The following is a 57,671-nucleotide window of genomic DNA, read 5'->3' as shown; positions in this document are numbered from 1 at the left end:
CATCTCGGCCATCATGGTGCTCCAAGCCTGTTTCACTTGCGCTTCATAGGCTTGCCACTGCTCACCTATGGCATGCACTAAACGTACTTGGGTGCCAGTATCCTTAGGCGCGAGCGCGATACGCACTTCACTGTACCCATCGTCATCATCCATCGCCCAGGTAAATGCAATATGATGCGGCCTATCAAGCACAAGATAATAACCTGAATGCCCCACAGCCTGCCCATCACGGATTTGCACAATGCGAAACTTCCCGCCAACGCTGGCATCAACTTCAACTGGCAATGTCTGGCCAAGGCCTGGGCCAAACCAGGCACAGATTAAGTCAGGATCTAACCAAGCATCATAGACCTGTGCTGGCGATGCGCCGAACAGGTGAGTTACCTCAACATCATAACTCTGCCATTCGTTTTCCATTATCTACCCCTCAAAGATGACTCATGGCTGGCTTATTAATCAGCCTATGTGACTCAAGCAGCGTCAGGCTGATTTTCGGGAGTCGCGGCGATAAAGGCATCGAGCTGATGACAGTTATCCCAGATCCGCCTTATCTGCGGATAATCGGTTAAATCGACACCAAAGCGGTTGGCGTTATACACCTGGGGGATCAAACAGAGATCGGCCAGAGTCACGCTGTCACCAAAACAATATTGTCCGGCATACTGCTCAAGCTGTTTTTCTAGAGCCGTAAATCCTTGGTGGATCCAATGGTGATACCAGCTGTTTTTCGCCTCATCATCCAAGCCCATAGGACCAGCTATATATTGCAGCACCCGCAGGTTATTGAGTGGATGGATCTCACAGGCAACCGACAACGCCATAGCACGTACTATGGCCTTCTCATTTAATGAACTCGGTAACAAGGGGGACTGAGTAAAGCGCTCATCCAGATATTCAATGATGGCTAACGATTGCGTCAAAATCAGATCATTATCGACAAGTGTCGGCACCAGCTCATGGGGATTGAGTGACGCATACTCAGGAGCGTGCTGCTGACCGCCATCTTTGACTAAGTGAACAGACTCATGCTCAACTTTAATCCCTTTTAAGTTAAGCGCAATACGCACACGATATGCGGCGCTGGAGCGCCAGTAACCCATAAGTTTCATTGTATGCTCCCTAAAAAAATGGGGTTCACACCAGTGGCCCCCATACCTGACTAAAAATAATCAATTAAGCTTTATATTGAACCACTTGCTGGTCAATAGAGCCAAAGATACTCTTGCCTTCCTCATCCAGCATTTCGATTCTAACCCGATCGCCAAACTTCATAAATGATGTTGAAGGCTTACCCTCGGCGATGGTTTCCAGCATACGGATCTCAGCAAGACAGCTAGAGCCAGCACTGCGATCATAATTTGAGATGGTCCCAGAACCCACTATCGCCCCTGCGCCCAGTGGACGAGTCTTGGCAAAATGGGAAATCAATTGGCTGAAGTTAAAGGTCATGTCGACACCACAATTAGGCTGACCAAATAACTTCTCGTTCAGATGAGTGATCAATGGCAAATGCACCATAGCGTCCTGCCACTTATCGCCCAGTTCATCAGGGGTTACCGCCACAGGAGAGAAACTGCTTGAGGGCTTAGATTGGAAGAAACCAAAGCCTTTTGCCAGCTCAGCAGGAATAAGATTACGCAGCGACACATCGTTTACCAGCATCAGCAACTTAATATGTTTATGGGCATCACTACTTTCAATCCCCATTGGCACGTCGTCTGTGATCACAGCCACTTCAGATTCAAAATCTATGCCCCACTCTTCACTTGCCAGCTCGATATCCGCCTTTGGCGCAATGAAACTGTCTGAGCCGCCCTGGTATACCAAGGGATCGGTCCAGAAACTCTCTGGCATCTCGGCGCCACGCGCCTTGCGCACCAACTCAACGTGATTCACATAGGCGCTGCCATCGGCCCATTGAAACGCACGTGGCAGAGGTGACATACACTTAGCTTCATCGAAATCGACCGTATTGGGCAACAGACCTTCATTAAGTGCATCATAGAGTTCTTGCAGTTGAGGCTGAAACAGATCCCAGGCATCGAGTAACTGCTGCAGAGTGTGAGCAATCGCAGGAACAGCAACGGCCTTAGTCAGATCTCGACTCACGAGCATCAATTGTCCATCACGACGGCCATTGTTATAACTAGCTAACTTCATTCCAACTCCTAAATTCCTGTTGCGATGTCCCAAAATTCACAGTAAACGACATCGACCATGCTTCTAAAGACTGTGCTTCTAAATTGGCATAGAAATACCCTATGCATCTAAAGAGTGAAATAGCGTGACATAAATCACACTCACCTGGAAGGGAAAACAATTTGTAAACTATCGATTACGCCAGTCATTTATGCCGGCTTTTATGCCATTTCAGCCCCGTTCAATGGAGATAGGCGAGTCTGAAATGGCAAGCAGGTTTTACATCCCTTTTTGTTTGCTGATCTTATATTCGCGCAATTTATTCGCGATAGCAGTATGCGACACCCCAAGCTTTTTCGCTAACTGACGTGTACTGGGATAGGCAGGATAGAGGCGCCTTAATAGGCTCGCTTCAAACTGCTTCATCGCCTCATCCAAGCTACCTTCAAATTGATGATCAAAATAACCAAAACCTTCGGCATAGGAGGGTAATTTCAGGTGCTCGACATTAAGCTCTGCCGACCCATCCCACATAGACACGGCCCTGAATATCGCATTCTTCAACTGACGCACATTGCCAGGCCAGGCATAACTGAGAATGTGACTACGGCACGCCGGCGAAATGCGGCGAATAGGAATAGACAGCTGCTGGCTGTAATGATCTAAAAACATCTCTGTCAGCGGAATAATATCAACCTTGCGCTCGCGCAGACTCGGCATGTGGAAACTCAGCACATGGATGCGGTAATAGAGATCTTCACGAAACTCACCACTTTGGCAAAGCTCGGCTAAGTTCTTTTGGGTCGAACAGATGATCCGCACATCCGAGCGAACCTCGACATCGCCGCCCACGCGTCTAAAGGTGCCATCCTGCAGCAAACGCAGCAGTTTCACCTGCGCCGCCTTAGACATCTCGGCTATCTCATCTAAGAAAACGGTCCCGCCCTTGGCCTCTTCGAAGAAACCACGGCGCACAACCTCGCCGCCACTGACATAGCCAAACAACTCCTCTTCGGCAGCACTGTCGGGCATGGCCGCGCAGTTGATGGCAATAAAGGGATGTTCACGGCGCATACTGGCGTCATGACAAGCACGGGCCATTAATTCTTTGCCAGTGCCGGTTTCACCTGTGATCAGTAAAGGGGCATCCAGCTGCGCCATGCGTCTTGCCTGAATAAGCACCTCTTTCATTTTATCGCTCACGCCTAATACGTTATCGAAACCTGAGGTTTGATTTTGCAGCGCATTGAACTGTTTGCCGACCCGAGCCGGTGATTTTAATGAGACAACCGCCCCGGCTAAGATGCTTTTATCGTGCTCATCGGGCAGGTAGATAGGGAGCATCTCGGCCAGGTATTCGCTCTGAGCAATACTCACTCTGGTCGCCTGGGCTAACACCAAAGGCTCACTGAGCCACCGGACAAAGTTAAACCCTTGTACCCAATGATTAAGCGGCTCATCGACCACCTCATGCTCTTTCATGCCTAAGGTCATAGTGGCCGATTCATTGACGATGCGGATCCTGCCTTTGACATCGATAGAAAACACCGAGTCAGGCAAGGTTTTTAACAGTGTCGTGAGCGCATAATGCTCTTGTTCGGAGGGCATAAAGGAAACGGTGCGAACATCATTCACTCCAGCCACTTTTCGGATGAGGGGTAAAAATTCACTGAGCACATCAAATTTGACCTCAGCGAACTGCAGATAGAGGAAACCTTGATTACTGGCATCAATTGCAAGCAGGTTAATCCCGTAGCCTTCTAAAATCTCGAGAATATCTTTTGCAAGACCCACCCGGTCGATGCAACTGACTTCTAAACGCATACCTTTTTATCCCTGTTTTATATTCATTATTTTTATGGGAGTGTTCACAGTCGCCGTCCTGAGATTCTTGTTTAGTTCACAAAAATACAGTTAGGACGCCTATAAGTTAATAGGTATTAACGTTTGTGGCAAGAGATGTTTACACAAGGTAGGATAGATCGTATAAAAATACAGCACCAGAAAGGAAGCCTGATGCTGTTTGTTGGAAAATCTAACCCAACAGCGCTGTAATTAGTCGAGCAGCGTGTCTGTCTTAGCCGCCATAATAAAGTCGTTGCGGTGTAATCCCTTAATCGAGTGAGACCACCAGGTCACAGTGACCTTACCCCACTCAGTTAAAATACCGGGATGATGAAACTCTTCCTCGGCAAGATCGGCCAATTTATTGGTGAACGCCATGGCGAGTTTGAAGTTTTTAAATTTATATACCCGCTCTAATTGCATGATGCCATCACGTACTTGCACGCCCCAGTCTGGGATCATACGGATCAACTCAGCTAACTCGGCATCGGTTACCTTTGGCGCATCCGCCTGGCAGGCTTCACATTTCATTTCTGCTAATTCAGTCATCACTCTTTCACTCTTCCTATTTCAATACTCGAAGATAAATTCCAATTAAATTCAATTAACTCACTTTCGATTTCGGCTCAAACATAGGCGCAAAAAGCCCCAATTGCCGCGCCTTAGTTATCGCCGCCATGATGTCCATTTTGGCAATTTCGTCGAGATAATCGATGGCCTCTATTACATAATAAATGGGCTGCATAATATCGATGCGATAAGGGGTGCGCAGCACATCCATCAAATCAAATGGCTTAACCACAGGTTTGTCGCTTAAGGCATACAGGGTCTCACCAGGAGAGCTCAATATCCCTCCACCGTAAATTTTGAGCTCTTGATTGCGGTTACGAAGTAGACCAAATTCGACGGTAAACCAATATAAACGTGCCAGAAATACCCGCTCCTCTTTCGATGCTGCCAAGCCTAACTTGCCATATTCGTGGGAAAACTCGGCAAATGACTTATTCGTCAGTAAAGGACAATGACCGAAAATCTCGTGGAAAATATCCGGCTCTTGCAGATAATCAAACTCCTCTTTGCTGCGAATGAAAGTCGCCACAGGAAATTCGCGATTAGCCAGCAAGGCAAAAAACTTCTCAAATGAGATCAACGCAGGCACGGCTGCGGTTTTCCACCCCGTAGCTTCCAATAGCACTTTGTCGAGTGTCTTAAGCTGAGGAATGTGATCTTCTGGCAAGGCAAGATGACTCAAACCCTGCAGGTATTCATCACAGGCATAATGGGGCAGATTGCCCTTTTGGCGCTGATAGAGCGCTTGCCAAGTCTCGTGCTCCTCTGCCGAGTAGGCGATATAGCCCTGACTATCAGGGTGCTTTGCTTGATAAGCAGTAAGTTTGTTCATAGTAAGTACAACACCAATCCATGTTTATATCCCCATAGTTGACCAAAGTTGACAATTTGTTAACTGGATCACATTTGATAGTTGGCTGGTAAAGCAGACCATTTTGTAATATTAGCTTTACATTAACTTTTGCCGCCCCGTGAAACCCGTCATTTTCAATTGAATAAGCTGTACAACTTGCTAAACGCAATAGCAAAAATTTGTGCTCATTTCCCTTTTTCTGCTGTTTTGAAATGGCTTTTCAACTCAGTTTTATTAGAATGGACAGCAGATCACATCCAAATAAGGAAGAGGATGAAACACCATAAGGTAAGAAAAGCCGTGATCCCCGTTGTGGGTCTGGGCACCAGAATGCTCCCGGCGACCAAGGCTATCCCCAAAGAGATCTGGCCCTTATTATCGCCCCCCCCTATTGGGGCGGGTGATAAAATTCAACTCACCGACGCTATCGCCATGCTGATGGACAAACATCCAGTCAACGCCTACTACATGAAAGGCAAGAGCCATGATTGTGGCAATAAGCAAGGCTACATGAAAGCCAACGTAGAATACGCTTTGCGCCACCAAGAAGTTGGCAACGAATTTAAACGATACCTACTGGAATTAAGCCAGACACTGCAACAGGACAAGCATTAATGACGATTTTAGTCACAGGCGGAGCCGGCTATATCGGCAGTCATACCGTCGTTGAACTGCTTAACGACAATCAAGACGTAGTAATTATCGATAACCTCTCCAACTCCTGCGTCGAAGCCTTAGCGCGGGTTGAGCAGATCACCCAAAAACAGCTCACCTTCTACCAAGGTGACGTGCTCAATAAAGCGTTTCTGCAGAAGATCTTCACCGACCATAAGATAGATTCGGTGATCCATTTTGCCGGCCTCAAGGCGGTGGGCGAATCCGTTGCCCAGCCACTACGCTACTATGAGAACAACGTGACCGGCACCTTAATACTGTGCGAAGTGATGAAGGAGTTTAAGGTTAAAAATCTGGTATTTAGTTCATCTGCTACCGTCTATGGCGATCCGGCCTCGCTGCCCATAATGGAAGACTTTCCAACCGGCGCAACCAACCCATACGGTCAGTCGAAATTGATGGTCGAACATATCCTAAGCGATCTATACCATTCTGATCCCAGTTGGAATATCGCCCGCTTACGCTATTTCAACCCGGTCGGCGCCCATAAAAGCGGCTTTATCGGGGAAGATCCCAATGATATCCCCAACAACCTGATGCCCTTTATTGCTCAGGTCGCTGTCGGTAAACGTGAGTTTTTGAGTGTATTTGGTGATGACTATGACACCCATGATGGGACGGGGGTGCGTGATTATATCCATGTGGTCGATCTGGCTCAGGGTCACCTTAAGGCACTGGAGAAACTCAACACTCAGTGTGGACTGGTAACTTACAACTTAGGAACAGGCCAAGGTTACAGCGTGCTGGATATGGTCAAGGCGTTTGAGCATGCCTGCGGCCATAGCATCAAGTATCAAATTGCACCTCGTCGCCCTGGCGATATTGCGGCCTGTTATGCAGACCCCACCAAAGCTCAAACAGAGCTGGGCTGGCAAGCAACTCATACCCTAGAGGATATGGCAAACAGCAGCTGGCATTGGCAATCCAGTAACCCTAATGGCTATAAGTGATAAAACCAAGCTGTAAACTTTAAGATCAAAGCTGTAAGTAATGGAACTTGCTTACAGCTTAATACTTACCACTTATTTTAAGTCAGGAGCTTATGAGCAATTCCATCGATCAAAGCCGACGCAATCTGTTTCGGCGCAATAAGCGTGACACCATTCGTCCTCCTTGGAGCAAATCTGAGGTCGAATTTACCGACCTTTGTACTCGATGCGACAAGTGCATCAACAGCTGTGAAACCCAGATCTTGATTAGAGGCGGTGGTGGCTTTCCTGAAGTCGATTTCAGCAACCATGAGTGCACCTTTTGTCAAAAGTGTGTCCAGGTTTGCCCTGAGCCCGTCTTTAGAGATATCACTGAGTCCCCCTGGCAGCTTAAAGCCAATATCGACAATACCTGCCTCACCTACAGCGGTGTGTACTGTCAAAGCTGTAAAGACAGCTGCGATCCCCAGGCCATCACTTTTCCGCTAGCACCAGGGACAATTCCAAGACCCGAAATATCACTGGATCTGTGCACCGGCTGCGGCGCCTGTGTTGCGCCCTGCCCCAATGGTTCAATAAAGCTTAAAGCGTGATCCGCTTCTCTACTGCCAAAAATCTGACCCAAGTGTCAATTTTTAAGGGTTTTGCTTCGGGCTATTTCTGGGTAATATCGGGGAAAATAATTAAGACAGAAGCTGCTCATGTTTGGTAAAAAAACAAATACAGAACTCACAGTCATCGCTCAGGGCACCAAAGTCTCTGGTGAAACTCACTTTTCCGGCCAAGCCCTCATTGGCGGCGAGCTCAAGGGCAAGATAAGCGCCGCAGACAAACTCACTATTGAATTAGATGGCTACGTTGAAGGTGAGTTACATTGCAAACTGTTAAAAGTCTCAGGTTGCTTTAAAGGCAAACTCAAATGCCAGAAACTCACGATCACTGGCAGTGGTGTGGTCGAAGGTGAAATTGCCTGTGATTCGATGGAGATTTTCGAAGGTGGGCAGTTTATCGGGGTGCGCGTAAAAGAAGATATAGCATTGCTATCAAGCGAGTTAACCGATAACCATAACGAAGCACCACAGCAGGAGTTATCTTACACTGAGGATCAGGCCACGGCTTAAACCATAATCGATGAGCGTCTCTGCAAGCTTAGGTGTCTGCAAGCATGGAAGGCTAAGCGCTATCTCAGCATCCTCTGCTTGCTGTTTCCTCTGCTTGCTGTTTATAGTCTTTGAGCAGCGAAATGAACTCCCTTGGCTCCCTGTCTAAACAATCGATAGGGATATAGACATGATAGCCAAGCTGGGTATTAAGCTGCTGACAACGTCTGGCGAACATCGCCTGCACGCCTGTATAACGTTTGTCCTCGATAATCACCTCTGAAAACTCAGAGCTCAGGTAACGCTCTAAATCGGCCAGTTCACCATCTAGGGTAAGCGAGGACATCATGAGCGCGCGCTGCTCTCTGAGTAACCCTGTCGCCAGGCGCGTCGGGATATCATCGATCAAGGGCGCAAGCTGTTTTAACCTCACCCCAACATAAGGAAAGGCTTGGCTATCGATACTTTGGATACTCAAAGGAACGCCTACCCGCTGTATATTGTCCCATTCCAGATAGATAGCACCGCGGTGGTGATGATAAACCAGTCCTTGCTGGCGCAGTTCGATACTCACCTCAGGCTGGATCCATTTGGCGCAGCCTAACACAGTAAAGATCGCACCAAAGATAAAACACAGCATGCCAAGTCCTATCAAGTGCTTGGCAAAAATAAATAGAATCAGAGCGATAAATAAGGCTATCAAGCCAACGGTGGTAAATGTCTTGGCATTGCGCTTAGATAAGGTACGAAGCTGAACCGTTTCAATACTGGTTTGAGTCACTCAATTGCTCCCCTAATGACTAACACTTTCTGCTGCGTTTCTATTACTTTTCGCACCATCGATGCGATAGTCAGTGCCCTGCAGCAAGCTGAACTTAATCGTTAACCACAGCAGACCCACATACTCATGAATTGATTTTTGCGATGCCAGTAGATTCAACGCATCGAGCTGCCACCAATAGCCGCCACGGGCAATAAAATCACTAGGCGCAGCTTGAGGCGTCATCTGCAGATGAGTAAATATTTTCATGGCGCGGGGCATGTGGGTTGCCGATGTTACCAAGCGAAATGGCTTATCACCAATCAAAACTTTCAAGTATTGTGCTTCTTCTATGGTGTCTTTCGCGTTCGGGAATTTCACTATATCCTGCTTATCGACACCCAAGGCGATCGCCGCCTCGGCCATCACCTCAGCCTGAGGACGCACGTCTGCTCCGCCCCAACCACTGACCACCAGCTTACAATCCTGACCCAAACTTAACTGACGTATCCCCTCGGTTAATCGCGCTAACGCCGTAGAAGAGAGCTGTAATGTGGCGAGTTCCGAGACCTTGGAATCATGGGCACTGCCCAGCACCATCACCACGCAGGGGGATGAGATGGGGCGATTATTCACAAGGTAGTTTTCCTCAAGGGAGCGAGTGAGTGCAAAACTGCCCCACTGACTCGTCAGCACCAGCAAGAGCAAAACAGCCGCGCCAATAAAAGATTTCGCCCAGCGAGACACACTCCAAGATAAGCCCCGTATCAACAAGAGCGCAATGAGCAGAAACAATAAGGTGAGAGGAATGGGCATTAAAAATTGCGAGATCAGTTTTTTTACCCAAAACATATCGAGGCAGATCCAGTAAAAGTGATAAAACCTGGCTGCAAGTTTACGTTACAAAACAAACTCAAAGCCAGCAGAGAACAAACAAAATTTATCGTCCATGGTCTTGCTTACCACTTACCAGAGCCAGGCGGCGCCGCGAACGCCAGAGGAGCCGCCATACATATTTTGCACCACAGGGGTCTGACACTCGCCGCCTAACACGTACTTTGGCAAAATCTCGGATAATTGAGGATAGATAGCGTCTATCTGCGACACACCGCCACCTAACACTATGATGTCAGGATCCAGCAGATTGATCACATGGGCCAATGAGCGAGCTAGACGATCAAGATAGCGATGAAAGGCCTGTTTAGCGAGGCGTTCTCCCTCCTCCATCCGGGTGATGATTTCACTGCCTGTAGCCGCTTCGCCCCCTGCCAGTTGGTAGTCCCGCACAAAGCCAGTGCCCGATATAAAGGTTTCGATACAATCCTTTTTGCCACAAAAGCAGTCGGTGGAGTTAAACTCATCAGGAGTCATCCAGGGCAGAGGATTATGTCCCCACTCACCACCAATGCCATTACCGCCACCGTGAACCTTGCCGTTAATCGCAATTCCGGCCCCGCAGCCCGTGCCCAGAATCACCCCAAACACCATCCCTTTGCCTGCCGCTGCGCCATCCACGGCTTCTGAAATTGCAAAACAGTTCGCATCGTTGGCCACCCGCACCTGACGACCGATAAGCTCGCTAAGATCCAAGTCCAACGGATGACCATTAATCCAAGTGGAATTAGCGTTCTTCACTAAACCTGAATAGGGAGAGAGTACGCCAGGGATCCCTACCCCAACTGTACCGGTTTGGCCTGTACTGGCCTCTGCATCTTTCACCAAAGACGCAATGGCGTTGAGTGTGCCTTGATACTCTCTGGGGGTCGCAATGCGCTTACGAAAAAGCTCTTTGCCATCCTCATCGAGTGCGATGATCTCTATCTTGGTTCCACCCAGATCGATACCCATTCTCAACATGCTCACTCCCTCGCGTCTTTATTCTTTATTTATCAAGCCAATGCCTTGCAGTGGCGACAAAATAGGGATTCAAAATATCCTCTTTTTGATTGTAATCCAATGTCTGCCCAGTTTCATGGTTAAGCACAATACCACCAGCACTTTCGAGTACGGCCTGAGCAGCCGCTGTGTCCCATTCACTGGTAAGGCCTAATCTTGGGTAGAGTTCGGCTCGCCCTTCTGCCAATAAACAAAACTTCAACGAGCTGCCAATACTGGTCATAGTATGTTCGCCAAGCTCGGTTAAATACCCCTGCAAGCCAGGACTCACATGGGAGCGACTGCCCACGACTCTGGGCGACTTAGGCGCTGTAATATTAAGCTGAGTCAGATCTGTAATTGTGTCACTCTCTTCCATCCAGGCGCCAATGCCTCTGGCTCCGTAGTAAGCTTTCTGTACCGCTGGCGCATACACAACACCGGCAAAGGCCTGACCATTCTCAATAAAAGCGATATTGACAGTAAACTCACCATTGCGCTTGATAAACTCTTTGGTGCCATCCAGCGGATCGATAAGCCAGTAATGCGTCCATGTTCTGCGTGCCTCCCAAGGAATATCCGCCGCCTCTTCCGACATCACAGGAATATCTGTCGTTAAGCGCTTCAAACCGGCGACAATTTTATGGTGAGCGACATGATCGGCAGCCGTCACAGGGCTGGAATCAGATTTTGTCTGCACTTGAGCCTGAGCCTGAAAATCTTCACTGTCGTAGATAGTCATAATGGCTTCACCCGCCTCTTTGGCGATCGCCAGCATCTGCGCTAACCATTCATCTTGAAATTTCTGACTCAAAAGATACCTCTGTACTGCAATGGAAAAATATTAGCTTCTAGAAAACCCCAAATCCCTAAGATGTAAGTTTAAACCTGGGTGATCAACTGTTTTGATCTCAGATAATCCACTACCTGCTGGGCTGATTGCTGTACATCCTGCGTGGCGGTTTTAACATGGATCTCAGGCGTTTTTGGTGACTCGTAAGCAGAATCGATACCGGTAAACTGTTTTATCTCCCCGGCTCTGGCTTTCTTATACAGGCCTTTAGGATCGCGCTGCTCGCATACCTCAAGTGGCGTGTCGATAAAGACCTCAATGAAGGGCTTGTCCTTTAAGAGATGACGCACCATCTGCCTATCGGCGGCAAATGGTGAGATAAAGGCGGTTGAGACTAACAGGCCGGCATCAACAAAGAGCTTAGCGACCTCCCCGATCCGGCGAATATTCTCCACTCTGTCACTGTCGCTAAAGCCCAAATCGCCATTTAAACCGTGGCGTACATTGTCACCATCGAGCACATAACTCTTGCAGCCTAAATCGTGCAGCATCTTATCAACCGCATTGGCCACTGTGGACTTTCCCGAGCCACTTAACCCGGTAAACCACAACACAGCGCCCTGGTGCCCATTGGCAGCGACTCGCTCCAGGTGGGACACACTGGCCTGATGCCAAACTACATCGCTAGATTTATCTTGGGTTTCAATCGTCTTATAAGGTGACATAGGCGTATTATTGTTACTCTTAATTAAAAAGCTTAAGTGATTAAAAAGGGAAAAAAACAGGTACGGCACAAATCACTATCGCACCATAAGTAATACTGAGCGGCAAACCGATTTTGACAAAGTCTTTGAGTCGATAACAGCCCGCGTTATACACCATCAAATTGGTCTGATAACCGTAAGGACTGATAAAACTGCCGCTGGCGGCAAAGGCGACTGTCATCACGAAGGGCATCACATCGACACCAAAACCCAGAGCGATACTGTAGGCAATGGGAAACATCAAAGCGGCAGCCGCATTATTGGTGATCACCTCAGTCATCAGCCAGGTGGCCACATACACAAGGATCAGCGCCAACATCAGATGCTCTTTATCGGCAACCCCCTCAACCAAACTGGCCACACTGGTTGCCACACCACTGTTGACCAGTGCATGGGATAATAAAATCGCCGAGGCCACAATCAGCCAGATCTCGACAGGAAAACGCCGGGTTATCTCATTCACATTCAGGCACTGACTAAAGATCAACACGCCCAGCAGGAGTAACAAGCCCTGCAGCATATTCACCAAGCCCGTTGCAGCAAGCAAAATCGTCAGCACAAAGCCGCCGATGGAGATCCACGCCTTCTTCCCTTTGATGTGGGTTTCAGGCTCAACGCCGCTAAGAATGATAAAGTTTTTGCTGATATTACGCCGCTTAAGAAAGTCCCGACCGACGGCCAGTACCAGAAAATCACCGGCTTTAATTTTAACCGCCCCCAGCTTACCGGAGATCTCCTCACCGTCGCGGCGAATGGCGACCACAGCGGCATCAAACAAGGCACGAAAGCCGACTCGTTTGAGGGTTTTATTGGCCAGAACGCTCTCCTGTTTCACCACCACTTCGGTGAGGTTAGAGTCGAGCAAACCATTACGCTCGGCGAACATCTCCAAGCCAGAAAACTGGCTAAGCTGCATCACCTTAGTTATATCACCACTGAAAATTAACTTATCGCCTTCATGTAAGACTTCAGTCGGTTTAACCGGGCTGATGAGGCGATCGTTGCGGATCACTTCCACCAAAAACAGTGATTCAAGGTGACGCAGTCCGTTTCCTTCAACAGAGCGGCCAATTAGCTCAGAGCCTTCTACCACATTGGCTTCGATAAAATAGCCCTGAGAACTCTTCTCCTGGTGAATAATATTGGGCAGAAAGCGCGAGACTAGGCTCAACACCAGGCCACAACCCAACAACAACAGGGCGCCAATGGCGGTAAATGAGAAAAAAGATAAGGAGCGACCCGACGCATCAATATACATACTGTTGACGATAAGATTGGTCGATGTGCCCACTAAGGTTAATGTGCCGCCCAAAATTGCCGCATAGGAGAGTGGCAACAACAGCTTGCTGGCAACATGATGGGGATTGTTACGAATTGGCGACAACAAGGTGGCAACCACAGCCGTGTTATTGAGTAAAGAAGAACTCAAAGCCGTCATGCCAAACAAACGCAGCCAGGTGCTGATGTAACTCTTTACTATCACTTTGGAGGCGATAATGCGCAGTAATCGTGTCTTTTCCAATGCAAAGGAGCAGAGGATCAGCAGTACTAAGGTGACCAACCCTGGGTTAGCCATGCTGGAAAGTAGCTGCTCAGAAGTGACGAGGTTCAGTGCCACAAGCAGCAGCAGTGTCACACCGAATACTCGAGCCGGGCGATTCTGATAACGCACCAATCCCACAATAGTGGCGACGAATATTGCGATGGTAAGATAGGCGTTTAATGTCATAGATACCTGATCTTCCTAATACTAGCTATAAGCTACGAGCTTCAAACAACAAAGGCAAGCCTTGTCATTTGAAGCTCAAAACGGGTGATTAACCGCGCTAACGGCTAGACCTTGGAAATATCCTTCACTCCCCAATGTGGGAAATGTTTACGTACTAAGGCATTCATCTCTATCTCAAACTCAGAGATCTGCCGCTGCTTACCTTTCGCAGCGATTGTCTTACGTATCATGCCTGCGCCCACAGTCACATTGGTCAGCCTATCAATAATGATAAACGACCCCGTTTGACGGTTAACATCATAGGCATCAAACTGCACAGCCTCTGTGACAGAGAAATGACAATTCCCCATCTCATTGAGTGCCAGTTGCTGCGCTTCATGTTTCGTCAGGTTATTGATATCCACCTTATAGTTAATCGCATCCACATAGCCAAATACCGATTTACTCCCGAGCTTCAAGGCATATTCCCTGTCGATACACAGAGGCTCTTCATTCATCCACACCACATCGGCTTCAAAATGGTTGCCCGAACTGGGTTTATTATGGGGACGCACTAGCATGTCACCACGGGACACATCGATTTCGTCTGTGAGGGTCAGCGTGACCGCCTCACCTGCAGAGGCTTTCTCTAACTCACCATCGAAGGTCACTATCGACTTGATGCGGCTCTCTTTGCCCGAAGGCAGTGCGGCAATTGTGTCCCCGACACGGATCTCGCCCGAGGCGATGGTGCCACAAAATCCTCTGAAATCCAGATTAGGACGGTTAACATACTGCACCTGAAAGCGGAACGACTCGCTCTTATCCTGCTTCACCGAAACCGTATTGAGCAGCTTGATCAAGGTAGAACCTGGATACCAGGTCATGTTCTCGCTCTCATTGACCACGTTATCGCCCCTGAGCGCCGAGATAGGCACAAAACGCACATCGGTAAAGGCCAGGTCTTGAGCAAATTCGCGGTATTCTTTCTTAATTCCCTGATACACACCTTGATCGTAATCCACCGCATCCATCTTGTTGATGGCGATGATCACATGCTTAATCCCAAGCTGAGAACAGATATAGCTGTGACGGCGAGTCTGCACCTGCACCCCATGACGTGCATCGATAAGAATGATGGCCAGATCTGAGGTCGATGCCCCGGTCGCCATGTTGCGTGTGTACTGTTCATGGCCTGGTGTATCGGCAATAATGAACTTGCGCTGCTCGGTGGCAAAATAGCGATAGGCCACGTCAATGGTGATCCCCTGCTCACGCTCAGATTGCAGCCCATCCACCAGCAAGGCTAAATCGAACGCCTGATCTGTGGTGTTAAAGCGTTTGGAGTCTTTCTCTATCGCCGCCATCTGATCTTCGAAAATCATCTTGCTGTCATAGAGCAGACGACCAATCAAAGTCGATTTACCGTCATCGACACTGCCGCAGGTTAAGATCCGCAGCATATCTTTGGTTTCGTGCAGTTTAAGGTAGGACTCAATGTCGGTTTGCAATAATGTCGTTTCAGTTGTCATGCTATTCTCGTCATTCGTTAAGCTGTTCAGTGAAAATGGGAATTCGGGTTTAGAAATACCCTTCCATCTTCTTCTTCTCCATTGAGCCTGCTGAATCGTTGTCGATCACCCGCCCCTGACGTTCAGATGTGGTACAGAGCAGCATCTCCTGAATGATCTCAGGTAAGGTGGTGGCCAATGATTCGACTGCACCGGTAAGCGGATAGCAGCCTAAGGTTCTGAAACGGACCATCTTGTCTTCCACCACTTCCCCGGGCTGGATCTCCATACGCTCATCATCCACCATAATAAGCGTGCCATTACGCTCCACCACAGGACGAGGCTTTGCAAAATAGAGCGAGGGGATCTCGATATTTTCCAAGTAGATATATTGCCAGATATCCAGTTCTGTCCAGTTCGACAAAGGAAAGACACGAATACTCTCGCCTTTATCCACCTTACCATTGTAGATGTTCCACAGCTCAGGACGCTGGTTCTTGGGATCCCAACGGTGCTTACTGTCCCTGAATGAATACACCCGCTCTTTGGCGCGGGACTTCTCCTCATCGCGTCTTGCGCCGCCAAAGGCCGCATCGAAACCATATTTATCCAGCGCCTGCTTCAACCCCTCGGTTTTCATGATATCTGTGTGTTTAGCACTGCCATGGGTAAAGGGCGAGATATTCATCTTCAGACCGCGGGGGTTCTTATGCACGAGCAGATCGAAGCCATACTTTTTCGCCATCTCGTCACGAAAGGCGATCATCTCCTTGAACTTCCAGTTAGTGTCTACGTGCAGCAAGGGAAAGGGGATCTTGCCGGGGTAAAACGCCTTGCGTGCCAGATGCAGCAGCACAGAGGAGTCTTTACCCACAGAGTAAAGCATCACCGGATTATCAAACTCTGCGGCCACTTCACGCATGATCTGAATCGATTCAGCTTCAAGTTGTTTCAAATGAGTTTGCTGTGTAGACATGTCGATTTCCGTATAATTCCAGTTAAATCAGCTGACTGTGCTGCTATTCCAATCCAGATCCAAGCCTCTTTTTGTAACATAAAAGAGGCTTGATGTTGAATAATGAAAAACAAACAGCGTCGGATAACTAAAGTGAGTTATTGAAATAATACCAATACAACGAGAGTTTTGAAGTTATAAATAACACTTTATCTATACCAAAAATGAATATGAAGTAATTAAAGAAAATGAGATTAGATAAAGCGAGATGAAACAAGACCTAGCCAGCTCAGTGATGCTTGCTGAAATGCAAAGCCTCAGCATAACAAAATGCAGAGCCGATATTGTCTTAGAGATAGGTGTTTACAAATCCAGTTCTCCCTGTAGTTGTAGGGATAGTGATAGTGATGAGGCCGTACCCGACTGTCGGTTCAAGTCTGAGTCGATGCAATTTATAGAGATGGCTGAATACCGACCCCTATCCTAACGCTTTTTCACGAATTCACTCAATGACAAGGCATCAGCATCTTTCGTTGAAAGCAAAGGCGCCGTTTGAAAAGGCCATGCGATATCCAGCCTTGTATCGTTCCACAATATGGAGACTTCTGACTGTGGATGATAATAATCGGTGCACTTATAAACAGACTCGGCTTCATCACTGGTGACATAAAAGCCATGGGCGAACCCGGGCGGGATCCACATCTGGCGCTTATTTTCAGCCGAGAGATACTCCCCTACCCATTGGCCAAAGGTGGGCGAATCTTTACGTAGATCCACCGCGACATCAAAAACCTCACCTGAGATCACCCGAACTAATTTTCCCTGGGTGTGCTCAAGTTGGTAATGCAAGCCACGCAGGGTACCCCGTTTCGACTTTGAGTGATTATCCTGAACAAAGGCAACGGGATGACCTGTCACCTTGGCCTCAAACTCCCTTTGATTCCAGCTTTCCATAAAGAAACCGCGCTCATCGCCAAATACTGTCGGCTCGATGACTTTGACATCGGCGATCGGGGTTGCAGACACTTTCATACAAAAACTCTCTTAGAGGTTTCCAGCAGATGATGATATTTTACGGGCGATAAGCAGCTCCAGTGCAGCTTGCCAGTCAGATGGCTTAATGCCAAAGTTGGCCTCAATTTTTTGGCAATCTAACCGCGTATTCGCAGGCCTCTTGGTCGGAGTGGGATAGTCATCACTTGAAATCGCCTTTAACCTTGGTGGTTGACTGATTAAGCCCTGCTCCTTGGCCTGCTCGAATATCGCCCTAGCAAAATCATACCAGCTGACATGGGGCAAACCCGAATAATGATATATACCCCAGGCTTGCTTCCCCTCAACGATTTGTTCAGCGATCTCGATTAATACACTGGCGATATCACCGGCATAGGTGGGACTGCCAAATTGATCGGAGACTACACTCACACTCTCTCGGGTCTTGGCTAAGCTCAACATGGTATTGACAAAGTTATTGCCCTGCTCTGCAAACACCCATGAAGTACGCAAGATAACATGCCTTGGACAAGCATTAATCACCGCCAGTTCTCCGGCCAATTTACTCCTGCCATAGACGTTTTGAGGTACAGGAAAATCCGCTTCGTGATAGCACTCGGCTTTGTTGCCATCAAACACATAATCGGTTGATATGTGTAAGATACAGGCGCCGACTTCAGAGGCCGCTTGGGCTAAGTACTTAGCTCCATCGCAGTTAACACTGTAGGCGGTCATTTCGTCAGATTCGGCTTTATCTACCGCAGTATACGCAGCGGCGTTGATGATCACATCAGGCAAGAAGGCTCTCACCACAACCATGACGGCCGCTTGCTGTGTAATATCCAACTCTTTGGCATCCAATGCCAGAAGCTGGGCTTTACCCTGCCATTGTCTTTTCAAATGCGCCACCAGAGCGCGACCAACTTGGCCACTACTGCCGGTAATTAGTACTTTCATCGCTGGATCCCTTGCCGAACAGCTTGCCACTAGGTTCGATTATTCAAATACCACTCAACGGTTTTACGCAGGCCAGTTTCAAAAGTTTCCAGCGGTTGCCAACCCAGTTCGCGACCTATCTTGCTGGCATCGATGGCGTAGCGGCGATCGTGTCCCTGACGGTCTGTCACAAATTCTATCAGCTCAGCATAAGAAGTGTCTTGCGGCACTAATTCATCGAGAATACGACAGATAGCTTGCACCACCTCAAGGTTACGTTTCTCGTTATGGCCGCCAATATTGTAGGTTTCTCCAACCTGCCCTTGGGTCAGCACTTTGTATAGCGCCCTGACATGATCGTCCACATAGAGCCAATCGCGGATCTGAGTGCCATTGCCATAAACGGGCAGTGTTTTCCCCGCCAAGGCGTTGAGGATCACCAATGGAATAAGCTTTTCAGGAAACTGATATGGGCCATAGTTATTGGAGCAATTAGTGACGAGAACCGGTAAACCATAAGTGCGCTGCCAGGCACGTACTAAGTGATCGCTGGATGCTTTAGAGGCCGAATATGGGCTGCTGGGTGCATAGGAAGAGCATTCTGTAAACTGCGGCAATGCTTGCAAGCCATCATCGGGATGGGGCAGATCGCCAAATACTTCGTCGGTAGAAATATGATGAAAGCGAAATGCACTTTTTGCGTCTTCCGATAACGCTTGCCAATATTCCCGCGCCGCCTCTAATAACTGGTAAGTACCGACGATATTGGTTTGAATAAAGTCAGCAGGTCCAGAAATTGAACGATCGACATGAGACTCAGCGGCGAGGTGCATCACGGCATCAGGCTGATATTGAGAGAAAATCCTATCGAGTTCGGCTCTGTCACAAATATCGACGCGTTCGAACCAGTATTTGGGGCTATGCTCAATTACAGCCAAAGCGGCCAAATTGCCTGCATAGGTCAGCTTATCGAGATTAACCACACTGTCTTGTGTGTGCTCAATGATATAACGGATCACAGCAGAGCCGATAAATCCCGCCCCGCCTGTTACTAGAATCTTCATGCCTTGTGTTTATGCCCGATAAGCGAGAAAAAATCAGTTAGCTAACTCTTTGCCTAAAATAAGGATTATCCACCATTTGCCCTTGTTCGTAACTCCTAACTCGTAGCCCGTAGCTCGACAGCTACTTACGATAAAAATCGCGGTACCAACTGATAAACTCAGCCACCCCTTCTTTTACCGACACTTGCGGCTTATAGCCGGTCGCGGCAAAGAGATCTTCCACATCGGCATAGGTCTGATACACATCCCCAGGCTGCATCTCTCTGAAGTTTTTCTTCGCCTCTATGCCTAACTCAGTTTCTATGGTTTTCACGAACTCCATCAAATTAATGGGCGAACCATGGCCTATGTTATACACGGCATATGGGGCTGAGCTGGAAGCGGGTGAACCCTGTTCCACTGTCCAAGATCTATCTCGCGTCGGGATAACATCGGCGATACGCACCACGCCTTCGACTATGTCATCCACATGGGTGAAATCACGCCACATGTCGCCATTGTTGTTGATGTCTATGGTGTCGCCATCGAGGATCTTTTTGGTGAAAATGAAAGGCGCCATATCAGGCCTGCCCCAGCTGCCATACACAGTAAAGAAACGCAGCCCAGTGGTGGGGATGTCATACAGATGAGAATAACTGTGCGCCATTAATTCGTTGGATTTCTTGGTGGCAGCGTACAAAGACACAGGATGATCCACACTGTCTGAGGTTGCAAAGGGGGTCTTGGCATTTAAGCCATAAACCGAGCTGGATGAAGCATACACCAGATGCTGAACCTTTGTGTGACGACAACCTTCTAGGATGTTTAAGTGGCCGACCAAGTTAGCGTCGGCATAGGCATGGGGATTCTCAATGGAGTAACGCACCCCGGCCTGGGCCGCAAGGTGGATCACCCTGTCAAACTGCTGATCATTAAACAACTGCTGCAACGCTTGTCTATCGGCGATATCCAGCTTAATCAGCTTGAAATGAGGATGGGTAATCCTGTCTAAACGGGCATGCTTTAACTTCACATCGTAATAGTCATTGATGTTATCGACACCAATCACCTCATGGCCTGCCGCGATTAGCTTTTCAACCACGGCACTGCCGATAAAACCCGCGGCGCCTGTTACTAGGTATTTCATTGCTTTCTCAACCATTTTCTTAGTGCTTATCGCACTTATTGTTAATCGACACACCTTGCATCAATTAACGCTAACACTAGAGTCTCTATAACAAGCTTAGCCTGTTATACGCTCAGCCCGTTATACACATGTCAGTTCTTTTTTTAGTCAGAACCAAACAGATCGCGGGTATAGACCTTATCGGCCACATCACGGATCTCATCCACCATACGGTTAGAGACAATCACATCGCAGCAGGCCTTAAACTCGTCTAAATCTTTGATCACTTTAGAATGGAAAAACTCCGCCTCCTCCAATACAGGCTCATACACCACCACCTCAATGCCTTTCGCCTTGAGACGTTTCATGATCCCTTGAATACTGGACGCGCGGAAATTGTCTGAGCCCGCCTTCATGATCAGGCGGTAAATACCCACAACTTTTGGCTGGCGTTTTAGAATCGAATCGGCAATAAAATCTTTACGGGTGCGGTTGGCATCGACAATGGCGCCAATAATGTTATTGGGCACATCCTGGTAATTGGCCAGCAGCTGCTTGGTATCTTTAGGTAAGCAATAGCCCCCATAACCAAAGGAGGGATTGTTGTAATGGTTACCAATACGAGGATCTAGCCCTACCCCTTCAATAATCTGGCGCGCATCCAAACCATGGGTTTCTGCATAGGAATCTAATTCATTGAAGTAGGCAACACGCAGCGCTAAATAGGTATTAGAAAACAACTTAACCGCTTCGGCCTCGGTCGAATCGGTAAAGAGCACGGGGATCTCTTGTTTTACTGCGCCCTCGACTAATAAATCGGCGAAGATCTTAGCCCGCTGCGAGCGCTCACCGACTATGATCCGAGACGGATACAAGTTGTCATACAGGGCTTTGCCCTCACGTAAAAACTCGGGCGAAAAGAGCAGATTATCGCAATTAAGCTCCTGCTTGATCCGCTCAGTGTAACCCACAGGCACGGTGGATTTAATCACCATCACAGCACCGGGATTAATCGCCATCACATCCTTAATCACAGCTTCCACTGAAGAGGTATTAAAGTAGTTGGTCTGCACGTCATAATCGGTGGGCGTGGCAATTACCACATAGTCAGCATCTTTATAGGCAACCTGCGTATCTAAAGTCGCGGTAAAATTAAGTGGCTTGTTCGCTAAAAAATCTTCAATCTCACTGTCCACAATGGGAGATCGCTTCTGGTTAAGCATCTCCACCTTCTCAGGAACGATATCAACGGCAACCACTTGATTATGCTGAGCAAGCAGCATGGCATTGGAGAGGCCCACATAACCTGTGCCCGCAATAGCAATTTTCATCTTCTATCCCATCATCAAAAGCTAAAATTGTCAGTACTTTATCATTTTAGTCCAAGCAATAGGAGATAAATTCTGGTAATCAATTAGCAATTCCAAGAAAAAACTCTAATGCGATACTTCTATCCACACAAAGACCACTTAATGACCCATTTATCGTATCGATAAACCATATTAATGGCTGAAACTGATTCATAAACTAGACAATATTTCAGTCTCAACCTATGGATATCTCCCTAATGAAAAGCATATTAACGAATGCTATTCCACATTTCTGTCATGTGGTTATCTATGGTTAAGATTAATTGAGAGGGTATACCTAAATTTTTTGCTTCTTGAGCAAAATTTCGGGTCTCGAGATAAATTTCCTCTAACATTTCGCGTAATGGTTTATCGCTTGAATAACCGGCCTGCCCCGCCAATATGCTTAATGCTTGTTTTGGGGTGCGTCCATTACCATGAAAAGACGTCATATGTTCTTTATATGGCGAAGGGCTATAAACAATGTCGTAAAATGGAGAGAGTTTCCACTGATCATCATCGTCGGCTAAAAAGGCAAAATTTTTAGAATGATCATCTTGGTTAACCATGATGAAATTGAACAAGGCTCGTTTCACCAATTTTCTCGCCTCTCCCACCCCACACAATATTCGAGTCGCCTTAACAAGATCGACATAATCTAGCGATGGCTCTCGAAATGAAGCATCCAACAAACCGCAAGCTGAAATCATGTGATACTTACCTTGAGAGGTACAATCAAATCGAGTTTGTTGTAACCACCATCTTCCCGCGCCGACTTCAATCAATTCAAATTTGGGGGTATTAATGCCTAAATTACTCGCCATTTGCATATAGACATATTCAACCAAACTTTCTGAATGTTTTAAGTCGAATTTTTCAGAAGTCAATTTCACAATCAGTTTTTCACCAATGGCATCAGGGAGCGTCGAATATCGACCATCATTGAGTTTAGTCACACTCAATTTCGGACGTGCACCACCAGAGCCCCCAGCATTCATCAGATGCTCAATGAATCTCGATTCTGTTCCTTCAAACTCGTTGACCGCCTCTTGCCCTAACGTAATGAGTTCAACATCGCTTACTCTTGATTCAAGCAAGCTCATTGCCGGTTCATAAGATAAAGCGCCAAGGCAGTGATCGCCAATATAAGCTAAACGCTCTAACGCTGTGATCTGCTGTGGATTATAACCATTTTGTCTAAATACCCTGTCCATCAGATACAGCCCCCATCCATCGGGAAGACTGTCGCCAAATACCCCATGAACACCATAATGAGGCTCTTTCGGCGCTTTTTGCAAAGAGAGATCAGCACTGATATTGAAAGGAGAAATTGAAGCAGCATGTTGAGCTAAATAGTTTTCATCGAACTGAAAATAGGTACCTGTTCTATTTTCTGCCAGAGTGCCAACAAGCACTTTAGAACCATCTGAAAATGTTCGATTAACACCTAATGCCGTCTCAAGCATTTTTTAATACCTCTTCGATGCTACTAGGCTGCTCACTCTCTACTTTTGTCAGAGTACGGATCTTCTTTAACTCTCCGACTGCTTCATAAAGCATTAAAAACTGTCTAAGTGAAATATTACCCGTGGTTTCGAACTTCCTAATAGTGCCATAAGGTACACCTGAGCGAGTCGATAACTCTTCAACCGACCATTTTTTTTGCTTTCTAGATTGGCTGATGAAATCGCGCAATTCTATTTGAACATCAAAAGCCGTGTATAAATCAAGCATAAATAATTGCTACCATAGTGACAAATATGTATTCACAAACGAAATAATTGACACAATAATAGCAAATCAAATCATTTATCGCTATTTTAACTCAAAATTCGATGCTCTCTGACGTTTCTCTGCAAGACAACTGATCAACCAACCATTTATCAGCCATGCCCTCAGAATGAATAAAAACAACAATCAACCATTAATCGGTAACATAAGCTCGAAGAATAAATACCGACTTAAGCACTATGAATCGCTACGACAAGACCAACAAAGTAAAAGCTATGCCTTTGTATCTGTGGCTCAACCTTATAAGCTTACGAGGGAGAGTAAGTACTGACCATAGCTGTTATTGAGCATAGGCTGGGCAAGTCGAATAATATCCTCATCGGTTAACCAGCCATTACGCCAAGCTATCTCTTCAAGACAAGCGACCTTTAGTCCTTGCACCGTTTCTATGGTCTGCACAAAAGAGGAAGCCTGCTGCAGACTGTCAAAGGTGCCAGTGTCGAGCCAGGCAAAACCACATCCCAAAAGCTCGACTTTTAATTCGCCGAGCTGAAGATAAGCTTGGTTGATTTCGGTGATTTCCAACTCGCCACGCGAAGATGGGATTAATCCTTTGGCGATATTGATGACTTGATTGTCATAAAAATAGAGTCCGGTTACCGCCCAGTTAGATTTGGGAACTTTCGGTTTTTCATCGATGGACAATGCGTTGAAGTCAGCATCAAACTCCACCACACCATATCGCTCAGCATGATCGACCTGATAGGCAAAGATAGTAGCTCCCACTGAATTCACATTACTGAGATCAGCGACAGTCTGTTTAAGTGTGGGACTGAAGCCTTGACCGTAAAACACATTATCTCCCAGCACCAAACACACGCTGTCATCACCGATAAAGTCTTCTGCAATGATAAACGCTTGTGCGATCCCCTCGGGCTTTAGCTGCACCTGATAAGAGAGCGAAATACCAAAGTCACTGCCATCACCCAATAAGCGCTGGAATAACATCTGCTCATCGGGGGTAGTGATGAGCATAATATCGCGGATCCCCGCCAGCATAAGCACAGATAACGGATAATAGATCATCGGTTTGTCATACACAGGCAGCAGCTGTTTAGACACACCACGGGTGATGGGATATAACCGCGTGCCAGTACCGCCCGCTAGAACAATGCCTTTCATCTTATCCTTCTTGACACCTTACCCTTCTTGATTAAATGCATTCAGCCAACGCTGGTAAGGATCAGAAAACTTAACCTTTTGGGGACTAAATGCATCGCATTTATAAGGCCAATATTTCTTAACATGATTTTTCAGCCAGTAAACCGTGTCATCATGCTCTTTATGATTCTCGTCATCCAATATTTCAACTAAGTTCTGAAAGCCAGGCAGACCACCACAATCTTCGGGAGGACAAGCCATTTCACCAGCGATACATTGAGGATAGTCTGAATCCAAAGAAGTCAAAAACATACCGACTAAGATGATTTCATGATGCCAGTCATCACCGAAATCGTATACGTAATCTATGGTGTTTCCCAAAGCGGTAAAGTATTTTTTAATGGTAAACTCCCAACCGGCAATAATGCTTTCATCATGCTCTGACTCAGGAAGTCCAATTCTCATTCCCTTTGTTGGACCTGACTTACGTGGAGAGAATTCATGTAAATGATAGTCAAGCCACCCCATCGCATCTTGTATCGCAATATGCAGCTCCCAAAAATTGTAATGATCAGGAACGTCAATTTCCCGCCAAATTTCCGGCTCACTGCCCATCAATGAAACTCTAAACCGAAAAATCTTTTGATACATAGTTATCACTGCTCCTGCATTACAAATTCAACTTAATTATTCGAAAAGGGCAAAAAATCGTTTGTGTCACTGTGATTTTGCAAAAAGTTCGCAAGCATCCAGGTGTTGATCACGCGTGATACTCTTCCATTGTTTCCACTAAGTTATCCAATGAAAATCCACGATATTCAATGTCATAACCTTTTAGATTTAACTTTTTCAAAAGGCTGTGAGATTTCTCTATTAATTTGGCCTCACTGTAACGTTTTTGCTGCCTCTTTACTTCGGCAATGAGTATTTTCTTATCTAAATCATTAATAGCCACTATATCGATCTCATTGTGACCTTTTGCATCCCAGTATCCACCAATCTTTCCAAATTGCTTTGATTCAACCAATATTGCGACAAACAGGCTCTCTAATTCCAGACCAGAGTAGACGGTGAAATCTCGTTCAATATATCTTCGAATGTACTCGTAGTTCTCCATCTCAACAGCACTTTTGTTGGCATGGATGAATCGAAACCAGAAGTTTAAAAACGGATCAGAAATGGAGTAACGAATATCTCGTGAGTTCTCTTTAGAGCTAATCGGGCGCTTTTTGGTAATCACATCAAAAACGTCATCAAGCTTTTCCAGATGAACACCGACACTCACACCTAAGAAGTTTTCAATTCGAGCACGGCTTGTATTGCCTTTTGATATCGCACCAAGAATATCGAAGTAAATTCGATGTTCTGAGCCAAAATCTTCAACGAGTCGATGAGTTCCTTCTTTTATTAGCGGTGAAAATTCGGAGATCACCGCCTCAAATAGGTTGTCGTTCTCAGCAGAGAATCGGGTTAACCACTCAAGGTATTTTGGTATCCCGCCAGATAGACACCACCATCGAAGCATGTTTTCAGCATCAAATTGATCGTGATCTTTGATGACCTCAGCAAGATAAGAGGGCTGCAAAGGTTGAATATTAAAGAATCTATCATCACGATTGAATAGAGGTTCATCTTTACCTTTGAAAATCTTCGTCATCATGCTGTAGAGGGAACCACAGCACACTAGGTGCATCATCGAGTCTCTCTTGTTTGCATCCCATAAATTTTGAATATCGGAGAATAGAGCAGGGTTGACGATGTCGATATCTTGAAACTCGTCAATGATGATTGTCAGAGGTTTTTGCTTTGTATAATCCAACAAGAACTCAATAATATCTCGCAATGATTGGGGCTGGAAAAACTTAACACCGAGCTCACTATTGATGATTTCTACAAATTCAGCCACTAAGGAGCTTTCACTCTTTCGACTTATGAAAAGGTAAAGGAATTGGGTATTTTCTTGGCGAAAAGCTTCATTTAAAAGACGGGTTTTACCTACACGCCTTCTCCCAACCATGACGCTAAGTTGCCCCTTTGTTTCTACTATCTGCTCGGAAACAGTTTGTAGCGCTTTTAATTCCTTCTGACGGTTATAAAATTTTTTCATTGCTTGCTACTTTTGCTTTCACGTATCTGCAATAGAATAGAGCATGAAGCATTTAGTGTAAATATAATTACTGTAAATAAAGTTACAGTAATTATATTTACACTAACTTAAGAAACATGAAACGGTCTTCAGCTATTAAGGATTGTTGATTTTATTAGCTGTCACTTGGAATGTTGATTCCGCTAGCTTTGAATCCGATGTCCTACTGCTTGATCACCGACTCACTCGGCAAATCTAGAACCACATCCTTACTAAACAAACAGACCTAATGCTGAACATGAGCAAGAGACAGGTCCACATATTGTTACCTCATTAGTAACAATATGTGGACCTTTTAAGTGTGGGCAATCGTCGCTCGGGTTCAGATACCCGCCTACTGAGAGTTCTTAAGGACCACTAAACGAAAAATGCCCACTTCAGCAGGCTAAAGTGAGCATTTCATCATAGTAGTAAAAATTATTGTGCTAGCAGAGTTTGTAGCTGCTGGCGAAAATCTTGCCCTAGCTTTTCGTTACGCAAACCATATTCGACAAACGCAGTCATATAACCCAACTTATCGCCACAGTCGTGTGACTTACCTGTCATGTTAAATGCTTCGACGGTATCAGACTCAATGAGCATATCGATGGCATCGGTCAGCTGAATTTCATTCCCTGCCCCTGCGGGCGTTTTAGCCAGTAAGTCCCAAATTTTTTCAGACAAAACATAACGTCCGACAACCGCAAGATTCGATGGCGCCTTATCAACAGCCGGTTTTTCAACCATGGCCTTAATCAAGGATGACTCACCAGGGGCGATATTAACACCGCCACAATCGGCGATACCGTATTTATTCACCTCATCATGCGGCACGGGTGCAACCATGATCTGACTCGCTTTGGTTGCCTTATAACGCTTTATCATGGCCGCAAGGTTTTCGGTCTGCTGATTAGCACTGTATTCATCCAAAATCACATCTGGCAGCACCACAGCAAACGGATTATTGCCTATACAGGGCTTGGCACATAAAACTGCATGCCCAAGTCCCTTCGCCTCGCCCTGGCGCACATGCATTATGGTCACGTCTTTTGGGCATATTGATTGCACCTCTTCAAGCAACTGACGTTTCACCCGCTTCTCAAGGGTCGATTCCAGCTCATAGGAGGTATCGAAATGGTTTTCGATGGCATTTTTACTGGCATGCGTCACCAGCACAATTTCTTTAACGCCAGCAGCCACGCATTCATTGACTATGTACTGAATAAGCGGCTTATCAACCAGCGGTAACATCTCTTTAGGTATCGCCTTAGTTGCAGGCAGCATGCGAGTACCTAGGCCCGCGACAGGAATAACAACTTTCATAAAAGATCCAAATAATTCATTTATTGCTAAAAGCAATAAATCTAATTTAAGCCAGACAAGTTAAAGTTATAACGCCAGTTCAAAAAATGAAATTCATTTTGAGAAAAACCATCTAAAAATCAGATGGTTTTCTAATTTAAATAAAAGCATATTGACGATAATTTTATCAATTAAACTTTCTAACAAACGTGATAATTTGCCATACATGAGCAAGAAACCAGTTATACACTACAAAAATGGCAAGAAAACCGACAAACATCATCCACTCAGGAGCGTGAGATAACTGACCATAAATACCAATAATGGCAAGGACTATAGAGGCAAGCGTGATACGAACTAGGGTTTGTTTTCGACTATAACCTGCTCTTTCAAATATGTGATGTAGGTGATCTCTATCAGGCCTAAATGGCGACATACCTTTACTGATTCTGCGGTACATGATTGCCACCATATCCATCAGCGGTATCCCGATAATATAGAGCGCAGTGACTGGTTCAAATACCTTGGTATCAGCCTCCACACCGATAACTAACAGCCAAACAACAGTTAAGCCAATCAACATACTTCCCGCATCACCCATAAAAATTTTTTCAAGTGAAGCAAATGGCCAGCGTAAATTAAATAACAGGTAACCAATTATTGCAGCAATGAAAAGTATGGGTACTAAAAACCATTGGTTGTCAGCGAGATAAAACAAAATGGCAAGTGATGTGAATGTTACAAGGCTCAACATACCGGCTAAGCCATCAATACCATCGACCATGTTAAAAGCGTTTATTGCACCAATAACAGCCAAAACAGTAACAAATACACCGACATAGCCTAAACTAAAATCAAAAAAGTAGAAAATCTTGCCTAAAGAGGTCAAATAAACACCCGCACCAAAAATCAAAATCGATGCTGTGATCACTTGAGCGACAATCCGTACGCGAACTGAGAGATCGTACTTATCGTCTAACACACCGATAAAAAGGATCAGTGCAGCTGAAATAAAATAGAGGTTAAAAAGTTGACTGGTTTCGAGTACAAAACTAGAGACCAATAACACACTGAAATAGATAGATATGCCACCGATTAAGGGAATTTCACCACTGTGAATCTTCCTTTCATTCGGCAGATCAACTAATCCTACTCTTTGCGCTACTGGATTAAGCACTTTGATCGCAAAACACGTCAAACAAAACACCGTAACGAACGGTATTAGGTACTCCATAAACCCTCTTCCTTAAGCTAGTTGTTGAAAACAATGATGATAACGAAAGCTTATCATCATACACTGCCTGTATAGTATAACCTCTATATGACAAGACAGAAGCATCCCTGATATTTTTATTGCTCGTTGAAAAACAGTTCAAATACGCTTGGTTAGCCTGAAAGCTGTTCGTATGATTGATGTAATACGCCAGATATGTGCTATCGCAAAATAATACACTAGAAAAGCGCCAATAAATGCAATAAACATGATCTCTTCGGAAACTTGATATAAATCAGAAAAAACCCCGATAAAAGCCATGACAGCAGCCAAAGTGCATATCAAAAATAATGACTTCGCAGAAGACAATCCCAAGCGCTGACAAATGTGGTGCAAGTGCTCTCTATCGGGTTTAAAGGGCGATTGTCCCTTTCTCACCCGACGAACCATAATGCACACCATATCCATCAGAGGAATGGCGATAAACCACAAAGCCGTTACAGGACGTATTACAACATGTTGTTGGTTTTGGCTTGCTTCTATCAACAACCAAATAACGGTAAAACCGATGAACATGCTTCCTGCATCCCCCATGAATACCTTAAACTTTTGGCCAAAAGGAATACCCAAATTAAGCATGATATAAGGGAGCATAGCAACGACCAGAAGAAGGCAAAAATGAGACAACTCAATGCTGCCAGCCGCATAAAACATATAACCTAATGCAGCAAATGTAACCGACGCTAAGCCACCTAACAGGCCATCAATGCCATCAACCATATTGAACGCATTAATCGCCCCAATCACAGCAAAAATGGTGATCACATAGCTTAAGTATGTAGGCAAAACTAGGGCTTCATTTCCCAAAATGAAACCAAGATAATGCAGGCTATCATAGCCGATTAAAATCATCGCCAACGAAATCGCTGTTTGAAAAACTAACCTGATCTTAAAACTTAAATCAAAGCGATCATCCAATACTCCTAAAGCAATCAATACCGCAGAACAAGTCATATACAATATAAGACTACGAGTAAGTTCAAAAGCTAAGCATAAGGTCAATATTACTGAGATGTAAATTGAAATCCCTCCTATCAAAGGAATTTGACCAATATGATGTTTTCGTTCATTCGGCTTATCAACTAAGCCGATTTTTTTAGCTACTTTTCGACATAAAAACAAAAAAATAAATGAACTTAAAAATACACTTACTAACGATAAGCTGATCGACATACAAAACTCGATGGTTGGCTGGTACAAAAAGGAATAAAAATGGGATACAAAGAGATCGCCATAGTGACAGGATCTGCGTCCGAACATACGAATATAAAATAAAACGTCCTTGTACTACATTTCAGTCAGTTAAACGATACTGAGACAGAATTTTTACTTTTCTAATAAAAGTTAAGACCTAAAGAAATCAATAGTTCAAAGACCAATAATAACCAAAAAGGCTTTTAATCAGAGACTTAACCAAACTAAAAACCATAAAATGAGACAGTTTCAAGATCATGTCTCAAAACCGTCTCATCAATTTGGCTATCACATTGATTTATTGAGTTAAAAATCACTCAATCCAATAGGCTTGACTATTTGAACTTGTAAATTGCACTTAACACCAACTCCACTAATGACTCTGCACGTTCAACAGAATTTGACTCAGCATAACAACGAAGTTCTGGCGCGTTACCAGAAGGACGCAAATGAACAACCTCCCCATTACTAAACATCATGCGCAAACCATCAGTAAAATCTGTCTTAGCAAGCTGAAATGTAGGCAGATCTAATTTTGATAATAATTGCAGAGGGTTTTGTATACCTTGCTCAATAATCTCCAAGCTTTTATCTCTGGAAAAATTCTGAATGCGATTACTTGCAGTATAGATAGGTGGAAGTTTCTCAACTAAAGCCGAAATAGATCCTTTATCAGCCATGGCCAAAACCGCTAACACAGGTAATATTGCATCACGAGTTGGCAACGCTTTAAGCGGAACACCATTAACCTCGATATCTGAACCTAGTAAAAAACCGCCATTAGCTTCAAAACCAGCGACTCGTGAAAAATTTTCTTTTAAGGCATCAAATGCAGCTATCACATAAGGTGAACCTATTTCCGTACGCTCAATTTGCTTAAACGCTCCGCATGCTTCTATCGCAGAGTTACAGCTAACAGGTACAGCTAATGCATCAATGTTCAAACTTTGTGCTGCGAGCAAGCAAAGAATATCACCGCGTAAATATGCGCCAGTTTCGTCTGATAATAAAGGCCTATCACCATCGCCATCTGTTGAAAAAAGAGCATCTAACTGGTGCTCCTTGTGCCAATCTTTTGCCATTTCAATATCTGCTAGCCCTACCGCTTCAGTATCAATTGGCACAAAACTATCACTACGACCTAGCCTTACAACCCTAGCTCCCAGTTGCTTAAACAAGATTCCGTACAAATCGCGCCCAGCACTAGAGTGCTCATAAATACCGATGCGTTTACCTTTGAGTAAATCAGTTTTAAAGATATTGAGATAACGCGCTAGGTAGCTATCTATAGCTTTAGTTTGAACTCTAGGTAGAGGTGATAACTCAACACTTGGCAACTCGACACAGGCTGCTAAGATAGCTAACTCGTCTTCTTTACTGATTTCTCCGTCAGGGCGGTAGAATTTTAGACCATTTCTATCAAACGGGATATGGCTGCCAGTGACCATGATGGCGGGAATGTTATCGGCCATCGAAGTGACGGCTAATGCTGGCGTTGGGATAACGCCATAGTAATCAACTTCTACGCCAACGGCGTTAGCTGCAGCAATACAAGCTGAGGCCAAGTCAAGGCTGCTTGGGCGGTTGTCAATCGCAATTGCTAAACGCTCAAAAGCAAAGCTTTGCTTCATGACTTCAATAAACGCAACAGCAAAAGCAGCGCACACCTCTGGTTTAAAGTCGGTAACCAAACCACGAGCGCCACTGGTGCCAAAAGTCACACCACTTTCTTTAATGACTTGGGAAGCAGTTGGATTACTCATTAATTTATCCTGCCATATCTGTCTTCAAAACGAACAATATCATCTTCACCTAAGTAGGAGCCTGATTGCACTTCGATCAACTCAAGCGGCACTTTGCCTGGGTTTTCCAGTGCATGGACTACCCCCACCGGAATATAAGTGGATTGGTTCTCGGTCAGCAAAATATCTTTATCACCATTAGTCACTTTTGCCGTACCTGTTACCACAATCCAATGCTCAGCTCGGTGGTGATGCATTTGGATAGATAGCTTCTCTCCAGGCTTCACCGTAATTCGCTTCACTTGAAAGCGGTCACCATTATCAATAGAGTCGTATTTACCCCAAGGCCGGTAAACTTCACGGTGATGTTGCCACTCACTTCGATTTTCTGCTTTTAGCTGCTCAACAACCTTTTTGACTTGTTGCGCCTCAGATCGCTTAGCCACCAAAATCGCATCTTTGGTTTCGACTACTACTACGTCATCCAAACCAATTGTAGTAACGAGCTTTTCTGTCGCGTGAACATACGTATTACGAGTATTGAGGTTAATAACATCACCTCGATAAGCATTACCATATTCGTCTTTATCTGATACTTCCCACAGTGCAGACCAACTTCCCACATCACTCCAACCGCAGTCCATAGGCACAACTACAGCTTGGGCAGTTTTTTCCATGACCGAGTAATCAATCGAATCATCAGGACATGCTTCAAATGCCTCTTTATCAACACGGATAAAGTCCAAATCGGCTTGTGTTGCCGCCATGGCTTGCTCACATGCACTAAATATATCGGATCGATGAGTTTTAAGCTCAGTTAAATACGCACTGGCTTTGAATAAAAACATACCACTGTTCCAGTAGTATTCACCTGACGAGAGATAATCCTGAGCAGTTTCTAGATTAGGTTTTTCAACAAACTGTGCCACGCTAAAACCAGTATTATCACCTTGCACGTTGCCACGCTTGATGTAGCCGTAACCGGTTTCAGGAGCGGTAGGCACGATGCCAAAGGTTACTAACTTATCCGCTTGTGCAAACGGCAATGCTTGCTTAACCGATGAACAAAATGCCTCTTCGTCTTTTATTACGTGATCAGCCGCTAACACTAGCAATATAGGGTCATCACCATTTCTTAGTGCTTGCATTGCTGCTAAGGCGATTGCAGGAGCGGTATTACGTCCCGCCGGCTCCAAGATAATACCGCTGGTTTGGATGGCGTTAGCTCGAAACTGCTCAGCGACCGAAAAACGGTGCTCTTCATTACAAATTACCAAAGCTGGCGCATGCTCAATCCCTTTTAAACGCTGCGCAGTGGATTGCAGCAAGGAATCATTGCCTAGTAAGGTTAAAAATTGCTTAGGAAATTGATGACGCGAAAGCGGCCATAAACGCGATCCTGAGCCGCCAGCCATGATGACTGGAAGTATATAAGACATTTTAATTTACCAATTTTTTGAGTTCAGAAATAACTGGGGTCAACCGAGACTCCCAAGAATGAGAACGTTTAACATAGGACAATCCAGCTTCAGCATATTGTTGGTGAATGTGCTCATTATTTGCAAGTTTTAAAATAGCATCTACATATTCTTTGGGCTCGTCAGCAACCAAGATCTCTTTACCTGGAATAGCTTCAATTCCTTCAAGGCCTGTACAAGAAGTTATTGCAGGTATTCCTAATGCCATGTATTCGAGGATTTTATTTTGAACACCAGCACCTAAACGAACACTACAAACTCCCGCCAATGAACCTTTTGCAGAACAGGAAACAGAATCAACTGAACCGGTAAGTTCTACACCTTCTAAACCATTAAACCTTAAACGATCATGATCCTTTATACGACCAATCACTTTAAACGTATAATCACCATACTTACGCAAAAGAGGCATTACATTTTTAGCAAACCAAAACGCTGCATCAACATTTTGCACAGAATACAAATTGCCAATAAATACTATCCGTTTAGAAGTAAAGCAAGGACGATACTCAAGATTGCTTAGATCAACACCGTTTGAACAAACTAAAACCCTGCTGTACTCAGAAGAGTCCTTAGAGAACAAATAATCTTTATCATATTGAGATACAAGTATCGATGCATTAAATGTATTAGCGATTCGTTGTTCGTATTTCTTTAGACGTCGCTGTTCTATACTATAGATTAACGTTTTCAGACTAGTTGACTGTGCAATGCGTCCGACACGTTCATAGTTCATTGAAATTGCATCTGTCATTTCTAGTACCTTAGGAACGTTCGACTTAAGCAAATAATCACCAGTACGAACTAAATGAGCAATTGCAGCATCATGGTACGGCAATAAACGTTCTAATATATTTTTAAATGTGGCACAACGATAATACGCCACTTGTAAAGGTGTTTGAGATTGCAGGGATAGAAGACAATTTAGGTACGATCGCCACTTTGGTAATAACACTCGTTCTACATGTTTAAAAACACCATCAGATGGTAAAGACATCTTCATTTCATTTTCTGACTCACATAAGCTTAACAATGTTAAATCATAATGCTTAGAAAGTTCCTTACATAAAAAGTAAATTCGCAAGCGGTCTCCACCAATTACCGGGTATGGAAACCTAGGAGTTAACACTATAATTTTTTTCATAGACAGACTCTAAACAACTTGAATAATCAGTTTCTAAATAATTAATGTAAAATTTATTTGATTCAATTTCAATTTTTACATTAACCTTATGAACATAGTTAAATGCTAATTCTAAATGCAAGACTAAATCACAAAGATCACCAGCAGCAAAAGTAAACCCGAAACCTAAGTTTTCGATAACCTCTTTCATACCACCAATGTTTGAGACAACTGGAACAAGATTTAAAGCGAGTCCCTCGTAAATAACCATTGGTGAGTTTTCGAAAACAACGGAAGGTAAAACTAATAGCGAACATTGCTTAGCTATTACGGATAATTCAGTCTTGTTAACGTACCCATGAAAAAAAACTCTTTCATGAACTCCATTAAGTATTGTTTGCTCTTTATAAGACTCAAGCAAGTCACCACCACCACAAATATGTAAGTTGCGCCCAGGAAGACTTTTCAAAGCCGAAATAATTAAATCAATACCTTTTTCTTTTGAAAGACGACCTAAAAAAAGGATATCATTTCTATCAACAGCATTATTGAGTTGTGTATCTATATTTAGATTATATAACCCCATAGGCAGAGACATGGGATTTTTTAATAGCAAAAGTTTTTTTTGACTAATACCATCCATAGAAAGTTTGTCTAGCATAAATTGACTAGGACATAAAAACAAATCGATAACATAACGATGAAAAAGAAAAAACCTCATAACACTATAACGAATATACTTAAAGGAAGATGCTAACCTAGAACCTTTATAGCAAGAGTCAAAAATAATGGTATTTTTTTTTCTTCCAACACATTTAGTACAAGTTGCACCTTTGAAATCATTGAACAAAGATGAATTTGGGCAAACTGGATGAAAGTCATGAATTGTTTGTAAAACATGAACACTGAAAAAAAATTTATAAAAAGCTATGGACATTAAAATAGAGGGTGATAAATTTGGCAAAAAATTGTGCAAATGAATTATGCTAGGTCTTATTTTTAACAAATAAAGAAGCAAAGTAATCATATTTCTAATTGAAAAAATAGCACAAAACATATTTTCTTTAGCGTCAATTAAAGTACAGTCAGAAAACTCATCTGCAGAACAACGTTTTACATTAATATATTTTTTTTTGATAACTTTATAGGTTTCATCTGCAACGACCTCAGCTCCACCACCAGTGAATGAATTTGAAATGATAAGAACAGTATCAGTAATCGCCATTTTTTAACACCAAATTTGAATAATTGAATATGATAAAAATAGATGATAAAGCAGGAATTGAATCTACCATTACATTTCCTTTAAACTGCACTATAAAAAGAAAAACAACATAAGCTTTAAAGTATGCGGAAGATTCCACTGAAATCAACTTCTTAAAATTACTTGCAACTCTAGAGAAAACTAAAAGATAGGAAAAATAGAAAATCAAACTTCCGAACAAACCAAAATGAAGCAATACTCTAAGATAACCAACATCAGTACCACCATAAAACCCACCAGTGTCTGCTATATATTTACCATCACCGAACAAAATTGTATTCTCACTAGGAACAAAATATAATTCTGCAAGTTCATTTGTAGATTTAGTCTCAAACCCATTGGAAGTAAAACCAGAAAAAATCTCCAAAACCCAATCAAACAAAAAAACGACCTCCCTACTGCCAGACTGATAAAGAATCATAAACACAGGGATCGAAAGTAAGAGATAAAAAATGAAAAAATTAAAAATTTTCCAAACTTTACTCCCTGTTAAACTCCTTCGAAATATAAGCAACCAAAGAGATATTAACGAAAAAATAAAAAAACCTATAAATGCAGTTCTAGCACTTAAAATAGAAGCAAAAAGTAATATGATAAAAATAAAAGACCAAACAAAAGGTGTAATTTTAACATTGCATCCACTTAGACAAGCGGGTATTAGGAATATTGCCAACAACAAATTTACAGCCATATCATAAACAGCCCAACCTGTAACTCCAAGTTGTCTTAGCCGCCATAAACTCTCAGCATCACCCAATCCCTTTGCTTTTGAATCTAAGAGCGATAAATATATAGATTGAACATCTGGTAAGAACAGCATAATAAACATGACAAAGGATTGAACCATGAATGTCAAAATTATACAGAAAATCAAACTTTCCAAAGGCAATTTAAAATAGTTATATACTAGCCAGGAGAATAAGTAAGTAACAAAAAATAGCTTAACCATATTCTCAATCACAATCCTACAAAAGGAAAGATCCGAAATGTCACTATTTAACGTAGAGATAACAGAAAGTAATACAACAATCCAAAATGGTAAAAAAAATTTCAAATTTAAACTAAAAGCACGGCTATAGAGTAATAAAATAAATATTAAACAGTAAAAAAACCTAGGAGTATCAATAGGCAGAAAGTTAAACTTAACTGGAAATATAAAAAATAAAATAATTATAGGAAGGAAGATAAAAGTTAATTTATTTTTATTTATAGAGATTTTCATAGTATCAATGGCAAACTTTTGTTAACAAAAGATAACGTTGCAGAAAGTAAGCATTGGTAATGCTCATCTCCCACGGACTCCCTCTTTTTGAATTTATATTCATGCAAAATTTTAAAAAATTAAATTATTGATTGACAATCAAGTCAGTTATTCATATTTAATCTCTGTAGAATGGAATTCATACAATGCTATTACATTAACAATCTATTAAGTTCACTCATATCATGTTCAGAGTCTAAATAAAATTGTTTATCAGAAATATAGAGAATATCTAATACTATGAAAAACCTGGCCATACTTGTTCAGGTAACAATTGTATAGAAGGACTAGGATCTGAGGCAATATTTTAACTATCGCAAATTACAGAAATTTAATTGCCATCATTACGCACATTTAATTCCAAATCAAAATTTATTAGCTAGGAGCATCAACAAAAAATTACAAACCCTTCGACTTATTACGTTCTAATACTTATTAAAAAGACTAAGTAAGCCAATACAGATATAACCATTAAAATTAAAGTCACCCTATAAAATGAAGCACAAAACAAAAATACCAATTCAGGCCTAGGGTAAATGAAAAACACCTAGAACTTTAATTTCAATATACAATGAGTATCATTATACTGCAAACTCATCATCCTGAGTCGTCATAATTTAAATTAAACCAACTCCAGCCTTATCCTTTATATATATCTAAAAATGACAATTTGACAAAATGATTGTAGCATAATGAATATATAGTTAAGAAGTGACAATCCGATATCGATTTAAAATAATAACATTTCTAACTAATATCAAATAATCGCAAAGCAAAATTTGAACAAATATAGCTCTTATAAACTGAGTTGCTTCAAAACCCTCTTAACCTGCTTATTTGTCATTTTAGACCGGTGCTTTTCAATAAAATATTTTATTCCATCTATTCGTTTCGGTGAGGTTGTAATTCTTAACATAGATTCGTCATTCAATATGATTTGAGTAGGAGTTTTTAACTTTAATGAGGGACCAAATCTTTCTATAAGTCGGATCCACATATCATAATCTTGCCAACTTTGAAGGTTTTCATCAAATCCACCTAGTGACAATATTCTATCTCTTCTTACATAAACTTGATTACCGATATGATTCAAATCAAGCATTGAATTTAGGTCAATATCTCCACTTTTATAACGAAGAAACTCTCTCAGACGGTCTTTAATAGTATTTGGGGACATAACCCAACTAGTTGAAATAAATGAGTATTTATCATCATAATTATCAACTAAAACCTGTAACCTATTAGGAGTGAATAAATCGTCATCATCTAAGCCAGTTACAAATAAACCTTTAGCATTTTGGATAGCTGTATTTCTTGCAGCACAAGCCCCTTGAGAAACAGTATTATGAAAACACTTAATGTTATGATGCTTATCTGTTAGTTCTGTTAAAAAAGACTCTGTATCATCTGTGCTAGCATCATTAACAATGATAAGTTCCCAATTTTTGTATGTTTGATTTAAAACACTATCTATAGCCTTGGATAAATGAAGACGCCTATTTTTTGTAGGGATATAAATTGTAATTAACGCTGTCATAAAAACCTTAATTGTTTTTTAATGAATTGGATTTAAATAAAGGAAGATACTTATAAATCAAACTAGTGTATTCATTAGAGTAGCATGCGTCATAAATATCTGAAATTTATATTATCTAGCACTAGGAATGATATATTTTTTTGAGAATAGAAAATTTCTATTTTAGTTGGTTTTTAATTGGCCTCATAAAAACAAGAATTACCAACGTTCCCACTAGGATATTAACAAATAGACTCAAAATTGAAGATAGATTAATATTACTTAGTAAGTAATATTGAATTAGTGAATATATAAAAATTGGCCAAAAAGTGACTATAGCACCTTTAAAAAGTCCAAAATAAAATCCCTTGAGACTAAAAGCAAAACAATATTTAAATAATATGAAATACGCTTGAAAAAAATTTATTGTAAAAGTAACAACTAAAGCAATCGCTAAGGTATTCATATCTCCAGATAACACACCAATACAAACAGCGATAATATTTAAAATCGCTGAAAGAAAACCAGAGTAAAATAATAGATTCGGCTTATTCATTACTTGAAAAAAAGAACCTGAGGTAGATAATACAGCTTGAACTGGAATCATAAATGAAAAAATTTTAATTAGCGGTTCTACGTTATACCATTGTTCGCCAAAAACAGTTAATACAATTACTTTACTATTTAAATAAATAAAAGCACTTATTGGCAAAGATAAGGTCAATAGTCTTTTAGTTAGCTTATTGTGTTCTTCAATTATCAGATTCACCTCGTTTCTATAAACCATCAATATTGGTTGGATTGCAGGTGTCATTGCAAAGGTAGTTATCATTAAAGGATAACGCATAAGTTGATATGCTTTTTCATAAATACCTACAGAAATCATACCAAAATATTTTGCTATGAGAATATTATCTAGATTCCTTGAGAAATAGTTAATGAAATTAAATCCAAATTGAAATAAAGAAAACCTTAATATTGACTTAATATGATAAAGCTTCGTACCAAAATTAGGCCTACCTAAATCAGTTTTAAGACATAAAATCCATGTCATAGTAAATTTAATAACTGCTGTAATGGGACTTCTTGCAGCTAAGGATAATAATCCAAAATTACTTTTATACAGAATAAATATCAATAATACAGAAAAAATCTCAACAGATACATCAATAACTGCAAGTTCTATAAACCGTGCATCTTTATTCATTGCAGTTATAGGTAAAATATTAAGGGAATTAAAGAAAATAGCTATTGAAACAAGAATTGCAATATTCTGATACTCATATCCTCCATAGAAAAAATTCAATAAGTATGAAAAAAAATAAAAAATTATGGCTAATGAAATCCCTATTAATGCTGTAAAGGTAAACATTCCATCTCGCTTTTCAATTTCAAACTTAGTCTCATTTATGATGGCCGGACCAATTCCAACATCAGATAACATTTGAAAGAATAGAACAAAAACCTGAATTGACGCAATCACACCAAATTCTTCTGGTGTAAATAACCTAGCATATAAAGCTAAGGCTGAAAATTGTACTATGTATGTTATAAACCGACCTGAAACACTCTTATATATTGCACGGTACAAATTCATATCAATCAAAACCTTTAAACTCTGAAGCAACGTTTTTTAGCGATATAGTTTCACGTCCCCTAAGATTTAAACTTATTTTTCCATTAAGAAAGGTAGGATCGATAATTAAACATTCAAATATTTTAATTAAAGAACTTTGATCATGATAATAAGAAGTTGCCGCATCCAAAGCAGGTATATTTTTAAAATCACTATTAACAATAAAAGGCAAACCATACTCTGCCATCAAATATGGTGCACCAGAGTCTTTTGATTGGCCATAGGTTTCACCATTCGACTCAATATTTATATCTGAAAAAATGACACTTGCTTCATTCATATAATATTCAAAAACATCATTGCTTACATAATTTCTGAAATATACGACATTTTTCAATTGCCTTTTCTCAATCTCAGCTAATATATACTTTCCTGCAGAATCATTAGACATTTCACCAAGGAGAACAAATTTTATCTGTGGAAATTTTTCAGAAATCAAAATAAAATTATCATATCTCTTTCGATCGAATGAAATAATTCCAGGATATACAACAACGATATTAGCTAAAGTTTGTACTTTACAATCATTTTTAGGAAAAAAATCCATCTTAAATGGAATAACATGGACATTTAAGTAAGCATACTTTTCCTTTAAATATTTTTTTTGATTTTCACTATTTACTATTATTTTTTTAATATTTCTAATGATTAATTTTCTTAAAAAAAAACTTAAATAAGATTTTATTTCAGATAAAAATCTATCGCCCGTGCGCACAGGAACAAACCATTTATTAACATTATGCATAGTCAATGAGAAGTTTTTACAAAAAAAAATAAGAAGAAAATATTTTAAATACCCTCCATACAATGAAGCTATTAAAACATCATCATATTTTTTTAAATCTGAATGATATCTTTTTAAATTAAACAAACTCAAATCTTCAATAAATTTTACGCCTTTGAATGAGTTGATTTTTTTTAACTTGCTTTCGACTAGTTGATAGCAGTCTTGAGTAGTATAAACTGTTAACTCCCATCCTTTTAAGTTACAGATTTTTGCCCAGTTTACAAGAATAGGGGTATGATTTGGAACACCAGTCTCAATTACTGCTATCTTTTTCATTTAAAACTCATTAATTTATTAATAACGATGCTAATAGTCGAATTTCTTTTTCTATATCATTTTGATGATTACCAACAAAAAGGCCATGTTCATCCAGATATGAAGCCGCAGAGATCTCTCCTGAAATTTCATAATCAAAAAACTTTAAAACTGTCGAATTTTTAAGAAAGTTACCGGTCACAATTGGTCGACACTCAATACCATTTTCGGTTAATAACTTAACTAGATCAGATCTATTATATGGTGAATTTTCCTTTAATATCAGAGAAAATCCAAACCAACTACTATTACCTATTTCTTTTTGAATCGAAATATATGGGTGATTTTCAAATAGAGACTTGAACAAAAGTGCATTCTTACGACGAGTTTCAATAAATGCGGGTAATTTTTTCAGCTGTTCAATACCAATTGCACCACTCATTTCAAGAGGTCTTACGTTATAGCCTGGAAGGACAAATTTAAATGACTCCTCAAATGGATCATCACTTTTTTCACCCGTAACATGATTAAATTTAGGTAAATTCCTTGTCCAACCATGTGCTCGAATACAAAGCAAAATATGATATAACTCTTCATTATCAGTTACAATACATCCCCCCTCCATTGTAGCTATGTGATGAGAGAAAAAAGAACTAAAAGTTCCCATAATGCCAAACGTACCCGCTTGCTTACCATCAATAGTAGCCCCCATGGATTCACAATTATCTTCTAGAATAAAAATATTTTTACCAGCTATAATTTCATTCATTTGAGCATAATCATTAGCATTACCTAATAGGTTCACAGCCAAAATTGCACGTGTATCTTTTGTTATCGCAGTTTCTAACTTAACTAAATCCAAATTTAAAGTATCAAGATCAATATCTACAAATTTAACTTTAAGTCCATACTGTTGAAGTGGAAAGTATGTTGTAGACCAAGACACTGCAGGAACTATAATCTCATCACCGCGCTTAAGTTTTAGTGATGGATTTTTAGTAAAGAATAAAGAAGCAATCATCAATAAGTTTGCTGTTGAGCCTGAGCTTACCATTACAGCATGTTTTGCACCAAAAAATGCGGCAAAATCCTTTTCGTATTGCGCAACCTCTTTACCCATGGTAAACATATCAGATTTTATAACTCTCTGTATCGCATCATATTCATGATGGTCCCATGTGCTGCTTGCCAGCGCATATTTTTTCATAAAGCCACTTTCTCCAAAAAATATTGATATGTCTTACTTATTCCATCTTTAATAGACGTCGTATCATCCCATCCATGTTGTCGGGCGAGACTAGTATTTAAACGCTTCACTTTTGTACCGACTGGCTTTGTTTCATCAAAATGAAAATCACCATGATAGCCCACTATCTCTGCAACAATCCGATTATAATCTAGAACGGAGAAATCAACTTCAGGCGCCAAATTTAGATTTTGGGGAAGCTCTTGCAAATGGCTTGACACTTCATAGATATATTCAGCTAAATCTTCAGCAAAAAGAAATTCTCTTCTTGCTGATCCGTCTCCCCAAATTTCTACAGATTCTACTTGTTCAACCTTGGCCTCATGGAGACGACGTATAATTGCAGGAATCATATGAGCCTTCAACTTATCAAATGAGTCACCTTTACCGTATAGATTACACGGTATTAATGACTTATAACAGACACCGTACTGTAGGCTCAAATAGTTTGCTAATTTCAAAACACAAGTTTTGGCTAGACCATAACCTTCCGTATCTTTATTAATCTTTCCAGAGAGAATATCACTCTCTGACATTGCGTAGTCTAAATTTCCATCTGGATAGACATTTGCGCTGCTAATGTTAATTAAACTAGGAACGCCTTCGACAAATGCCGCATGAAGGACATTCAGTCCTATTTGGAGGTTAACAAAACAAAACTCATAAGGTTGCTGAATATTCTGTCTAATCCCCCCGACTAAACCCGCGGCATGAATAATAAGGGTCGGTTTATGATGTGCGATAAACTGCCTAACCTTTTCAAAATCAAAAAGATCCAGTTCCTCTTTAGAGGGAGCAATTATATCAGTTCCGTACTTAAGAAAAGCTGATTTAATATTGCTCCCTAACATGCCTGCACCACCAGTTAAAAATACTTTCATTTATCTCTCAACTGAAACTGTAGATTCGTAGCCATGGCTTTTCAACAGTGCATGCTGCTTCGCAGTAACCAAATCTGCAGCAACCATTTCACTGCACATTTCTTCAACGGTTATCTCAGGGACCCAACCCAACTTATCTTTTGCCTTAGTAGGATCCCCCAATAAAGTTTCTACCTCCGCAGGTCTATAGTAACGAGGGTCAACCCTAACAATGACATCTCCAATACTCAGCTCAGGTGCATTTTTACCAGTAATACTAATCACCGTAGCGACTTCATTTTCACCTTCGCCGGTAAATTCCAAAGTGATACCAAGCTCTTTAGCTGATAATCTAACAAACTCACGTACAGAAATTTGCTTACCCGTAGCGATCACAAAATCTTCGGGCTGGTCTTGCTGCAACATCATCCATTGCATTCTAACGTAGTCTTTTGCGTGACCCCAGTCACGTAAAGCATCCATATTTCCCAGGAATAAGCACTTTTCCAGTCCTTGTGAAATATTTGCTAATGCACGTGTTATCTTCCTAGTAACGAATGTTTCACCACGGCGAGGCGATTCGTGATTAAATAAAATACCATTACATGCATACATATTATAAGATTCACGATAATTTACAGTAATCCAATAAGCGTACATTTTCGCTACTGCATATGGTGAGCGAGGGTGGAATGGTGTCGTTTCCTTTTGCGGTATTTCTTGAACCAAACCATAAAGTTCAGAAGTTGATGCCTGATAGAAGCGTGTTTTTTTCTCCAAACCTAAAAATCTAATCGCTTCCAACAAACGCAATGTACCCATTGCATCGACATCTGCTGTATATTCGGGTGATTCGAACGAAACGGCAACATGTGATTGTGCGCCTAAGTTATAAACTTCATCAGGCTGGACATCATTCAAAACTCGGGTCAGGTTTGAAGAATCTGTAAGGTCACCATAGTGCAATATTAGATTGGGATTATCTTCATGAATATCTTGATAAATATGGTCTATGCGTTGGGTATTAAATAACGACGCTCTTCTTTTTATGCCATGTACTTCATAACCCTTTTCTAATAACAACTCTGCAAGATACGACCCGTCTTGACCTGTTATACCAGTAATTAAAGCAACTTTTTTCTTAGACATAAAACTTTCCTTTTATATTAGTTTCAATTTATACCAGAATGTGAAAAAACCAAAATTTAAATTGAAGCTATCAGAATTGCATTTTCCAATACAGATAATATTTTATTAACTATATGATTTTTCCATCTTGAGAACTTTACTAGGCATAAAAACTCTACACAGACACATTACTAGAGCGTCGAAGCTAGATGATAACTCTATCATCTAGCTTTATTATTAACCCATGCGTTGAATTTACCTTTAAAAGTTAATTGTTAATACTAAATTTCTAATTAAACTCTTTAGTATTTTTGTTTCATTTTAAATAATGAAAATCCTTTTAAAAAATTGAATATTTGTATCTTATTGCTAAATGTATATTCTATAAAAAAGTAAATCGAGAATTCAACTCCGAAGTGCATCAACCGCTCAAGCCACTTAAATTAATTCATTTAACACAACTAGCTGCTGTTTGAATCCCAAGTATCTCTTTGGCCTATGATTAATTTTATCCTGATATTGTTTTAACTGTTCATCAGTGACCGATTACAAATCATTGCCTTTAAGTACATTGCCAAAGCTGTCCGTTGTAATTCTCATTCAAACCTCACTCACATGAACATAAGTATGAGCATAGTAAATGTTGCAGCTAAATGCACTCTGATATTTTAGACCGGCAAGCATAACTTCGATCTGATATTGCATTAAAATAAACCCTAAACACTAATTTTACTCGATTTTACATCTCAGTAATTCTAACCTAGCTGAGACACTTTTTATCCATTTTGAAACAATCGCTCTTATTTCTAAGTAAGCGTTATCCCTTGAAAACCTAAGATTTTACTGTTTTCCAACTCTTTATCTTAAAGCAGTCCCAATAGGCCGTTTTTTTAAAGATAGAGTCTAGAGTTCTAGAACGCTTCGCTGCTCAAAGCTAGAACAGAAAAAATTAGTCTTCTTTACGTACAAAATGTCTAATTAATACCCACATCACGCCTAGCATACCGCCTAACATGGTGCCTAATACGCAGATCAAGGCGCGTTTGGGTTTGGCTTTTTCTTCAGGTACTAATGCAGGATCTATGGTTTTAAACACATATTCATCACGCACCTCGGCAAACATGATGGTTTTCGCCTGCTCTTCGATCAGTTTATAGAGTACCTGACGAATATCGGCGACATTAGTTTGCATTATCTGCTTGTTTAAAAATTCTGTGCTACGGGTAGCCTCTGCGACATCGCGATCTTTCATCACTTTATTAATATCTTCGACTAACCAAGTCACCCACTGCTGGGCAACATAAGGCGATAAATGCTCAACCGATACAGTCACCATTCCTGTGTCTTTCGCGGCATTCACACTGACAATTTCACTAAACTCTTTATACGCTTCCTGCATTGAAGGCTCTGGCTTAAATGGCGCCTTTACCTCACGTACCCATTGGTTTGCCGTTACATCATAGATATCACTATCGTAACTTAGGCTATTATCCGTCATGTTCCATTTATCAGCCGCCATCAAGTCTGGGAGGAGTTGATGCTTTTGAATAAAGTCGCTGGCAAATTGGCGCGATTTCATCACCTCTATGGCCATTTGTGTCTTATCGACACTCCCGCCGCCACCAAGGTTAATTCCGGCCATTGAGGCCAAGCCACCAAATTGACCGGCTAACGCAGCCAAACCTCCGCCACCTTGCTCTTCACTTGCTGGGGCTAACAAGGCTTCTGATTTATAGATATTAGGCTGCAAAATAGCGAAAACGACTGAGGCGATGGCAAACACAGCCGTAATCGCTATGATCAACCATTTGCCTTGCCAAATAACGCTAAACAGTTCCCTTAAATCAATTTCGTCGTCAGCTTGTTGGGTATTTTGAAAAAATGCATCTGTTTGATGTTGCTGTATTTTATTGTTCATATTTCCATCAGATTCTAGAGTCTAGGACGCTTTGCGGCTAGTGCGCTACGCTACTATGAAAAAGCAAATCATATCGCTTAGTCATACTTTTCAATTCTGTAGTCACCGCAATTTTCTTTTATCTGTAATTCCTTATTTTTAATTAGAGAACCTAAAATTTTTGCTAGCTCTTTAGCTTCTTTTATCATTTCCAAAGCGGAAGATTTTCGCAGATAACCAACCTCTACACCGATATATAACTGGGTAACTAATTCTCCAAGGGAACCTTTTGCATAATACAGAAATCGAATTTTCTCTCTAGGAGTCTCTCGCTCTTCACCTTATCCGGTACATCCTTGTACCTCACCTCTTCAGAGGCCGATGCAAAACGCACATCGTTCAAAAATTGCTCCTGCATTTTTGTCCGCTATATTCGAAGGCACGGACAGCCCAGAGCGAGTAATTTGATCTTTAAAGCCCCAATTAGTAACAGATTCAGTTGCCTTATATACATCACATGACAATCTTGAAGCCCTTTTCCAAACATCTAATCTTTCAAAACGCATATAAGATCCTTCTTAGTCAACGTCTAGACTCGGTTTTAAGATAGCTGAGAAATAGGCTTTTTTAATTCAGTTAAAGTCCTGAAATCGCCGAGATAGCCACAGCAGTGTTATAGATAATCCCAGTGATTTGAGTCCATAAGGTGAGGTTATCTTTGTACTCTGTATCCAGTGGCACAATAATCGTATCTCCTGGGCTTAGCTCTGTCGTGCTGCTAAACCACATGGTACGACTAGGCAACATAACCGAACCATCAGCCTTAATGATATAGATACGGTCGTCATCTGCGCGCTTTCGCACGCCGCCAGACATAGATAGGTACTGATCTAATGTCAGTCCATCTTTAAATCTATGAGTCGCGGCATGCTGTACTTCGCCCATCACAGAAATGGTTTCTCGGGTCGACGGAATATAAAGAATATCTTGATCTTCTAGCTGAATATCCGCCTGGGCTATGCCTACTGAAATTGCCGGCAAATCAACAACTAAACGTCCTACAGCCTTGATGTTTTCCAAATCACTTAGCATCAACTGCGCATCGGTGTAATTCACCACATTGCCATCTTTAGACACACCACGGGTCGCGATGTCACGTCTGAGTTGGTCGGCAAGTTTCTTAATCTCTATCTGCTCTTGCTGACGCACAGATTCACGCACAAACACAGAGGAAGGTAAAAAAGCATACTGAGTAAAGCCGCCTGCGCGCTCAATCACATCCGATAATTTTTCACCACGGCGGATATTGTAGATACCAGGGAATTTAACTTCGCCACGAATTTCAACCGTTTTGTTTTCCTGCCAGTCAGGCGTGGTCATCACAGTTAGAATATCGCGAGGCTGCAACACTTTATCCTCGCTAGCTTGGCCAGAGATGGCGGCATCTAAATTAATATCAAGATGGCTGACTGTTGAATACTCACCTTCCAGCACCGAGCTAGTCAGCTCAGCGCGGGCAGAATAAGCTCCCTCGAGCAAGCCGCCAGCGGCCATCACCAAATCACTTATCTTTGCCTTATCCGCTAAGGGATAGATGCCAGGATGGCGCACCTTACCATTAATGGCCACGATTGGCGCACCACTATTCCCCATACCTTGACTGATAAGTTTTGTCACCACGGGATAAAGTAGCTCGCCGCGATTCATCGCACCACTTTGCTTAATCAACTCTTTATCGTCGAAGAGATTAAACAGCATTTTTTTCACTTCGGCGGTAACCAGTTCTCCGGCTTCTTTCTTGGCCAGCTCCTCTTCTGTTTCTTGAGATGAGTCTTTAGTCACCACAACCCCGGCAATATCGCTGCGGCTTTCGAGTTGGGTCTTATCTAGCTCAGCAAAACCCGCTTTGAAGAGGTCATTGCCAACTAAGCTATCTCCGGTTAACGAGGTGATCTCTTCAACCCTGTCTTTAACGAGTTTATTCAACTCAAAACGATTGATGGCTTCGTCGCTGTAGTTAAACAGCATGATTTTATCGCGGGGTTGCAGCGTAAGGTCTTGCTCGGTTTGCTTATCGCCTATGGCTTTTGCCGGCGAGAATTGCAATACCTTGATATCCCCGTAACGATTAGTTTCACGGATAATGATGCCGTAATTAAGATCGGCCGAGATCAGCAAATCCCCCCAGAGAGAAGGGAGTAAATCACTGATCTTCTGCCCGTCATACCACTGGTATTTTCCAGGACGTACAACGGCGCCCACTAAGGTAATGGCATCTTCAAAACGCACCGACGCGTTTTTCACTCGAATGTAGTCACCCGCTTGTGCTTTGGTAGACTTACCGGCTTGAGTGGTTAAATCCACATTGACAAGCCCACGTAAACCATTGCTATTGAAACGCTCAATAGTGCTGCTCTTTGGATAGGCGCCTGGAGTCACTCCCGCCGCCATCGCAACAATATCAGCCACGGTTTCATTCTGTTTTAGCTCATAAATCGCTGGGCGACGCACCTCGCCTTCGATACTGACCAAGCCACCGACAGGCGGAATGAATACAACATCGCCAGAACGTAAACGCAGATCGCCAGAGGCATCGCCGCGCATCAAAAGATCGTACAGATCCATACTGCCGACTAACTTGCCATTACGCTTAACTTGGATATCACGCAATGAACCTATTTCATTCACACCACCGGCCACAAACAAAGCCTGGGTAATGGTTGAAAGGCTGGAGACGGTATAAGAGCCCGGTTTATAGGCATCGCCTGCGATAAAAATACGGATCGAGCGCAACTCACCCATGGTGATATTGGACTCGATACCTATCATCTGCTGTTTAATACGATGGTTTAAGGATTCTCTCAGCTCGGCGAAACTCAGTCCCGCCACAGAAATAGGCCCAAGTTGAGGGAACTGAATGGTACCATCGCGGCTAATAACTAGATCATACTCTTGATTATCTTTACCAAAGAGTTGCACCTTGATGCGATCGCCAGGCCCAACTAAGTATTCGCTTGGCACAGGTACATCGGAAACGGGCGCAAAGGTGGTTGGTTCCCCCTGAAACAGTTCATAACCAAAACGCTTTAACTCTTTCTTTTGCTGCTCTTTGGCAAAATCGAGCTCTTCATTGGCATTTTTCAACCCTTGCAACTTGTCAGTATTTTCAAACTGACCATCGCTATTTCTGGGCAAGACTAATTCGGGGTTAGCAAGATCCGATTGAGTCGTTCCCTTTCCTGTTAACAACGCAGGGTCAATACCATATTGACGTGCCAATCTTTGCTGTTCGGATGCGGGGAGATTTTTAAACTGCTCTATCATCTCAGGTGATGGCGTTATCGCCTGCGCACTGCTCGCAATGATAAAAAAGTTTGCCATCATAAACAGGGCTGCAACTGCCGTTATTATGGTTTTTGTGGTTCGTTGTAACACTGAAACTCTCCGTTGTTCAAAGCAAAATGACAAATCAAAGCGTTGAAGATGATAACGCATTAAAACAAATAAGATATTATTTTTCGGGTCTTTGGGGTTTCGAGCTTCAGACACGCTACCGCCCATAGGTTGCGGCCCCCAAACTGCCCATCCCCTCATGGGATTCTTCAAATTTTTAGTGATTCTTTCTCTTACAGAGCCAAGGTTCAAAAGCCAGACTACCTTAGCATTAATACAAACTATCTCGGTAATGCTATTGAGATGCCTCGCGTAAGACACCATAAAATAAAGCGTGTTTAAGTGCCATAATTACTCTGTAAATTATAGCCAAGCGCTGTCCTAGCTATATCTTCACCCATCTCAATTTCCTACCGGTTTGAGACTCTCTTTAGCGACATTCACGCGTTTCTGCTGCCCCATAATTTCAAACAAAATATGGCAGCGCTTCTCACCACTTTTTTCGGCAAAAATGCCTTCTAGATCCACAAAAGGGCCGTCGACAAACTTCACCCTGTCACCAGGCTTAAACTCAGGTTGAGACTCGCTGCCCCCCCCAGAGACATCAAGCTCATTGAACAACTTGTGCTCTTTCATACGGATGGCATGAATAATACTGTCATCAATAGCTGTCATCTCTTCTTTACAACCAACAAAACGTGAAACACCACGTGTCGAATGGATACGACTAACACTGGTTTCTTTGGGATCAAAATAGATAAAGAGATAATTAGGAAAAAGAGGAGCGCGTTTTACTGAGGGCTTACCCGCTTTAGACACTTTCTCAAGATGCATTGGAAGATAAGTTTCTATCTGCTGCAATTTGAGATTATCTTGCGCCCTCGCTTCATTGCGAGATTTGCAATACAAAAGATACCAAGACTTCATAATTTCCCTATAACAGTGCTTAGGATTATCCATTAAATTGACAGAAATCTTTAGAATCCGACAAGTTACTAACTGTCAAATAATCAATATAAGATCCTGAATATCCATATCAATTCGAAATGCTAATGTAACAAAAAAGGCAACATAAGTTACATCCAATTTTCAAAGAAAATCATAGCAAATACTCTAGTCGTTTTAAATCATCCTGCTGGGATTTTTCGCCTCACACCATTATATTCGTAGCTATTTGTCGCTTTTACCATCACAACGCCTATTTTTCATCCAACCGGTTTCTTCACGGCATTTTATCTGGTCAATATTCACATGCTGACCGAGTCTAAATTGACTTTTAGCGGCCGAAAAGGGTATATAAGGTGGGTTTCAGATAAATTCGTCACGAAAATATTAGAATATAACAAAATACTACAGCGAGAAAATCGCACGCCAAGCGAAAAGTTTTAAACCATATCAACTGGTTAGCTTAAAAAAGGCAAAGTATTGACGACATTTGCAATCACATTTTCTGCATATTTTATGTAGACAATCACAGCTAAGGTGGAAACTTCAATGAGCGTAGCTAAACCTCAAGGAACGATGCTTGGGCATCCAAAAGGATTGTTCCTATTATTTACAACGGAATTGTGGGAAAGATTCAGTTATTACGCGATGCGTGCAATCTTGGTACTATACCTAGTTGACGCGGTTCGCACACAAGGCGGACATGGTCTGGGTTGGACCCAGGCAGATGCGATTTCACTTTACGGTACCTTCACAGGTCTAGTCTACCTGACACCGCTCATTGGGGGTTGGTTGGCCGATACTTATTTAGGTCAACGTAAAGCCATCATGATTGGTGGCGCACTCATGGCTGCGGGCCAATTTATCCTTGGTACTCCTCATGCCTGGATCCAAGGCATGGAAACAGAAGTATTCTACCTGGGTCTAGGTATCCTTATCTTAGGTAACGGCCTGTTTAAGCCAAACATATCTACCATGGTGGGCGACCTGTATGAAGAAGGCGATCATCGCCGTGACGGTGCATTCACCATCTTCTACATGGGTATCAACGTCGGTGCCTTCCTGTCAGGTATTATCGTAGGTTCTGTCGTTGCTTATTACGATGGTAACTTCCAAGCAGGTTTCATCTGTGCCGGTATCGGTATGGTGTTATCACTCATCATCCAGTTCCTGTTTGCACAAAAGCTGTTAGGTGATATTGGCCGCGTTCCAGCTGCCAAACTTGAAAAAGAAAAAGAAGCCGCTCAAGGTCAAGTTCGTAAAGAGCCACTGACTAAGATTGAACGCGATCGCATCAAAGTCATCATGATCATGGGTCTGTTCACCATCATCTTCTGGGCTGGTTTTGAGCAAGCCGGTGGTTTGATGAATCTGTTCACCAACGAGTTTACCGACCGTATGATTGGTGGCTGGGAAGTCCCAACGACCTGGTTCCAGTCTCTTAACGCTATGTTCATCGTGATCTTCGCCCCTGTCGTGGCCTCTATCTGGGTACGTTTAGGCAAGAATGAACCTAATTCACCCGTTAAGTTTGCTTTAGGTCTGATCCTACTGGGTATTGGTTTCCTATTCATGATCGGTGCCGTATTAGAGATGGGTGGCGACGCCAGTGCTAAATCAAGCATGTGGTGGCTGGTTGGTGCCTACTTCTTCCATACCATGGGTGAACTGTGTCTTTCTCCTATCGGTCTGTCTATGGTAACTAAGCTAGCTCCACTTCGTATTGCCTCTCTGATGATGGGTGCTTGGTTCCTGTTCGTTGCAGCAGCGAACAAGATTGCTGGTGTTGTGGGCTCATTCATTGGTCATGGTGGTGAAACCGAAGAGCAGCTAGCCAACGCTATGTCTATCTTCTCTGGTATCGCAATCACTGCCGCTATCTCAGGTGTGCTCCTCTACTTCATGGCTGATAAGCTAGTCGATTGGATGCACGGTGCCGAAGATGGTCACCATGATGAAGAAACCGCTCTTGAAGAAGAGATTGCCGTGACAGCAGAACACGAAGCAATTCGACGCTAATCACAGCTAACGTATCAATGAAAAACGCCTCACAATGTGAGGCGTTTTTGTTTTAAGGGGCGAGAATCTTAGCTTCTAACTCCTAGCCCGTAGCTCAATACTCGTAGCTCGCAACTCGATACTCGCCGCTAAAAGCTCATCTGCACATAGCCACCCGGTAAACTGTCGGTTTTATAGGTAAGACCGAGAAATTGATTATCCAGCAGCATCTCCCTATGCTCAGCTCCGCTTGAGACAATACACAGGCTCTCGCCTACCATTAAATCCCGAAATTGGGTGCTGGGCTGGCCCCACTCCAAAATCCCTAACTGCAGTGAATCAGGTAGCGCCAGGGGTAATAGGCCTTCTTGGTTACGGATATAACAGCGCAGACCTTTACCCGCCTGAGCAACCGAGGCGCGATAGTTTGTCAATTCCACCACAGCATAAATAATATCTACATAGATATCTAAGCCCGATTTACTCATCCTTTCATTAAGGTAACTGAGCATGCTAAAGGGTTCGATAACAGTATGGCTGTTGCTGTTTCGATACTGTTTCAATTTCTGATTAACAAAACTCTTAAGCAGGACACAGGCAAAAGCAGAGCGATTGTCCTGAGGGTGGAAGTGGGCCATATACATGATCAGATACTGATCGCCGACATTGGTACTGTCGATGAAGTAAGCACTAACATCATCGTTTTTAAACAGGCTGTAATCGATTTTCGCCTTGGGGTAATCAATTTCTGACGGTGGGAAAAGCTGCTGCTGCACACTCTTGGCGGCTTCGGCATTTTGCTCTAACAGACTTAAATGTTCTTCAAGCTCTTGGTAGGACAGCTCTTCTAAATCGGCGAGTTGGACATCTTGCTCATATTTACCACCTAAGCATTGACGGATGGCGCTCTCAATCATAAAGAGATCATTAACCGGCTTGGCCAAATAATCACTGGCACCGATGCGCAATGCTTCGACTACATCGGCCATCACCTGATTGCCAGAAATCACAATCGCCAGGGTATTGGGCTTACGCTTAATCATCTGTTTAAGCATCTCTAAGCCGCCGAGAATCGGCATACTGAGATCGGCTAAAACGACATCATAATGCCCCTGGTTAAACAGCTCCAACCCCTGTTCGCCATCATAAGCTTCAACCACTTTGGCACCACGGCGAACGAGATAAGCAGCCACTAGACTACGAAAAACCGGGTCATCTTCGACGAGCAATATGACGAGATTTTCTAGTGCCATTGAACTTCCCCATTAATCGCGCGCATTTCCCCATCGCCAGATATCTAGAGTTATTTGCTATAGTGTTGAGACTTACTTTAGCCTTGATGGTTCAACTTTTCCAATAATAACATGTAATTAATGGTTCTAGCTTACTAAGCGGCGTGTCAGTTAGGGATCACTCCAGCTCATCTAAATAATCATCAAGCAGCTCATCTTCATCCTGCTTTACCGGAACATCACCATCGTAAACTTTATAGTCAACATGCTGCAGATAGGCTTCTTTTACAAAAGTGTAGGGGTCAAGTGCATTATCGACAAGTCGCTCCTGATCGATTGCTTCTGCTCGCTTGTGTAAATTTTTCAATCCCCATTTGATGGCCGATTGCCAAAAAGTAAATTCAGAAAGTGGGAAATAGATACCATCAACCCAATCCGAGGCCAACTCCCTCACCACATAAGGGCCTAAGAAAGGTGCCATAAAATAGGGACCATTAGGCACGCCGTAGTACCCCAAAACCTCATTAAATTCATCTTGCTTACGTGGCATTCCCATCATATCGGCAACATCGATTATCCCAAGCAATCCTAAGGTGCTGTTGATGGTAAAACGACCGCCGGCATTTGCCGCCCAGCCCCATTTCCCCTGCAGGGCGTTATTCACCAAAGAGCTGGGTTCATCGAGATTGAGCACCACATTATAGATCCCGGTTTTCACGGGACGAGGGACATAATCATTATAGGTATGGGCGACAGGACGATATAAATATCTGTCTAAATAGAGGAAGTTAAAATCCCACATGGCCCGGTTAAAGCCTTCAAAGGGATCCCTTGGATCGACATACACGACTCGAGTTTCAACGTCTGCGCTATCCTTGGCGCCACTTTCACTTTGTTCTGCTGCCAGCGTTGCCATAGGCAAAGCCGTACTCAACAGACTTAAGGTGATCCATTTACACTTCATAGAGATTGAGTTCCTCACAGTATCGTCTGACTAAAGCTTTAATACTGCTCTGCCGATAACTGATGATATTAGGGCGTGTTTATCTTTCTAAGTTTGTTTTTGCAGCAGTTTGTTGGAAATTCATACAATACAGCACTTTTGATGTGTGGTTATTCCACATGAGAAAGTGCTAACGCCGTAGAAATAACAACAAACGCTGCCCTGCGGGGTCGATTAAAAGCATTTTACTCTTTGTTATGAGCTGATTTACTTAGATGACTAAGCGTCATAGCTCATGTCGCGATTAAAACACTTTTATTTCGAACAAAAATTAAACATCGAGATAAACACGCCCTAGACTATTTGATTTTCCTTATATGACGGCTAAGGATACTCGGCAAAAAAGCGAGGTCAAATTGAAATTTGTAAAGTAGAGTAAAAACGCCACTTTCCCGGAGAAGCCTAGTGAGGCAAAAAAACCTGCAAATGCCTAAAGTTACCCATACCGACTCATATCAGCTCAATCATAGAAGCATCAAGAGTGATAGCAAGCTGATCCCGGTGAATATTCGCTTTTCTCCTAAACAGGACACTCTGTTATTAAGTCAACATCACTTCAGAGTCCAATACTTGCAGCCTGAAAACAGGTTGGAGTGGCAGGCGGCATTGATACAGAAACAGGGCCAGCTGCTACTCAATCTTGGCAGTGTCACATTACAGGTGCTCGACGCCGAACTCCAGCTAACGGGCACAGTAAAGCGTATGCCGCTGCCCCAGGCATTATTGACTTACATAAAAGAAAATCAACTCCCTGTAAAACAGTTGATGCAACTGGCCGAGCGACCACAGGGCTATCCGGTTGGCGAAATAAAGATAAGTAACAATCTAGCTCACTTTCCTGCGGTGCAAATCAAACTCAGCCCGGGTCAATTTAGCAATGGACAGTTCAATGCCACCCTTGTACTGGACAATCTGGAAAACAGGCAATTACAGATAGCACTCGCTCCTATCCTCAAGCGAACTCAGGTATTACTGCATCCTAAGGCGAGCCAACAGACAGCCTTGAGGCAACAAACAGCCGGACATGCTAATCACACCAAAGAGACAGCGATACCGTCCAAAGGGCAAGCAGAGGCTGAGCCGGCTAGCCAGAATGGAGCTAGGCTCAATCATCACTATGGTCAGCTGGTAAGTAGTCTGAGTAAATACTTGCTAACACCTGAGCCAGTGGCAAAATCTCCAGCCGCGACCAGTTCAACATCACTTCTCCAGTACAACTTGGTAAATTCAAATTCTGTGGCGAATTTAAATGCTGCCGCTAATTCAAACTCTGTCGCTAAAGCAGGAGCCGACTCAGCCATAAAATCAGACCCATCTATTAAGTCAGAAACAGTCGTTAAACCAGAAACTATCATTAAGTCAGAAACTGTATCCAGATCTGAGTCTCTGCTCGGGGTCAAAGCAGAAACCAGCACCTTATCTGTTACCACTCAGGCTAAGCCCAGACACAGAGGGCTGGATCTTGCACTCAATCTGCTCGATACCAAGCTAAGTTCGAATAAAGCCACTGAGCAATCGAGCATGCGTAAGCTGTCACTTCTCTCCCTAGTCAAACAGCTGCATCCTCTGCTACTACCCCGTCCGCTGAGTGAACTCGCAGCCCCTGGCATTATTCGTCAAGAGCTTATAGATTCGGCACTTATCGGCAATCTCACTCCTGCCGATAGCAAATCTATGCTAAGCAGTCATAGCAGCACCATAGGCATCTTATTTCAATTATTGCTGGGCAGGCAGCACACAAACAGAATATCGCCAGAGCTCAATCAGCGGTTGCAGGCATTGCAACAAGGCATGGCGATGGACGCCAACATTTTAGGTCTGCTGGAAAAGGCCGACACCCTAAGCAGCTTAGGTAAGCTGATCTCAGGTTTACATCTCTACCAGCAGGCCAGCAGCGATACTCTTCAAGGCAACAACTGGTACTTTACCCTACCCTACATGCTGAATAATCGTCAGGAGAATTTCGAAGGTCACTTCGAGCAAGAGGCGCAAACCGAGGGGAAGAAAAAGTGCTGGCGGCTAAGACTCAAGTTCAACTTAACTGCCGGCGCAGTGTTGATAAACGCCGAGGTGAAAGACAAGCAGCTCAGGCTCAGTTTCACCGCCAGCAGCGATAAACTACTCGAAAATATAACAACGAAGCTCCAACCCCTCTCGGATAAAATCACCGCTATCGGCCTGACTTCAGAGGCGATAA

Annotated in this window: 48 protein-coding genes and 2 pseudogenes (2 of these 50 cut by a window edge); 6 read left to right on the top strand and 44 right to left on the bottom strand. The window is 42.7% G+C overall.

The features are described from left to right. The 6 genes from LZP69_RS13065 to phhA form a co-directional block, all read right to left on the bottom strand. Positions 1 to 417: the 5' portion of an SRPBCC family protein gene (locus LZP69_RS13065; RefSeq protein WP_234201137.1), read on the bottom strand. It extends 39 nt beyond the left edge of the window; 417 of the gene's 456 nt are visible here — the first part of the coding sequence; the start codon lies at positions 415 to 417; its stop codon lies off the left edge, out of view. A gap of 53 nt (positions 418 to 470) precedes the next feature. Next, positions 471 to 1,109, bottom strand: a complete 639-nt coding sequence (maiA, locus tag LZP69_RS13060) for a maleylacetoacetate isomerase (protein WP_234201135.1) — start codon at positions 1,107 to 1,109, stop codon at positions 471 to 473. Positions 1,110 to 1,173: 64 nt separating this feature from the next. Then, positions 1,174 to 2,160, bottom strand: a complete 987-nt coding sequence (locus LZP69_RS13055) for a fumarylacetoacetate hydrolase family protein (RefSeq protein WP_234201133.1) — start codon at positions 2,158 to 2,160, stop codon at positions 1,174 to 1,176. 258 nt (positions 2,161 to 2,418) lie between these two features. Beyond that, positions 2,419 to 3,963 carry a transcriptional regulator TyrR gene (tyrR, locus tag LZP69_RS13050; protein WP_234201132.1) on the bottom strand — a complete coding sequence of 515 codons (1,545 nt, stop codon included), beginning with the start codon at positions 3,961 to 3,963 and terminating at the stop codon, positions 2,419 to 2,421. A 231-nt stretch (positions 3,964 to 4,194) separates the two neighbouring features. Next, on the bottom strand, positions 4,195 to 4,533 hold the full coding sequence (locus LZP69_RS13045; protein ID WP_234201131.1) for a 4a-hydroxytetrahydrobiopterin dehydratase: 339 nt from the start codon (positions 4,531 to 4,533) through the stop codon (positions 4,195 to 4,197). Positions 4,534 to 4,588: 55 nt separating this feature from the next. After that, complete coding sequence (gene phhA / locus LZP69_RS13040) at positions 4,589 to 5,386, bottom strand: phenylalanine 4-monooxygenase (RefSeq protein ID WP_234201130.1); 798 nt, start codon at positions 5,384 to 5,386, stop codon at positions 4,589 to 4,591. A gap of 372 nt (positions 5,387 to 5,758) precedes the next feature. Between phhA and LZP69_RS13035 the strand changes: the two are divergent. The 4 genes and pseudogenes from LZP69_RS13035 to LZP69_RS13020 form a co-directional block, all read left to right on the top strand. Continuing rightward, positions 5,759 to 6,022 (top strand): annotated as a pseudogene (locus tag LZP69_RS13035) (UTP--glucose-1-phosphate uridylyltransferase); the annotation flags it as partial. Further along, positions 6,022 to 7,032: a UDP-glucose 4-epimerase GalE gene (gene galE / locus LZP69_RS13030; RefSeq protein WP_234201129.1), complete on the top strand. Its 1,011-nt coding sequence runs from the start codon at positions 6,022 to 6,024 to the stop codon at positions 7,030 to 7,032. The pseudogene LZP69_RS13035 and the gene galE, both read left to right, overlap by 1 nt. A 92-nt stretch (positions 7,033 to 7,124) precedes the next feature. Further along, complete coding sequence (gene napF, locus LZP69_RS13025; RefSeq protein WP_234201128.1) at positions 7,125 to 7,604, top strand: ferredoxin-type protein NapF; 480 nt, start codon at positions 7,125 to 7,127, stop codon at positions 7,602 to 7,604. Between the two features lie 108 nt (positions 7,605 to 7,712). Beyond that, a complete protein-coding gene (locus LZP69_RS13020) occupies positions 7,713 to 8,132 on the top strand; it encodes a bactofilin family protein (RefSeq protein WP_234201126.1) in 420 nt (139 codons plus the stop codon). 64 nt (positions 8,133 to 8,196) lie between these two features. Here the strand turns inward: LZP69_RS13020 and LZP69_RS13015 are convergent, their stop codons facing one another. The 36 genes and pseudogenes from LZP69_RS13015 to rfaH form a co-directional block, all read right to left on the bottom strand. Continuing rightward, on the bottom strand, positions 8,197 to 8,892 hold the full coding sequence (locus tag LZP69_RS13015) for a DUF2982 domain-containing protein (RefSeq protein WP_234201124.1): 696 nt from the start codon (positions 8,890 to 8,892) through the stop codon (positions 8,197 to 8,199). A 12-nt stretch (positions 8,893 to 8,904) separates the two neighbouring features. After that, positions 8,905 to 9,687, bottom strand: a complete 783-nt coding sequence (locus tag LZP69_RS13010) for a YdcF family protein (RefSeq protein WP_234201122.1) — start codon at positions 9,685 to 9,687, stop codon at positions 8,905 to 8,907. A gap of 150 nt (positions 9,688 to 9,837) precedes the next feature. Continuing rightward, positions 9,838 to 10,728, bottom strand: coding sequence for a fructokinase (gene mak, locus LZP69_RS13005; protein ID WP_234201120.1), 891 nt, complete (start codon positions 10,726 to 10,728; stop codon positions 9,838 to 9,840). 25 nt (positions 10,729 to 10,753) lie between these two features. Beyond that, complete coding sequence (gene cysQ / locus LZP69_RS13000) at positions 10,754 to 11,560, bottom strand: 3'(2'),5'-bisphosphate nucleotidase CysQ (RefSeq protein ID WP_267962100.1); 807 nt, start codon at positions 11,558 to 11,560, stop codon at positions 10,754 to 10,756. A 68-nt stretch (positions 11,561 to 11,628) separates the two neighbouring features. After that, the gene (gene cysC / locus LZP69_RS12995) at positions 11,629 to 12,264 is read right to left on the bottom strand and encodes an adenylyl-sulfate kinase (protein ID WP_234201119.1); all 636 of its coding nucleotides are present in this window, start codon (positions 12,262 to 12,264) and stop codon (positions 11,629 to 11,631) included. A gap of 40 nt (positions 12,265 to 12,304) precedes the next feature. Then, positions 12,305 to 14,032 (bottom strand): SLC13 family permease, encoded by a 1,728-nt coding sequence (locus tag LZP69_RS12990; RefSeq protein WP_234201118.1) that lies wholly within the window; start codon positions 14,030 to 14,032, stop codon positions 12,305 to 12,307. A gap of 104 nt (positions 14,033 to 14,136) precedes the next feature. Continuing rightward, a complete protein-coding gene (cysN, locus tag LZP69_RS12985) occupies positions 14,137 to 15,543 on the bottom strand; it encodes a sulfate adenylyltransferase subunit CysN (protein WP_234201117.1) in 1,407 nt (468 codons plus the stop codon). Between the two features lie 49 nt (positions 15,544 to 15,592). Next, the gene (gene cysD / locus LZP69_RS12980; protein ID WP_234201116.1) at positions 15,593 to 16,498 is read right to left on the bottom strand and encodes a sulfate adenylyltransferase subunit CysD; all 906 of its coding nucleotides are present in this window, start codon (positions 16,496 to 16,498) and stop codon (positions 15,593 to 15,595) included. A 462-nt stretch (positions 16,499 to 16,960) separates the two neighbouring features. Then, positions 16,961 to 17,509: a dTDP-4-dehydrorhamnose 3,5-epimerase gene (rfbC, locus tag LZP69_RS12975; protein ID WP_234201115.1), complete on the bottom strand. Its 549-nt coding sequence runs from the start codon at positions 17,507 to 17,509 to the stop codon at positions 16,961 to 16,963. A 12-nt stretch (positions 17,510 to 17,521) separates the two neighbouring features. Next, complete coding sequence (gene rfbD / locus LZP69_RS12970; RefSeq protein WP_234201114.1) at positions 17,522 to 18,427, bottom strand: dTDP-4-dehydrorhamnose reductase; 906 nt, start codon at positions 18,425 to 18,427, stop codon at positions 17,522 to 17,524. A gap of 29 nt (positions 18,428 to 18,456) precedes the next feature. After that, a complete protein-coding gene (rfbB, locus tag LZP69_RS12965; RefSeq protein WP_234201112.1) occupies positions 18,457 to 19,470 on the bottom strand; it encodes a dTDP-glucose 4,6-dehydratase in 1,014 nt (337 codons plus the stop codon). A 121-nt stretch (positions 19,471 to 19,591) separates the two neighbouring features. After that, entirely contained in the window at positions 19,592 to 20,596 is a 1,005-nt protein-coding gene (locus tag LZP69_RS12960) for an NAD-dependent epimerase (RefSeq protein ID WP_234201110.1), read from the bottom strand. Positions 20,597 to 20,739: 143 nt separating this feature from the next. Then, complete coding sequence (locus tag LZP69_RS12955; protein WP_234201108.1) at positions 20,740 to 21,906, bottom strand: nucleotide sugar dehydrogenase; 1,167 nt, start codon at positions 21,904 to 21,906, stop codon at positions 20,740 to 20,742. Positions 21,907 to 22,154: 248 nt separating this feature from the next. After that, on the bottom strand, positions 22,155 to 23,390 hold the full coding sequence (locus LZP69_RS12950) for a type II toxin-antitoxin system HipA family toxin (protein ID WP_234201106.1): 1,236 nt from the start codon (positions 23,388 to 23,390) through the stop codon (positions 22,155 to 22,157). After that, positions 23,383 to 23,658, bottom strand: coding sequence for a helix-turn-helix domain-containing protein (locus LZP69_RS12945; RefSeq protein WP_234201104.1), 276 nt, complete (start codon positions 23,656 to 23,658; stop codon positions 23,383 to 23,385). Before LZP69_RS12945 ends, LZP69_RS12950 begins: the two co-directional genes overlap by 8 nt. Before the next feature lie 297 nt (positions 23,659 to 23,955). Then, complete coding sequence (gene rfbA, locus LZP69_RS12940; protein WP_234201103.1) at positions 23,956 to 24,837, bottom strand: glucose-1-phosphate thymidylyltransferase RfbA; 882 nt, start codon at positions 24,835 to 24,837, stop codon at positions 23,956 to 23,958. A gap of 18 nt (positions 24,838 to 24,855) precedes the next feature. Next, positions 24,856 to 25,467, bottom strand: a complete 612-nt coding sequence (locus LZP69_RS12935) for a plasmid pRiA4b ORF-3 family protein (protein ID WP_234201101.1) — start codon at positions 25,465 to 25,467, stop codon at positions 24,856 to 24,858. Positions 25,468 to 25,576: 109 nt separating this feature from the next. Next, the gene (locus LZP69_RS12930; protein ID WP_234201099.1) at positions 25,577 to 26,923 is read right to left on the bottom strand and encodes an ATP-binding protein; all 1,347 of its coding nucleotides are present in this window, start codon (positions 26,921 to 26,923) and stop codon (positions 25,577 to 25,579) included. 456 nt (positions 26,924 to 27,379) lie between these two features. Next, a complete protein-coding gene (gene galU / locus LZP69_RS12925) occupies positions 27,380 to 28,264 on the bottom strand; it encodes a UTP--glucose-1-phosphate uridylyltransferase GalU (protein WP_234201097.1) in 885 nt (294 codons plus the stop codon). Between the two features lie 166 nt (positions 28,265 to 28,430). Continuing rightward, positions 28,431 to 29,477 (bottom strand): UDP-N-acetylglucosamine--undecaprenyl-phosphate N-acetylglucosaminephosphotransferase, encoded by a 1,047-nt coding sequence (gene wecA, locus LZP69_RS12920; protein WP_234201095.1) that lies wholly within the window; start codon positions 29,475 to 29,477, stop codon positions 28,431 to 28,433. Positions 29,478 to 29,615: 138 nt separating this feature from the next. Then, positions 29,616 to 30,689, bottom strand: coding sequence for a UDP-N-acetylglucosamine--undecaprenyl-phosphate N-acetylglucosaminephosphotransferase (wecA, locus tag LZP69_RS12915; protein ID WP_234201093.1), 1,074 nt, complete (start codon positions 30,687 to 30,689; stop codon positions 29,616 to 29,618). 356 nt (positions 30,690 to 31,045) lie between these two features. Next, complete coding sequence (locus tag LZP69_RS12910) at positions 31,046 to 32,473, bottom strand: phosphomannomutase (RefSeq protein WP_234201091.1); 1,428 nt, start codon at positions 32,471 to 32,473, stop codon at positions 31,046 to 31,048. Continuing rightward, positions 32,473 to 33,891: a mannose-1-phosphate guanylyltransferase/mannose-6-phosphate isomerase gene (locus tag LZP69_RS12905; protein ID WP_234201089.1), complete on the bottom strand. Its 1,419-nt coding sequence runs from the start codon at positions 33,889 to 33,891 to the stop codon at positions 32,473 to 32,475. Before LZP69_RS12905 ends, LZP69_RS12910 begins: the two co-directional genes overlap by 1 nt. Position 33,892: 1 nt before the next feature. Beyond that, positions 33,893 to 35,074: a glycosyltransferase gene (locus tag LZP69_RS12900; protein WP_234201087.1), complete on the bottom strand. Its 1,182-nt coding sequence runs from the start codon at positions 35,072 to 35,074 to the stop codon at positions 33,893 to 33,895. Next, positions 35,046 to 36,278: a glycosyltransferase gene (locus LZP69_RS12895; RefSeq protein WP_234201085.1), complete on the bottom strand. Its 1,233-nt coding sequence runs from the start codon at positions 36,276 to 36,278 to the stop codon at positions 35,046 to 35,048. The genes LZP69_RS12900 and LZP69_RS12895 overlap by 29 nt, the downstream gene beginning before the upstream one ends. Further along, positions 36,265 to 37,266, bottom strand: coding sequence for a hypothetical protein (locus LZP69_RS12890; protein ID WP_234201083.1), 1,002 nt, complete (start codon positions 37,264 to 37,266; stop codon positions 36,265 to 36,267). Before LZP69_RS12890 ends, LZP69_RS12895 begins: the two co-directional genes overlap by 14 nt. Before the next feature lie 1,108 nt (positions 37,267 to 38,374). Beyond that, positions 38,375 to 39,115 (bottom strand): glycosyltransferase, encoded by a 741-nt coding sequence (locus LZP69_RS12885; protein WP_234201081.1) that lies wholly within the window; start codon positions 39,113 to 39,115, stop codon positions 38,375 to 38,377. Between the two features lie 157 nt (positions 39,116 to 39,272). After that, positions 39,273 to 40,691: an oligosaccharide flippase family protein gene (locus LZP69_RS12880; protein ID WP_234201078.1), complete on the bottom strand. Its 1,419-nt coding sequence runs from the start codon at positions 40,689 to 40,691 to the stop codon at positions 39,273 to 39,275. 1 nt (position 40,692) lies between these two features. Continuing rightward, complete coding sequence (locus LZP69_RS12875; protein WP_234201076.1) at positions 40,693 to 41,793, bottom strand: glycosyltransferase; 1,101 nt, start codon at positions 41,791 to 41,793, stop codon at positions 40,693 to 40,695. Between the two features lie 10 nt (positions 41,794 to 41,803). Next, positions 41,804 to 42,979 (bottom strand): DegT/DnrJ/EryC1/StrS family aminotransferase, encoded by a 1,176-nt coding sequence (locus LZP69_RS12870; RefSeq protein ID WP_234201075.1) that lies wholly within the window; start codon positions 42,977 to 42,979, stop codon positions 41,804 to 41,806. Beyond that, positions 42,976 to 43,899, bottom strand: a complete 924-nt coding sequence (locus LZP69_RS12865) for an NAD-dependent epimerase/dehydratase family protein (RefSeq protein WP_234201073.1) — start codon at positions 43,897 to 43,899, stop codon at positions 42,976 to 42,978. The genes LZP69_RS12870 and LZP69_RS12865 overlap by 4 nt, the downstream gene beginning before the upstream one ends. Further along, the gene (gene gmd, locus LZP69_RS12860; protein ID WP_234201071.1) at positions 43,900 to 45,027 is read right to left on the bottom strand and encodes a GDP-mannose 4,6-dehydratase; all 1,128 of its coding nucleotides are present in this window, start codon (positions 45,025 to 45,027) and stop codon (positions 43,900 to 43,902) included. A 928-nt stretch (positions 45,028 to 45,955) separates the two neighbouring features. Continuing rightward, positions 45,956 to 46,924: a Wzz/FepE/Etk N-terminal domain-containing protein gene (locus LZP69_RS12855; protein WP_234201070.1), complete on the bottom strand. Its 969-nt coding sequence runs from the start codon at positions 46,922 to 46,924 to the stop codon at positions 45,956 to 45,958. A gap of 77 nt (positions 46,925 to 47,001) precedes the next feature. Beyond that, positions 47,002 to 47,469, bottom strand: a pseudogene (locus LZP69_RS12850) (four helix bundle protein). Positions 47,470 to 47,539: 70 nt separating this feature from the next. Beyond that, on the bottom strand, positions 47,540 to 50,338 hold the full coding sequence (locus LZP69_RS12845) for an SLBB domain-containing protein (RefSeq protein ID WP_234201068.1): 2,799 nt from the start codon (positions 50,336 to 50,338) through the stop codon (positions 47,540 to 47,542). Positions 50,339 to 50,698: 360 nt separating this feature from the next. Further along, on the bottom strand, positions 50,699 to 51,223 hold the full coding sequence (gene rfaH / locus LZP69_RS12840) for a transcription/translation regulatory transformer protein RfaH (RefSeq protein WP_234201151.1): 525 nt from the start codon (positions 51,221 to 51,223) through the stop codon (positions 50,699 to 50,701). A 567-nt stretch (positions 51,224 to 51,790) separates the two neighbouring features. On the opposite strand from rfaH, the gene LZP69_RS12835 reads away from it, so the two are divergent. Beyond that, positions 51,791 to 53,260, top strand: coding sequence for a peptide MFS transporter (locus LZP69_RS12835; RefSeq protein WP_234201067.1), 1,470 nt, complete (start codon positions 51,791 to 51,793; stop codon positions 53,258 to 53,260). 128 nt (positions 53,261 to 53,388) lie between these two features. Here the strand turns inward: LZP69_RS12835 and LZP69_RS12830 are convergent, their stop codons facing one another. Together LZP69_RS12830 and LZP69_RS12825 are read right to left on the bottom strand one after the other, a co-directional pair. Beyond that, on the bottom strand, positions 53,389 to 54,492 hold the full coding sequence (locus tag LZP69_RS12830; protein WP_234201066.1) for a response regulator: 1,104 nt from the start codon (positions 54,490 to 54,492) through the stop codon (positions 53,389 to 53,391). Positions 54,493 to 54,649: 157 nt separating this feature from the next. Continuing rightward, positions 54,650 to 55,435: an MlaA family lipoprotein gene (locus LZP69_RS12825; RefSeq protein ID WP_234201065.1), complete on the bottom strand. Its 786-nt coding sequence runs from the start codon at positions 55,433 to 55,435 to the stop codon at positions 54,650 to 54,652. 465 nt (positions 55,436 to 55,900) lie between these two features. Between LZP69_RS12825 and LZP69_RS12820 the strand changes: the two genes are divergently transcribed. Beyond that, positions 55,901 to 57,671, top strand: partial view of a hypothetical protein gene (locus LZP69_RS12820; RefSeq protein WP_234201064.1) — the 5' portion only. 77 nt of this gene lie beyond the right edge of the window; the window shows 1,771 of its 1,848 coding nt (coding positions 1-1,771); its start codon is at positions 55,901 to 55,903; its stop codon lies off the right edge, out of view.

This window comes from Shewanella sp. AS1 (assembly GCF_021412565.1).
GTDB lineage: Bacteria > Pseudomonadota > Gammaproteobacteria > Enterobacterales > Shewanellaceae > Shewanella.
Note: the sequence above shows the minus strand (reverse complement) of the source record. Positions and strands in the feature narration are given on the sequence as shown.

What these genes read in the sequence shown, in the direction of transcription:
- LZP69_RS13010 (WP_234201122.1), bottom strand. Translation starts at nt 9,687, where the DNA reads ATGCCCATTCCTCTCACCTTATTGTTTCTGCTCATTGCGCTCTTGTTG.
- LZP69_RS12875 (WP_234201076.1), bottom strand. Translation starts at nt 41,793, where the DNA reads ATGAAAAAGATAGCAGTAATTGAGACTGGTGTTCCAAATCATACCCCT.
- cysC (WP_234201119.1), bottom strand. Translation starts at nt 12,264, where the DNA reads ATGTCACCTTATAAGACGATTGAAACCCAAGATAAATCTAGCGATGTA.
- LZP69_RS12880 (WP_234201078.1), bottom strand. Translation starts at nt 40,691, where the DNA reads ATGAATTTGTACCGTGCAATATATAAGAGTGTTTCAGGTCGGTTTATA.
- rfaH (WP_234201151.1), bottom strand. Translation starts at nt 51,223, where the DNA reads ATGAAGTCTTGGTATCTTTTGTATTGCAAATCTCGCAATGAAGCGAGG.
- galU (WP_234201097.1), bottom strand. Translation starts at nt 28,264, where the DNA reads ATGAAAGTTGTTATTCCTGTCGCGGGCCTAGGTACTCGCATGCTGCCT.
- rfbA (WP_234201103.1), bottom strand. Translation starts at nt 24,837, where the DNA reads ATGAAAGGCATTGTTCTAGCGGGCGGTACTGGCACGCGGTTATATCCC.
- rfbC (WP_234201115.1), bottom strand. Translation starts at nt 17,509, where the DNA reads ATGAAAGTGTCTGCAACCCCGATCGCCGATGTCAAAGTCATCGAGCCG.
- LZP69_RS12885 (WP_234201081.1), bottom strand. Translation starts at nt 39,115, where the DNA reads ATGACAGCGTTAATTACAATTTATATCCCTACAAAAAATAGGCGTCTT.
- gmd (WP_234201071.1), bottom strand. Translation starts at nt 45,027, where the DNA reads ATGTCTAAGAAAAAAGTTGCTTTAATTACTGGTATAACAGGTCAAGAC.
- LZP69_RS12825 (WP_234201065.1), bottom strand. Translation starts at nt 55,435, where the DNA reads ATGAAGTGTAAATGGATCACCTTAAGTCTGTTGAGTACGGCTTTGCCT.
- napF (WP_234201128.1), top strand. Translation starts at nt 7,125, where the DNA reads ATGAGCAATTCCATCGATCAAAGCCGACGCAATCTGTTTCGGCGCAAT.
- LZP69_RS12855 (WP_234201070.1), bottom strand. Translation starts at nt 46,924, where the DNA reads ATGAACAATAAAATACAGCAACATCAAACAGATGCATTTTTTCAAAAT.
- LZP69_RS12895 (WP_234201085.1), bottom strand. Translation starts at nt 36,278, where the DNA reads ATGGCGATTACTGATACTGTTCTTATCATTTCAAATTCATTCACTGGT.
- LZP69_RS12865 (WP_234201073.1), bottom strand. Translation starts at nt 43,899, where the DNA reads ATGAAAGTATTTTTAACTGGTGGTGCAGGCATGTTAGGGAGCAATATT.
- LZP69_RS12830 (WP_234201066.1), bottom strand. Translation starts at nt 54,492, where the DNA reads ATGGCACTAGAAAATCTCGTCATATTGCTCGTCGAAGATGACCCGGTT.
- LZP69_RS12900 (WP_234201087.1), bottom strand. Translation starts at nt 35,074, where the DNA reads ATGAAAAAAATTATAGTGTTAACTCCTAGGTTTCCATACCCGGTAATT.
- LZP69_RS12935 (WP_234201101.1), bottom strand. Translation starts at nt 25,467, where the DNA reads ATGTATCAAAAGATTTTTCGGTTTAGAGTTTCATTGATGGGCAGTGAG.
- LZP69_RS12930 (WP_234201099.1), bottom strand. Translation starts at nt 26,923, where the DNA reads ATGAAAAAATTTTATAACCGTCAGAAGGAATTAAAAGCGCTACAAACT.
- galE (WP_234201129.1), top strand. Translation starts at nt 6,022, where the DNA reads ATGACGATTTTAGTCACAGGCGGAGCCGGCTATATCGGCAGTCATACC.
- LZP69_RS12835 (WP_234201067.1), top strand. Translation starts at nt 51,791, where the DNA reads ATGAGCGTAGCTAAACCTCAAGGAACGATGCTTGGGCATCCAAAAGGA.
- LZP69_RS13055 (WP_234201133.1), bottom strand. Translation starts at nt 2,160, where the DNA reads ATGAAGTTAGCTAGTTATAACAATGGCCGTCGTGATGGACAATTGATG.
- phhA (WP_234201130.1), bottom strand. Translation starts at nt 5,386, where the DNA reads ATGAACAAACTTACTGCTTATCAAGCAAAGCACCCTGATAGTCAGGGC.
- maiA (WP_234201135.1), bottom strand. Translation starts at nt 1,109, where the DNA reads ATGAAACTTATGGGTTACTGGCGCTCCAGCGCCGCATATCGTGTGCGT.
- LZP69_RS12870 (WP_234201075.1), bottom strand. Translation starts at nt 42,979, where the DNA reads ATGAAAAAATATGCGCTGGCAAGCAGCACATGGGACCATCATGAATAT.
- LZP69_RS12990 (WP_234201118.1), bottom strand. Translation starts at nt 14,032, where the DNA reads ATGACATTAAACGCCTATCTTACCATCGCAATATTCGTCGCCACTATT.
- LZP69_RS13020 (WP_234201126.1), top strand. Translation starts at nt 7,713, where the DNA reads ATGTTTGGTAAAAAAACAAATACAGAACTCACAGTCATCGCTCAGGGC.
- LZP69_RS12905 (WP_234201089.1), bottom strand. Translation starts at nt 33,891, where the DNA reads ATGTCTTATATACTTCCAGTCATCATGGCTGGCGGCTCAGGATCGCGT.
- LZP69_RS12950 (WP_234201106.1), bottom strand. Translation starts at nt 23,390, where the DNA reads ATGCTTGAGACGGCATTAGGTGTTAATCGAACATTTTCAGATGGTTCT.
- LZP69_RS12945 (WP_234201104.1), bottom strand. Translation starts at nt 23,658, where the DNA reads ATGCTTGATTTATACACGGCTTTTGATGTTCAAATAGAATTGCGCGAT.
- LZP69_RS12960 (WP_234201110.1), bottom strand. Translation starts at nt 20,596, where the DNA reads ATGAAATACCTAGTAACAGGCGCCGCGGGTTTTATCGGCAGTGCCGTG.
- LZP69_RS13045 (WP_234201131.1), bottom strand. Translation starts at nt 4,533, where the DNA reads ATGACTGAATTAGCAGAAATGAAATGTGAAGCCTGCCAGGCGGATGCG.
- LZP69_RS12910 (WP_234201091.1), bottom strand. Translation starts at nt 32,473, where the DNA reads ATGAGTAATCCAACTGCTTCCCAAGTCATTAAAGAAAGTGGTGTGACT.
- cysD (WP_234201116.1), bottom strand. Translation starts at nt 16,498, where the DNA reads ATGTCTACACAGCAAACTCATTTGAAACAACTTGAAGCTGAATCGATT.
- wecA (WP_234201093.1), bottom strand. Translation starts at nt 30,689, where the DNA reads ATGTCGATCAGCTTATCGTTAGTAAGTGTATTTTTAAGTTCATTTATT.
- rfbD (WP_234201114.1), bottom strand. Translation starts at nt 18,427, where the DNA reads ATGAAAGTACTAATTACCGGCAGTAGTGGCCAAGTTGGTCGCGCTCTG.
- LZP69_RS12955 (WP_234201108.1), bottom strand. Translation starts at nt 21,906, where the DNA reads ATGAAAATTGCTATTGCGGGCACAGGTTATGTGGGCCTCTCCAATGCC.
- mak (WP_234201120.1), bottom strand. Translation starts at nt 10,728, where the DNA reads ATGTTGAGAATGGGTATCGATCTGGGTGGAACCAAGATAGAGATCATC.
- cysN (WP_234201117.1), bottom strand. Translation starts at nt 15,543, where the DNA reads ATGACAACTGAAACGACATTATTGCAAACCGACATTGAGTCCTACCTT.
- wecA (WP_234201095.1), bottom strand. Translation starts at nt 29,477, where the DNA reads ATGGAGTACCTAATACCGTTCGTTACGGTGTTTTGTTTGACGTGTTTT.
- tyrR (WP_234201132.1), bottom strand. Translation starts at nt 3,963, where the DNA reads ATGCGTTTAGAAGTCAGTTGCATCGACCGGGTGGGTCTTGCAAAAGAT.
- rfbB (WP_234201112.1), bottom strand. Translation starts at nt 19,470, where the DNA reads ATGAAGATTCTAGTAACAGGCGGGGCGGGATTTATCGGCTCTGCTGTG.
- LZP69_RS12890 (WP_234201083.1), bottom strand. Translation starts at nt 37,266, where the DNA reads ATGGTTAAGCTATTTTTTGTTACTTACTTATTCTCCTGGCTAGTATAT.